We start from the raw sequence: 56481 nt of genomic DNA, 5'->3' as shown, positions 1-56481 counted from the left end.
GCCTCAACGGCCGCAAAGACGCCACCACCAAATTCGTAAAAAAGTTTTCAAAACTCGCATCAAGTTCGATCGACCCTTTAATACTCTCATCATTCTTAATCCAATCCATCACCTGCCCATTAGTCACCTCAGCCACCGGCTTCCCAGTCTCCCCAGCAATTTGCTTGAGCACCCTCAAAGCATAAATTGCCACCCGCGCCGAAAACTTTTCCTTCGACGACAGCAGCGCCATATCAACTTCCGCACACTCTTCGGGCTTTAAAAAATCTGCTAGCGGTTCCATAGTTATTAGTTACTTGTTATTTGTTATTTGTTATTGGTAATCGGTAAAAGCATCTATCCGTGTATCCGTGTCAAAATCCGTGTAGTGCTGTCGGTAATTGGTAAAAGCAAAAAACACCCATCGGTGTATCCGTGTCAAAATTCGTGTAGTGCTGTCGGTAATTGGTAATTGGTAAAAACACCCATCCGTGTATCTGCGTCAAAATCCGTGTAATGCCTTCCCTCATCCTTCTTGCTTCTTCCTTCTTGCTTCTTCCTTCCTTCTTGCAATCAAATAACCGCAGCGGTGTTCCCCATTAATAATCCAGTGAGTCCGCTCCACAGTACAGTCCGGCAACACCCCCGCAAACATTTCCAACTCATTGCCGCAGACACTCGGAAAAGTTTCAGCAACATTAGAAATCGCGCAGTTGTGTTCCATCAACACAAATCGATCGCCCAAACCAGTGCGATCGCAGATCCCAACCTCCACAGATTCTACAGGATAACACTCAGCCATATAACCTTCAGCCCTGCGGAGTTCCATTAACTTAGTCACCCTCTCTTGCAGCGAACCCGCACCCACCAGCCGCCGATACTCCGTCGCCTTACGTTGCCACTGTTTTCGCAAGATAGTAATCACTTGCTCGCGGCCGACGGTTTCCGCCAACGTATCCAGGAAAGAGACAGCAAAATCGCCGTAACGATTCGGGAATCGATCGCGCCCCTGACTGGTAAGCTCATAAATGTGCTGAGGACGCCCCATACCAGCCTGAACCGACTGATACTGAATCAGCCCCTCCGCTTCCAAATCCTTCAAGTGACGGCGAATCGCCTGCGGGCTGATATCCAAAGACTCCGCCAACTCAAGAGCCGTCCCCTGACCCCCCTTGAGCAAATATTGCAGGATGTCTTGTTTCGTGGAAGTCTGCTGAGTGGTCTCCATCATCTTCACAAAAAATTATTTATTTGACTTTGACAATATCACTATTGTTAATGTAGCTTAAAATATACTAAAGCAACAAATCTGTTGTTTAACTTCCCAGAGCAGTCCCCAGAACTTGCCCGGCCCCCGACAGTTCAGCGTCTGCCATCTTTGAGAGACTTATCCAGAACACTCGAAAGCGCAAAATTAATGAGCTCTACAGTCACAACCCTAGTCAACCAGCCCTATAAATACGGTTTCGTCACCGACATCGAGTCAGACACCATCCCCCGCGGCTTAAGCGAAGATGTAGTCCGCCTGATTTCCGCCAAGAAAAACGAACCGGAATTCATGCTGCAATTCCGCATCAAAGCATACCGGAAGTGGCTGACAATGACCGAGCCCACCTGGCCCCACGTCAACTATCCCGCGATCGACTACCAACAAATTATCTACTATTCCGCGCCCAAACAAAAGCCCAAAAAGCTCAACAGTTTGGACGAAGTAGACCCGACACTCCTAGAAACCTTCGAGAAACTCGGCATTCCCCTATCCGAACAAAAACGGCTCGGAAATGTTGCCGTCGATGCCGTTTTCGACAGCGTTTCAATTGCCACAACATTTAGAGAAAAGTTAGCCAAAGATGGTGTTATTTTCTGTTCCATCTCAGAAGCCGTCAAAGATTATCCCGAACTAATAGAAAAATATCTCGGCAGCGTCGTACCAGTCGGCGACAACTTTTTCGCAGCCCTCAACTCCGCCGTATTCAGCGACGGTTCATTTGTGTACATTCCCAAAGGCGTCAAATGCCCGATGGAACTGTCAACCTATTTCCGCATCAACAACGGAGATTCCGGCCAGTTCGAGCGCACCCTAATTGTCGCCGAAGAAAACAGCTCAGTTTCTTACCTGGAAGGCTGCACCGCCCCCATGTTTGACACCAATCAACTGCACGCCGCCGTAGTGGAATTGGTAACAATGGACAATGCCGACATCAAATACTCCACTGTGCAAAACTGGTACGCTGGCGACGCCAACGGCAAAGGCGGTATTTACAACTTCGTGACGAAACGGGGTTTGTGTCAAGGAGTCAATTCTAAGATTTCTTGGACACAAGTAGAAACCGGTTCCGCGATTACTTGGAAATATCCCAGTTGCGTTTTAGTCGGTGATAACTCAGTAGGCGAATTCTACTCGGTAGCTTTGACAAACAACAAACAGCAAGCTGACACCGGAACCAAAATGATCCACGTTGGCAAAAACACTCGCAGCACGATTATTTCTAAGGGCATTTCTGCGGGAAATTCATCCAACAGCTATCGCGGTTTGGTAAAAATGGGACCGAATGCTAAAGGCTCTCGTAATTACTCTCAGTGCGATTCCATGCTGATTGGCGATAACGCTCAAGCGAATACTTTCCCTTATATTCAAGTGCAGAACCACACTGCTAAAGTGGAACACGAAGCTTCTACTTCTAAAATTGGGGAAGAGCAATTGTTCTTCTTCGCACAGCGGGGAATTTCCGCAGAAAATGCTATTTCCATGATGATTAGCGGTTTCTGTAAAGATGTTTTCAATCAGTTGCCGATGGAATTTGCGGCGGAAGCTGATAAGCTGTTGAGTCTGAAACTCGAAGGAAGTGTCGGATAATTTTTGTGGGCTAGAAACCCTTCCAGGCCGAGTTCATCGGGGACAACTTAATCCCACCGTCCGCCAGGGAATGAATTCCCTGGCTAATAGCTAAAGTCCTCTAAAGAGGACTAATGAGTTTAAAAGTTTTCTTCTCAGTCCTCTTCAGAGGACTTAAGCTTTGAGACTGGGAATTCATTCCCTGGCGGACTATCGGTTTAACGTTAAATTGTCACCAATGGGTACAGGCTAGGAACGAGAAGAAAAAACTGTAAAGTGCATTGAGGAAAAGGACAAAAATAGATGATTGTTGAAAATAGTCAAGTGGTGCTATCCGTCCGCGATTTAACTGCGGATGTCGAAGATACCCAAATTCTGAAGGGTTTGAATCTGGAAATTAAATCGGGTGAAATTCACGCGATTATGGGCCCCAACGGTTCGGGGAAAAGCACTTTATCCAAGATATTAGCCGGCCATCCTGCTTATACGGTAACGGGCGGAGAAGTTACTTTTATGGGTCAAAATTTGCTGGCATTAGCGCCGGAAGAACGCTCTTTAGCTGGCGTGTTCCTAGCTTTCCAATATCCTTTAGAAATTCCCGGCGTTAGCAATCTGGATTTCTTGCGCGTGGCTTACAATTCTCACCGCAAACATCGCGGCTTGGAAGAATTGGATGCTTTTGATTTCCAAGATTTAATCGAGGACAAGCTTGATATTGTCAAGATGAATGATTCTTTTTTAGGCCGTAGCGTTAATGAGGGTTTTTCCGGTGGCGAGAAAAAGCGGAATGAAATTTTGCAAATGGCGCTGTTGGAACCGAAATTAGCTATTTTGGACGAGACTGATTCGGGTTTGGATATCGATGCTCTCAAGATTGTCGCCGGTGGTGTGAATCAGTTGTCAACTGCTGAAAATTCGATGTTGGTGATTACTCATTATCAGCGGTTGCTAAATTACATTATTCCTGATTTTATTCACGTCATGGAAGCGGGCAGAATTATCTTGACTGGCCCGAAAGAGTTGGCGCTGGAATTGGAAGAGCGCGGTTATGACTGGGTTGTGGAAGAGGAAGCTGCAGGAGTAGGCGCGCGATGATGAATACGCAAGTTGCTAGTAGGGAAATGTTTTTGACTGATTTGGTGAATCAGTGCGGCAAGTTGGGCGCAGCTAATAACGAAAGTTCTGCTTACGGGTTGTATGATTTGCGGGATGCGGCGACGGAATACGTGCTTTCTTCGAGTTTTCCGACGGTGAGGGATGAAGAATGGCGCTTTACTGATTTGTCGCCGGTATTGCAAATTCCTTTTCATATACCCCAGAGCAATCAGTCAAAAGTTAAGCTGGCTGATATCATTATGCCTGTGAAAAATCGGGATGATTTACCATTAAGATTGGTATTTGTCAACGGTTTTTATGCGCCGGATTTGTCAACGGTAGAGTCGTTGGTTTTGCCGAATTTGCGGCTCGACTTTTACGCAGGTAATCTATCCAATGTACCCGAAAAATATCGATCGCGCATCACCGATGTTTTGAGCAAGCACAAACAGCAAACAGAAGTGTTTACTGCGCTGAATATCGCGGGTTTGGCGGATTCTGCGGTGGTGTTCGTGCCGGCCAATATATCGATCGACCTTCCGATTCACTTGCTGTTCCTGACAGCGCCCGGTGCATCTCCCACGATGTCTCAGCCGCACTGCTTAGTTATAGCTGAGCCTGGAAGCAATGTGACGCTGGTTGAGGATTACGCAACTATCGGTAATGTCCCTGCATTTACGAATGCTGTAACGGATGTTGTTGTCGGCGAAAACGCCACTGTGAATCACGTTCGGCTGCAGCGGGAAGGTGGAGAGGTTCTTCATATCGGCAAAAGTGCGATCGAACAATCTCGTAATAGCCGTTACACTTGCCATGCTATCAGCTTGGGAGGCAAAATATCGCGGCACAATTTAGAAGTTTTTCAGCGCGGCGAAGCCACTGAAACAACTTTAAACGGCTTAAGCGTAGCCTTTGGGGAACAGTTATCTGACACTCACAGTTTAATCGATTTCAATCACCCTCATGGTACAAGCCGCCAACTTCATAAGTGCATTGTCGGCAACAAAGCTCGCGCTGTATTTAACGGCAAAGTTTTCGTTCGCAAAGCCGCACAATTGACAGATGCCGGACAATTGAGCCGGAATTTGTTGCTGTCGCCAAGAGCTCGTGTAGATACCAAACCGCAGTTAGAAATTGTCGCCGACAACGTTAAATGTTCCCACGGTGCAACTGTCAGTCAATTAGAAGATGATGAACTTTTCTACTTGCAAAGTCGCGGTTTGGATTTAGAAAGAAGCCGCTATTTGCTAATCGATGCTTTTGCGGCCGAAATTCTCAATCAGTTGCCAATTATTGGCGTGGCGAAAATGCTTTCTACCTGCATGGCTATCCAAGGATAACTCATAAAGATGAGGACACAGAGGACACAGCAGTGCTTTGTCCGTACCACATCTTGCACCATTTTTAACAGCCTGTAGGGGCGGGTTTCACGAATAATAATTGCCTAAAACCAACAATCTCGTAAACCCGCCCCCACCCAACGACAAATCATTAACTTCAAAAAATATGACACTTATTCAAGAAAAAACACTTGCATCAAAAGTTCGCGGCGACTTCCCAATTTTGAATGAAAAAGTAAATGGCAAACCCCTAGTTTATTTAGACAATGCAGCTACTTCTCAAAAACCCCTAGCTGTGCTCAACGCTTGGCGTGATTACTACGGACAATACAATGCAAACGTGCACCGCGGCGCTCACACTCTCAGCGCCAAAGCGACTGATGCTTACGAAGGTGCGAGAGACAAAGTTGCGGCCTTTGTAAATGCCGCGTCGCGGCAAGAAATTGTTTACACTCGCAACGCCACCGAAGCGATTAATTTGGTTGCTTATTCTTGGGGCTTGAGTAATCTGCAAGCCGGAGATGAAATTATCCTGTCGGTAATGGAACACCACAGCAATCTCGTTCCCTGGCAAATGATGGCTCAAAGAACCGGTGCGGTGCTGAAGTTTGTCGAGTTAACCGAAACAAACGAGTTTGATGTGGAACAGTTTAAAACGCTGATTTCCCATAAAACTAAATTGGTGTCAACCGTTCACGTTTCTAATACTTTAGGCTGCATTAGTCCTGTCAAAGAAATCTGCGAAATTGCCCACCGTTTCGGTGCGAAAGTTTTAATAGATGCTTGCCAAAGCGTGCCGCACATGATAGTAGATGTGCAAGCAATAGATTGCGATTGGCTGGTTGCTTCCGGTCACAAAATGTGCGCTCCGACTGGCATCGGTTTTCTGTACGGTAAACTGGACTTGCTGAGAGAAATGCCTCCGTTTTTCGGCGGCGGCGAGATGATTGCTGACGTGTTTCTCGATTATTCCACCTATGCCGATTTGCCACACAAATTTGAGGCCGGCACGCCTGCAATCGGCGAGGCGATCGCCCTTGGTGCAGCAATCGATTATCTTAGTAACATTGGCATGGATAAGATTCACGCTTGCGAAGCAGAATTGACTGCTTATATGTTCCAACAATTGCGGCAAATTCCCGAGATTAAAATTTACGGGCCGCAGCCAGACAGCAACGGCGAAGGTAGGGCTGCGTTAGCAGCATTTACAGCCGGAGAAATTCACCCTCAAGACTTGTCTACCATGTTAGATCAGGAGGGAGTGGCGATTCGTTCCGGGCATCACTGCACGCAAGCTTTGCACCGCTATTTGAATATTTCATCTACGGCGCGGGCGAGTTTGTATTTTTACAATACTCGGGAGGAGATTGATGTGTTTGTGAAAGCGTTGAAAGAGACGATCGACTTTTTTGGTGGGATTATGGGATAAGCTTGTGAGGTGGGGGTTGAAATCTGAACTACACAGACGAAACCATTTTTTGCGGGTTTTATGTCCCAAGTAAATAGGGTGGATAATGCCACCCTACTTGCTGCAACCAAGTAATTGAATAAAACTTAATTACTCGCCTGATAACCTTTTAAGTTAGTAGTAATTGAACTACTAACTTGTTCAATAAAATGTCCACCTTCGTAATGACTTCCTTTCCCATGACTGTTTGAACCACCCTTCCGGGTACTTCCTTTTCGGTTTGCTGCTTCAGCAGACGTTATAAACAAAGAAGAAGCCAACAAAATGACTAAACTAAAAACTAGCAACTGTTTCAGAAACTTAGCCATGAGAATTTAGTACCTTTTTGAAATTAATAAAATCATAGAAAATTATAATCTTATTGTCAAGTGTATTTAAATAAAATTATGCTTCGTCAGCTACCACCCAGAATACTGTAGGTTTTCTAGTCCCACGCTCAGGCTAGCTTCTCCAACACCACTGATGGGCGAGCACACCCGTGACCATTTAAGCGGCGGGTTGCATTTGTCAATCAGCAATTATGCTCATATTTTACTCAGATTTTGGGTGGAAAACACAGATTTGGGCGTGAGTGCGATCGTGCGGAGCGCCATATTTATGCCAACTCGCGCCAAATCGCGAATTTTCTACTCCTAAACCAGCAACTTTCTGAGTATTATTACTGGTTGACAAATGAAACAGAGTCTTAACTTGTCACCAATGATCACACCCCCAATCCCAACACAACAAAATATCGATATCAATCTACCTGCATCTGCGGTAAAAAAAAGAGCGTGAAGCGCAGCTATCCCGTAGGAAATAGCCCTTCGAGATAGTATCTTAGCCTGTGGTAAAATAAAACTAGAGTTTTCTCAGCTCAAGGAGATTTTGAGATGATTGCTACTACTTCAAGTTTAGCCGAACAGAGAACACTGCTAGAAAACATTAGCTGGTCAACCTTTGAAACGTTGCTCAAAGAAATAGGCGATAAGCGAGGTTATCGCATAGCTTACGATGAAGGGAGACTGGAAATTAGGGCGCCACTATTTGAACATGAGAACTACAAGAGCAATTTCGGTAATTTCATCCTTGCTTTAGCAGAAGAACTCGACATTGAAATTAAAAGTGCTGGCTCAACTACTCTCAAACTCAAAAATGCCAAAAAAGGCATAGAACCAGATAACTGTTATTATATCCAAAATGAAGCAGCAGTTAGAGGCAGGCAAGAACTAGATTTAGAAACTGCCCCACCGCCAGACTTAGCAATTGAAATAGATATTACCAGCAGTTCAGTTGATAAGTTGGCCATTTACTCCGCACTTCGCGTCCCGGAACTCTGGCTATATAACGGGCGAGTTTTGAGATTTTATCAGTTGGTAGAAACTGAATATATTGAGCGCGACTTTAGTATTGCTTTTCCCTTTGTATCGGTAGCAGAAATGGCTGGGTTTTTCACTCGCACTCAAACCATAGGAGAAATTGCTTTGCTGAAATCCTTTAGAACTTGGGTTAAAGGGAAAATATAATATTCTCTAGCAAGGTGCGTAGTGTGCATCCTGCATTATTAGGTGCTGCGCCCAATTAACTAAAACTCCCTAATCTCAGGATGAACAAACTGATAACCAGCCGCCTTAATCTTTAGATTCGACACCCTCGCATTATAAGGCCGCACGCTAGGACTTCCATCCCAAGAAACTTTAGGCAGATTGTGAGTTTCAAAAATGCGATCGAGCAATTCACCACTGGATAGCGACACATCCCCGACTAAATTGTAAATTCCCTGCAATCGATTTTCCAAAGCAAAGGTTAACCCCCCAACAATATCATCCCGATGCACCCAATTAGTAACATCTTCCCCCCTACCGGGACGAGTGCTCCCAGCCCAGCCGCTAAAGATTTTAACTAATTCTCGCCCAGGCCCATAAATTCCTCCCAAACGGAGAATGCAGACTTGAAGATTGGGACTAGATGCTGCTAATAAAACCCGTTCTGTTTCTGCGAGAATTTCACCGTTTGGATTAGCCGGCGCAACTGGAGAATCTTCATTTACCAATTCACCTTGGCGATCGCCATACACAGAATAAGTACCCGTATAAATAACCTGCTTTACTGTGGATATCTGCTGTAAAACCGATACTAAAGTTGTCGCAGTATCTAAATAACTTTCCCGATAAGCATGAGGATTTGGAGCACCAACGCACAGCATAACAGCATCTTGTTCTTGCAGCACAGAGGCGATCGCATCTTTGTCATTTCCTTTGAGCACGGCTACCCGCTGCGCGACACCCTCCAACTCAACTACTCGCGTCGCCGTGGTAGTTGTCGCCGTCACGGTACAATCAGATTTGCCGCGTAAATGTTTGGCTGTCGCAGTACCCACATAGCCGCAGCCGACGATCGCAACTTTCATAAAAAATTCTCCATTGTGTCATGCTCTCTCAAATTATTGCCGATTTCGGAAATTATGGCGCGCTGATTTTTGTGGTAAAATGCAAAGCGTCGTTATCAATCGGAGTAGCATCGTGTCCGAGAGAGATATTTTTGCCACATCCTCAGAAAGCGAACTTTTAGCTTTTTATGGTTCTTTGTTTGCGATCGCAGCCGCCGATGGTGCCGTTGATATTGACGAACTAGATTTGTTGTTTAAAACCATAAATTTAGACAAATTTTCTGACTCTGCAAAGACTCAAATCCAATCCTACACAGCCAGTCCCCCATCACTCAGCGACTGTTTGCAAATAATCAGCAAGTCAGAAGAACCGCTGCGTTTGGGAGTCATGTATTTTTTAATTAACATTGCTGGGGCAAATAAGACGCTGCATCCTGCAGAAAGCGAGGCGATCCAATCCGCAAAAAAACTGCTGGCGGTTTCCGACTTGCAAATCCAAGCCATGCAGGAATTCATCGCAGACATGAAACAAATACGGGAGGTTGCCCCTAATAAAAATCAGGCATCAGCATCCTTCAATTCTGCTGTTTCCCAGCTTAAAACTAAGGGCATTACTCTCGATTTGATCGACCGGAAAGGAACCACAACAAACCTCAGCAACCCCAAAATTAACTATTCAGATGAAAGTTTTTGGACTAAACTTAAAAACTTTGCTTTAACCGCAGGAAGAGAAGTAGTTGAAAAAGCTTTGATTCTCTACTATACGGCTCAGAACCCAAACGTGCCTGCTTGGGCAAAAGGAGTTGTAGTTGGAGCTTTGACCTATTTTATATCTCCTGTCGATGCCATTCCTGATATATTAGTCGGCATCGGATTTACAGACGATTTGGGAGTATTGCTGGCGGCAATAGCTACTGTTTCAGTATACATTAATGCTGATACTAAACAACAAGCTAAACAAAAAATGAAAGATTGGTTTGGTCAATAATATTATGTCCGGTGGATCGTTTTGTGTCCCTCTGCATCGGAATAATATAATCTGAATAATATAGCAGTTGTCAATCGGATGAAATACAGGACACGGCACTGCCGTGTCCCCACCCACAATATCTGTAATTCACTCAACTGAAAACTTGATTATTGTCGGTTCTCAGTCTTTAAGCGGCTTGCCATCTCGATTGACAATACGGCTTTCACCATCCTTAGCCGTGACATTTTCATAAACCCCTTCATCCCGCTTCACGTACTTGCTGAAACCAGAATTTTTATAATCGGTGTCGGATGTCGGCTTCATCAACCTCGGAGCGCTCAGCAGGCGCCGTACCGGAGCATCTGCGGGAGTATCCCCGGGTTCGCACTTAGCCAACTCGCACAGTTTACCCCAAGTCGAAACTTCCAGGTTCATGCTGTGCGAAACTTCTAACTGCTGGTTGTTTTCGGGACACAAATAATCGTATACAGGCATACTAAGAATCTCGTTTGCAACTACTAAAATTACTAATTGCACGGTTATTGAGAATATTATAGCTCAACCTTACTAAAAATTCAAGCCCAAAAATCAAACTTTACTATTTTTAACGGTTGTTGAAACCTTAAATCAGCTATATTATTAACCCAGTGTGCTTGCTCCCGGATGCGATCGAGACAAAGCCCAAAAGTACCCTACCCTGAAATCCTCTGACTCGATCGCACGATCGCACGATCGACGGCTAGCAAATGCCCGCAAGACTTCCCTCAATACCGTCACAGGATTGATGATCATTTTCAGACTGTACGCAAATCACAGATTCTAAGTTTCAATTTTATTTATTTACTCACCAGCGAGGATTTACCGATGAGCGATTTCAAAGTTACGCCAGAAGTAGAGCTGAACACAGCTCAAATGTTGGAGCGATACGAACTGCAAGATGAGACAAATCTGCGGCGTTGGGCAAAACTGCACGGCATTAACAGCACTCGTGGTTTCTTCTATCCGAGTGAAGTAGATTTGATGGATCACGCTCACCACCATCTCTACAATTTGGGAATGAGCATTGCGGATTACCAAAGTCTTTTAGACCGGCGCCGCAGCAATTCCCAGACATCAGGCGACCAAAATAAAACAGTAGCAAGTCAAGTTGCTGACGAAGCTTATGATGCCATAGAAACGCTGACAGATCAGTATGCTGAAGCTATTGATTTAATGGGAGAACGTATCGCCGACCATTTCATCGATGAACTCGATTTATCTGTGATGAGGCACCTTTCTAAAAAAGTGCAAGATCGGCGGACTCTCAACGGTCAAACCAAAAAGCCTAACCGTTTTCTCCAAGTGATTAAAGCCGTGTTGCAACCGAGCAGCGAAAATACGCTTCTGGTTCCCAAAAAAGAGAATGACTCTAGTTTAGAATTAGAACAGCATCATCGGCTCGGCTAGTCGCCGATTTTTTTGAAAGACTAAGAGACTTTTTGTTCAATTTACTGGTCAATTTTACTGAAAAGCAGACCCGAACCCTCCCCTTTTCAAGGGGAGGCAGCAAGAGTCACATTTTTTATATTATGAAACAGAATAGAAGAAAATAAATTGAGATTTCCCAGAAGTCTAAATTACTTTTCAACTGATGTTGGGTTTCGCGACGAAACCAAACCTAATATAACTAGGGACAGATTGCGCGATCGCCAAAATTAGAGATAATATCTATTGAAGTGAACCTGTCAACCTCGCCCAAGGTAAAAACATGATTAAATCCTGGATGGTAATTGGAGGCGTCGCCTTGATAGTAGCACTAGCAGCTAACTTCATCCCGCCCAGCGACATCCAATGGTTCAACCGCTTGCAGCGTCCGAGATGGCTAGTATTTGAAAAAGCAATTCCCCTAATTTGGACAGTAATTTTTATTTGTGCAGCTTGGTCAGCAGTGATTGTTTGGGAAAAAGAACCGGGAACTCAGGAGACTTGGCTGAGAATGGGTTTGTACCTGCTTTTAGAAATAGTAACTATGTCTTACACCTCGGTTATGTGCAAAGTTAGGAGCCTAAAAGTCGGCACAATAATCGGCGGAACGGGCGCTATTTTAAGCGTAATCCTAGCTTTAACTGTGTTGCCAGTTTCCGAGCCTGCCGCCCTGTTATTGCTGCCTTACATACTTTGGAGTCCGATCGGCACTTACACCACTTGGGCAATGATGCACCTAAATCCGGCGGATGTTTAGGCTCTGGAATTAGTCATTTTAATTGGATTGCAAGCATAGAAAAAAGCACCTTTTACACCTAAAATGTGTTCGCGGTTATATCCCCGGCTTCTTTAATAAGTCCGGGTTCGGGGTCTTCTGTTTGTTGAAAATTGGCAATTAACGAGCGGCTATCTCAAACCAGATCGACTGCCATAAACTTTAACCCTTTCTTTCTACCTTAAATTTATCACAATAGTTTTATGTATCAGACTGCCAATTTTCTATCGCGGAAATGAGTTGTTGCAGTAGCTCACCAAAGCCAGCAATCTGTTCATCAAAAGCATCGCCATTCCTTACATAAAGATCGTTCTTTCGTTCACTTTCAAGCACTTCCTTTGCAGCTATAACTTCTGCGACACTAATGCCATGCTTCTTGGATAATTTCACTATCACTGCAATAAAAGCATCCAGATGTGAATCTTCTACTGTGCAGTAATTTCGCTCTTTTTGGCTAAATAAAGTACCTATCTGGTTTCTCAAAATAGTTATTTCTTAAACATACCACAATTATTTATGATATTCATTTTTAATAAAGACTAAAACCCCAAAAAATCTGTACAAATTAACGCTTGCTTGTACAGATAAGTAAAGATATTAGGTAGCAGCTTCTCACCCTCAAACCTAGCGACTGCCAGAACTGGTCGGAGGCTCAGTTTCCGGCGGTTCGGGAGGGGGAGATTCAGCCTTCGGAGGATTCAGCGACTCCTCCCAAACTTCGATTTGCGATCGAGCTTGCTCAAAAGCCCGAGTGCCCGAAGGAATCTTCTTCAAAGTTGCGATCGCCCCAGCCAGATCCGACGACGACTGTTCCACACCAAGCGCCAAAATCCGCTGGCTCCACTCATCAATCGCCTCACTCGCCTGCCACCGCAGCGAACTCGACTCAGGCACCTGAAGGGCCAGCCCAATTGCTGTTTCCAGAGCCTCCGCAGTCCCCGCTCGGGCAGCCTGACGGGCCTTCTGCAAATCTTGGTCGCCCTGAAATTGAGCCTCCCAAGTCCGAATGTTCGATCGAGCTTCCTCATAAAGCGCCCGTCCCGAGCGAATCCGGCGGGCCATCTCAATTGCCCCCGCCAAATTGCCCACCGCCGCTAGCTGCTGAGCTCTATCCAAAAACGGCTGGTCAACAAGCCGCTGTCTCCTCTCGATCCAAGCTTGAATTTTGGTTTGAGCTTCCACGTAAAGCGCTCTACCTTGACCGATCCGAGAAGCTTGAGCAACGGCCGCTTCCAGAGCATTCGGATCGCCCGTACTTGCCAAATCGTTCGCTCTTTGCAAATACGGACTGTCTTCCATCAGCTCGATTTGACGGCTCAAGCTACTAATTTGACTGCGAACTTCCGAAGCGCGGGGATTTGATTCCGGGACTGTTTGCAATTGCGCGATCGCAGCCCTCAAATCATTTACCCCACCAGGCGCCGCCAGCCTGCTTGCCAAATCCAAAACTTTCACATCAGCCATTTCTTGTTGCCAGCGGCCGACTAAATCTTGAGCTTGTTTGTATAAAGGGCGGCCGGACTTCAAAGTTTGAGCGATAGAGATCGCCTTCGAGAAACCCTCAACAGAGCCAGTCGAAGCCTGAGAAGTAGCATTCGCCAACTGATTAAAATCCTCAACTTGTCCCCTTAAATTTGCAGCGTCGGGAATCTTGTTAGCGATCGCGATCGCCTCCTGCCAATCCCCAGCCTGCAATCGTTTTTGGGCGATCTCCAAAATTTTCTTGCTAAATTCCGCGATCGCCTTATTGGAAGCTTGATACAAATAACTGTTTTGACCAATTCCCTGAGCCAGCTTAATCCCCATCACCAGATTGTCTAGACCTCCCTCGGAGGCTTTGTTCCGGGCTTTTACCAACTTATTGCCCTCAGCCCGAGTCGTCTGAATTAGCTTAGTCAATTCCTCGTACTTAGCCGATTCCCAGAAAGTATTTCCCAAATCCAAAAGCAGAGTAGCTTGGCGGAAAGCCAGCCCCCACTCTTCCTTACGCAAGTGGTCTTCAGCGGTGCGGTAAATTTTCTCTGCATCGCTCCATATCGACTGCCACTTTTCAATCTGCTTTTCCACCGTCGGGTAAGCGGGAACGTTTTTAGGAACCTTACGAGCGAGCGCAATCGCCTCCTCCAGCTTTCCTTCTTGGAAAGTAGCATTTCCCAGCCTGAGAATATCCTCCGACCACCGCTCAATTTGAGTGTTGATTCTCGGCCGCAGTGGATGGTCTTGTGGCAAAGCATTCACTAATTCGATCGCCCTGAGCAAATCATCCGCCGTCCGCTTGCTTGCTGCTTCTTGAGCACAAAAAAAGCGATCATTAGCAGAAGCCGTCGGCCAAAAAATCTTTGAGCAATTCGACTGCGATGTCAGGTTGAGCAAAGACGCAATTGCCACAAACCCCATACCCACCAAGAGCATCAAACTCAGCGCCAGCCAAAACTGCCACTTATTCGACCAGTTCCGCCACAACTGATTGGGTTCCCCCAGTGGCTGCGAGTTTTCCCCAGACAAATTCGGCGGTAGTTCCAGATGCCCTCCCGGCAGTTTTCCCGAAGTAACCAATTCTCGGATCTCTTTAAGTCGTTCAGCCCGGTTTTTCCTTGCTGGTACCCGCACCAGCGACGAAGAATCCTTTGTTGACTCCAAGGATTCTGATGCAGACCAACGGCCTGGTGTTTTGCGCTCTTGACTCATATCCTCACCACCAACAACAACCAGCCTGTCTTAATGATTTCAAAACAGCGATCGCTGCTATTGACTACTTTATAGAATGTATCCATCACTTTTAAATACTCCAGCAGGCGAAAGACTACAAGAGCCGATCGCCAAACCGCCAAAATCAAAATTTTGTGATTAGGTAATTGATAATGCGTAATTGGCAATTGGTCAAGGCCGTCATCCCTAACTCGCACTCAATAGAGCCAATTACACATTATCGTCTCAAGAACCGGAGTTCGATCGCAAATCGTCGATTAGTTCCGCAAGTTGGTCGCTGTTAGCTTGATAAACCTCATTGCAGAAATGGCACGTAGCCTCCGCCCCACCATCTTTTTCGATCATGTCTTGGAGTTCCGCTTCGCCCAACATTTTCAGAGCTCCCAAAACTCGATCGAACGAACAGCCACAGTGAAAGCGCACCATCTGAGTTTCCGGGAAAATTTCCAGCCCCATATCTCCCAATAACTCTTCGAGAATCTGGTGCAGCGTTTTGCCCGATCGCAGCAGCGGCGTAAAGCCCGACAGTCCAGCCACTCTAGATTCTAAAGTTTGCACCAGTTTTTCGTCCGTTGCCGCCTTCGGCAGAACCTGCAACAGCACACCCCCAGACGCTTGTACCCCGCCCGCCCCCACAAACACCCCCACAACCAGAGCCGAAGGCGTCTGCTCCGAGGTTGCCAAATAGTGAGTCAGATCGTCGCCAATTTCGCCGGAAACCAATTCTACCGTACTTGAGTAAGGGAAGCCGTATCCAACATCCCGCACCACGTACAAATAACCGTCACCTATTGCTCCGCCGACATCGAGTTTGCCTTTAGCATTGGGCGGCAATTCCACTTCGGGATTGTCCACATAACCTCGAACTGTTCCATCAAGTCCCGCATCCACCAGAAGCCCGCCCAGGGGCCCATCTCCTTTGATGCGAATATTGACTCTCGATTCGGGGCGTTTCATGCTGGAGGCGAGTAACAGCCCCGCCGACATCGTGCGGCCGAGGGCTGCTGTAGCGACGTAGGAGAGCTTGTGCCGCTGTCTTGCTTCTTCGGTGAGGCGGGTGGAAATGACACCTACAGCGCGAATTCCGCCCTCTGCGGCTGTAGCGCGAATTAATTGATCGGCCATGAAAAACCTTACTTTTCTCTTTTGATACTTCTATTAAACTATTTTAGAAGTTCTTGAAGGTTGCCGCAGCAGTTGACTCGGCGGGCCTGGGAGTGCGATCGAACTTCAGAAATCGCCTTTGTTTTCTATAAAACCTTGATCAACAACTATTTTTCAACAAATATTCTGATTAATTCTTCCACTTAAATATTTATTTAATATGTCCGCCATAACGAGTGCATTTATAGATGTTCTCATAAAGATGAGGTATAGATCCCTCAATCTCTAAATCCCTCCATCTCCCAATCTAAAATCTCAACTTGTAATTCACCTTTTTGATAAAGGGTATGTTTTCCCTAATCCACCCTGTTATCACTCATTTTATAATAACTAACAACTAATGACTAACAACTAATGACTAACAACTAACAACTAAAGCTTATCTTGGCGCTAACCAGACGATCGCCAAACCTTTACCTTGGCCGGCTAGAGTGAGAGGCGTAGGTCTCAGACAAATGTTTTTTAGCTGGAAATAAGCGATATGCCACCAACATCCAAAGCAGTTTTAGCGGAAATCCAGCATAACACAGGAGCGAGCCGAAACTTGCATTTTTATGCCAAGGGCGAAACCATTCCTTTGATGTCGCAAGGCCTTTGGCGAGTGTGTCAAGGTTTAGCACAACTGAGCACGCTTTATCCAACAGGGGAAGAAGGACTTTTGGGTTGGGTTGGGCCTTCGATGTGCTTCGGTTTGTGGTTGACAAGCTTGCAGACTTACCGAGCTACGGCGACATCAGATATTTATTTGATGTGGTATTCTATGGTGGAAATCGAAGCTTCTCCTCAATTGTCTCACGAGTTGCTGCCTCAAATGGTACGACGGCTGCGGCAAATGGAAGCAATTTTGGCGATCGCCGGACAGCGACGAGTAGATGACCGTTTGTATCAGCTACTGCTATTATTGCAACAGGACTTCGGTCAGCCTGTGATTGAGGGAACTCGTTTGAATATCCGCTTGACACATCAAGATATTGCTAATGCGATTTGCACGACGCGGGTAACAGTAACGCGAATGCTGGGAAAATTGCAGCAGCAAGGGTTAATCAGTCGAGATGGCGATCGGCATTTAATACTTAACAAAGATGTTTTTGCGTCCACCTCCGATTTGTTTGGCTGCAACCCTCAAGCAGTGTAGCAAACGCAGAAAAAAATCTTATTCTGCTTCGCCAATCAGCGTAAACGCGGCCCAATCTTGCGGATTTGGGTGCATCTTCATTGTCGTCAGCATCGCTTGTCGCAAAGCTTGAGCTTTATTCGGGTTTAGCTGTAACTGGCGATAGAATTCTGCCATTAATTCCGCTGTCGGCTCATCGGACACTAACCACAGAGAAACGATAATACTAGGAACTCCAGCACTAATTAAAGCACGAGATAATCCAAGCACACCATCACCTGTGATTTTTCCTCTGCCAGTATTGCAAGCACTTAATACCACTAATTCAGCATTTAATTTTAAATCCAAGATTTCGCTCGAAGTCAACAGTCCGTCATCATTTCCTGATGGAGCAAGGGCAATAGCTCCCGGTAAATCTCGCCTCTTCACTTCATTGAGTAAACCGTGACTTGCTATATGAATAATCCTGGCTTTTAACATCTGTTGAGTAATAGCTGCTTTAGTCGCTTGAGAGCCTGTAATTGCTTGGGTATTCAGAAGTTGGGCAATTGTAATTGCTTCTTTTTCGCTGCCCGGTAAGGCAGGCAATTGCTGCGGCGGGTTGCCAATTAGGGGCATAATTGGATTGCCGACAACTAAGTTAGTTTGGATAGAAAGTTGTCGATTTTTTTGCCGTGATTGGCGGGTTAACTGCAAAATTTGAATGGCGGGAGCGGTGAGGATCGTATGTTTTTCAATCAGATATTGACCCCTCGGATCTTGTAAGGCGACAAAGGGAACTAAAAACAGGGATTTATGGGGAATTAAGACGATCTGAGCCTTCGGATCTGCGGGTAAAAGATCGGCAATTGGTTGAATGAATATTTGATAGCTTTGCTGTAATTTGGGGTAAATTATGCGAGAAGTAGCAGGGGTAAAATTAGGGGGATTAGCTGCTTGTAGATTGCCAATGTCCCCGGACACACCCAGAGAATCGCGAGTGCCGCGAATCATCTCAGCTATGGCGGTATCTTGCTCGTTTAATCCTCTCGTCCCGGTAGCAGCAGATACTCTTGTTTCTTCGGTGGTGGAGGGTAGATTGATTTTAAGAGATTTGAGGTCAACTGAGCGAAAGATGATTTCGCCAGTTGGCTTGATGACCCAAATATAAAGGGCTTCATTCCTAATAGTTGAATATTCGACGATGGTAGCGTTTTGCTCTTTAGCAATTTGTTTAATTTGCTGGATATTGGGCGGGTTGATAGTAGTTGGGACAGAGGCAGATGGGGCAAGGCGAGATGCCAATAACTCGACAAAAGCTCTGGCTCTACCCCGCTCGGCAATTTCTAAAGCCTCATCAGTTTTTTTCTGAGCAATGAGGACTTGTTGTAAATTGGCGTAGGGGTTAGTTTGCGTTTCAAAGATTGACACTTTATTGGCATCGTCTAATCCAGCACGCAGAGATTCCGAAGCTTTAATACTATCAAGTAGCCTGGTCTCGGCTGCTGGGAGATTGCCCGATTTGTAAAGAGCACGTCCCAGATTGTTGAGAGCAGTTCCCTCACTTTGGCGGTCTTTAATTTCTCGGGCGATCGCCAACAACTGCTGTTCGTACTCAATCGCTTTGGCGTAGTCGCCGAGGGAAAGGTAAGCAATTCCCAGATTTCCCAAAGCTGCTCCCTCGCTTTGGCGGTCTTTAATTTCTCGGGCGCTCACCAAATACTGCTGAGCGTATTCAATGGCTTTGGCGTAGTCGCCGAGGGAATAGTAAGCATTTCCCAGATTTCCCAAAGCGGCCCCCTCGCTTTGGCGGTCTTTAATTTCTCGGGCGATCGCCAACACCTGCTGAGCGTACTCAATCGATTTGGCGTAGTCGCCGAGGGAATAGTAAGCATATCCCAGACTTCCCAAAGCTTTCCCCTCGCTTTGGCGGTCTTTAATTTCTCGCGCGATCGCCAACTGCTGCTGAGCGTACTCAATCACTTTGGCGTAGTCGCCGAGGTAAAAGTAAGCAATTCCCAGACTTCCCAAAGCTATCCCCTCGCTTTGGCGGTCTTTAATTTCTCGGGCGATCGCCAACTGCTGCTGTTGGTACTCAATCGCTTTGGCGTAGTCGCCGAGGTTACGGTAAGCATTTCCCAGACTTCCCAAAGCTTTCCCCTCGCTTTGGCGGTCTTTAATTTCTCGCGCGATCGCCACCCACTGCTGTTCGTACTCAATCGCTTTGGCGTAGTCGTCGAGGAAATAGTAAGCATTTCCCAGATTTCCCAAAGCTATTCCCTCGCTTTGGCGGTCTTTAATTTCTCGGGCGATCGCCAACAACTGCTGTTCGTACTCAATCGCTTTGGCATAGTCGCCGAGGTTTATGTAAGCAAGTCCCAGATTTCCCAAAGCTTTCCCCTCGCTTTGGCGGTCTTTAATTTCTCGGGCGATCGCCAACAACTGCTGTTCGTACTCAATCGCTTTGGCGTAGTCGCCGAGGGAAAGGTAAGCAATTCCCAGATTTCCCAAAGCTATTCCCTCGCTTTGGCGGTCTTTAATTTCTCGGGCGATCGCCAACAGTTGCTGAGCGTACTCAATCGCTTTGGCGTAGTCGCCGAGGTAAAAGTAAGCAATTCCCAGATTTCCCAGAGCTTTCCCCTCGCTTTGGCGGTCTTTAATTTCTTGCGCGATCGCCAACCACTGCTGTTGGTACTCAATCGCTTTGGCGTAGTCGCCGAGGGAATAGTAAGCAAGTCCCAGATTTCCCAAAGCTTTCCCCTCGCTTTGGCGGTCTTTAATTTCTCGGGCGATCGCCAACTGTTGCTGAGCGTACTCGATGGCTTTGGCGTAGTCGCCGAGGTTACGGTAAGCATTTCCCAGATTTCCCAGAGCCCCCCCTTCACCTTGGCGCTCTTTAATTTCTCGATAAATTATTAGTGCCTGTTGCCAAGACTGCAATGCAGCTTGAAATTGACTAATCTTATACTGCTCAATCCCTTGATTGAACAGTCGGTCTGCTTCGGCTTTCCGCTGAGCTTGGGTTTGAGCCAATGCCTGAGAATTGATGATTTTAAATTGAGAATTAGGGATAAATCGAAACTCACCTACAGTCAGCGCCGCTAAGATTGATATGAGTCCCGACAATCCAATTTTTTGCAGTTTCATAACTTTTGAGTCGCCTCTGGTTTGAATATCCGCTTGACACATCAAGATCTTGCTAATGCGATTTGCACGACGCGGGTAAAAGTAACGCGAATGCTGGGAAAATTGCAGCAGCAAGGGTTAATCAATCGAGAGCGCCATCTCGGCATTTAATAGCTTCCACATCGGATTTGTTTGGCTGCAACCCTCCAGCAGTATAGCAAGCGACAGCCATTTGCATTTACATAATGCTGTCTAATATTAAAGCTCAAATCTAATTGCATCAGAATTGTCTGTCTAGATTTTCCTCCCACTATCTACAGCAACACATTTGTAGCCGGAAAAGATATCATTAAGCGGTGCATCTATTTAGGGAAAAACTCAATGGCTAACTCAACTCCAGAAACACCGCAACCAGACAAAAAAGAATTGATTGATATCACAGCTAAACCTCAAGAACAACAAGAAGAACCGCCAAATAAGGGTGACGGGCGCAAATAGTCGATCGCTCGGAATGATACCGCAGCAGAAGATAAAGAAACCGGGTTTTTTGACCCAGATTCAAGGTTTCAAGCAAATATTGTGGTTAAAAAACCCGGTTTCTAGTTATCCGCGCGTTTAGGAAATAATTTGACAAATTATTCGGTTTGTGCAGTGCCGTTGGTCGATCGTAACTTCGGCTTTCCCGACTTTCCACGGAGGCCATCCAAAGAAACCACATCAGCCTCTGAACTCTCTCTAGCCACCCGAATCAGCAAACCCGACAACAACAAACTCGCCAACATCGAGGAGCCCCCGTAACTAAAAAACGGCAGCGGCAAACCCGTAGTCGGCAAAACCCCCGTCGCCACCCCAATATTCAGCAGCGACTGTCCCACCATCACCACCATCACCCCAATCGCCACCAACTGACTCTCAATATTCCGGGCCCGCGTCGCCACCCTCAAAGCGACGGTAGCGTAAGTTGCCAACATCAGCAACAGTGAGAAACATCCCACCAAACCAAACTCCTCAGCAAACACAGCAAAAATAAAATCGCTGTACTGAATCGGCAGATAAAATAACTTTTGCTGCGACATCCCCAAACCCACACCCCAAATGCCCCCAGAACCGACAGCCAGAAGACTTTGAATCAATTGATAGCCGTCTTGCATCGGATCAGCCCAAGGATTGAGAAAAGACATAATCCGGCGGCGCTGATATTCCCTAAAACTAATACTTAAAACCGCCAAAAGCATTCCCCCCATAGCCGTTGCGCCCAACTGCAAGTAAGGCAAGCCCGCCGCCAAAGCCACCAACCACAAAGTCATCCCGCACAAAGCCGTGGTACTCAAATTCGGCTGTAACAAAATTCCCAACAGCATTGCACCGAAAATTCCCAGCCAAGTTAAGCGAACTTTATTCGTCAACCGGGACCAGTTGCCGAAAATACGGGCGCTTTGGAGAACCAAAAACGGCTTGATCAACTCAGAAGGTTGAATAATCGGCACCGGGCCCAGAGATATCCAGCGAGTCGCCCCGTTGACGGTGGTTCCCACTCCCGGAATTAAGGTCAACCAGAGCAATCCCAGCAGCAACAGGACTCCTAACTGAGCTGTTTTCAGCAGGTAGCGTAGGGGGGAGTACACCATCAAGTTAAAACCTGCCAGCCCGATCGCCACTGCGATTAGCTGTCGTTTAAAATAATAAAGGCCGTCTCCAAATTCTGAATTTGCAATGGGATAGGAAGCCGAAAACAATGCTGTCAGCCCGACAAACAGCCACAGAAAAGTCAGCCACCTCAGCCAGCGGGCCTCAGCGGCCCATTGAGACGCGCTAGGGTCAAAAAATGGAATGAAGCGTCGAATGTCATTAGCCATAGGATTTTAGAATGATCTCAATAAACTCTAACAAAGATGGCTAAAGTACCAGATTGGTTAATTTACGCATTAATCTGCTCGCTATTATATGGTTTGTGGGGATTTTTTGGCAATTTAGCGACTAAATATATTGACTACAAAACTGCTTTTCTTTATGAAGCAATTGGCGCTATTTTAACTACTTTATTTATTATTATCCAAACTAATAATTTTAGTTTTGAGGGAGATGTTAGGGGAATTTTGTTTGCCATGTTAGTTGGCGTTTGTGGCACTGTGGCATCATTAGTATTTTTTATAGCCCTTGGCAAAGGTGAAGTTGCCAATGTAGTGAGTGTTACGTCTATCTACCCGCTGATTACTATATTATTATCGTCTTTATTCTTGAAAGAGGCTATTACATTACCACAAATGCTTGCTGTTTTGTTAGCGATAATCGCAGTTATACTTTCTGCTTATTGAAATATTTGTCAATGGTTAAATTAACAACCCTGGACATTCTTCCTTTAAAATAACAACAAAAAAGAGGTCATCGCGACCTCTTACCCCTCTACTAATCCAGCTTCGGCTCTTAAAGTAGACCGGTATTAGCACCGGGCTTACCCGTAGCCAGTTGCACTTTAATAATTCTGCCGCCCATTTTCATAATTCTTTGCTGTTCCCGAAACCAGTTGTCGTAAGGAACGAGCTTAGTAAAATAGGTATTTTGCAATTCGCGCTGAGTGCGGATGCGAGTTTGACTGGGGACGCAAGCAGTCACCTTAAACATTCTCATGGGAAACTAACTCCTGAGTAGGTTTACAGATTATTAGATGGATTTTTTAAAGATTGAAGGCAGGGAGTTAGGAGTCAAAACTAGCTCGTTAAAACTCGTCGGGCTTTCTCGACAAGCCTTTGACGGTCTAGCAATCACTCTCAACTTCCCTGACCTCTTTTCAAAGCCAAAGGTAACAAGTCCAAAGTTAAAAGTTAAAAGAGGCAAGAAATAAATGTTATTTCTTCTTCTTCCTTCCTTCTTCCTTCTTCCTTCTTCCTGAGTCTTAGCTCAAGCCAGAGCAGATGTAGTCGAAATAGACGCCCATTTCTTTACCAGCGTCAGAACCGACCAAACCGGCGGTGACTTCTTTCATTGCTTGGATTGCTTGTACGGTAGAACCGATGGGCACGCCCAAGGAGTTGTAGGTTTCTTTCAAACCGTTGAGCACGCGCTCATCGAGGATGGAAGGGTCGCCAGCTAGCATAGCGTAGGTGGCATAGCGGAGGTAGTAGTCCAAGTCGCGGATGCAAGCTGCATAACGACGAGTGGTGTACATATTGCCGCCGGGACGAGTTACGTCAGAGTACAACAGAGACTTAGCAACTGCTTCTTTGACGATTGTGGCTGCATTGGCGCTGATGGCTGTAGCGGCGCGGACGCGCAGTTCGCCAGAAGCAAAGTAGTTCTTGAGCTTGTCTAGAGCGCTGATGTCGAGGTACTTACCTTGAACGTCAGAGGAATTGATAACGGCGGTAATTGCGTCTTGCATGGTTGTCTTGTTTCCTAGAAAGTGGCTGAGTCAGTCCAATTTTGGAGCTAGAATTTGGGATTTGGGATTGGGGATTTGAGATTTTTAAATAGTTGGTTATCTGCAAAAGCTGTTAGCTTGTTGCCGGCAACCCCCAATTTTTCAATCTAAAATCGAAAACCTAAAATCGAAATTCCTTACTGCATCGCACCGATAACGTAGTCGAAGTAAGAGGAAGCTTCGGAAGCGTCTTCTCCAGACAGCAGCGAACTTGCTGCATTTTTCATAGCGCGAACGCCTTCGGCGACGGCTTCAATCGGGGTGCCCAGAGATTTGTACATTTCGCGGACGCCGACAATACCGATTTCTTCGATCGGAGTAATGTCGCCAGCTACGATTCCGTAGGTGATCAAACGCAGGTAGTAATCCATGTCGCGCAAGCAAGTTGCTGTCATTTCTTCGCCGTAAGCGTTGCCGCCGGGAGAAACAATATCAGGGCGCTTTTGGAAAAGTTGGTCGCCGGCTTGCTTGACGATGCGTTCGCGGGATTCGCTCAAAATTTGGGCGATGCGGACGCGGCGTTCACCAGAGGTGACGAAGCTTTTGATCCGATCTAATTCACCTGGGCTCAAGTAGCGAGCTTCGGCGTCTGCGTTGACGATTGATTTGGTGACGATACTCATCTTGTGTGTACCCGCTGGATATTTTGCTATACGAACTGCTTTGCGCTGAGCTAGCGAAGGCGGGCGCTTGCGTCCCGTATCTTTCCTGCTCAGGCAGGAGCTTTGACGGGGAAGGCTAGACTTTCCACACTCAGCAACTGTTGAAGTTGTTGGTGGGTGACTGCCTTCGATGCTTAACGGCGCTGGTTCTTCACGCCGGTGCGGTTGTGAGTGCTCGCACTAAGCCTGTCGCTTACAATACCATAAATGACTGATGCGATCTTTAATTTATGATCAAGATTGCAGCAGGCCACTTAGTGGCGATCGAGTGACTGTCCGGCAGTTAGTAAGGATATTGCTTCTCTGACACAACTACCTCTCGCAAGTATTTTGAGGCATTATGTTCACATTCTGAGTGTTACTGTAATAGTTTGTAACATTCCTTTTCATATTGGGGCCCTCGCTAGGGTGTTATGCGTTAAAATTTCACGGGTTAAAAATTCGCTATAATTCTGTCGCATCAAGGGTTAGAGGCGATAAAGCATTGAGGGGGATTTGTGGCGGGCGAGGGCGCAACGCTCAAAGACTTTTCCCTGAGAGGGAAGGGAGACAGGCGGGAGGGGGAGGCAGAGGGGAAGATGTGCGATCGTCTCACATTTTGCAGCATTCTCAATAAGTCTTGGACGGGCGGGATCTCTTGCCCAAGGCGTGTCAACTTAAGGTAAATCCGATAGTCCGTCAGGGGTTGAAACCCCTGCCTCAAAGCGAAAGTCCTCTAAAAGAGGACTAATGAATGATTCAGTCTTCTTTTAGAGGACTTTCGCTATTAGACTGGGAATTCATTCCCTGGCGGACTGCCGGGTGAGCGGGAGGACTGGCGGACTAAAAGCTTAAGTTGACACGCCTTAGCTCATGCCCAACCCCTACTCCCCACAAGAAAACTCAACTCTTTGCGTTTGTCGAACAGGCCAGAAAGCCTGTTCTTGATAATGGTGCCAGATATCAGATATCGGAAATCATGACTTTCGAGCTTGTAGCTAGATTTGACTCTCACTTTTAATCTGGTGCGCCGTGAAAAGAAATCTATCAGCCCTTAAAAAAGCTTTGCAGTTTGGGATTAGCGGTGCTGTCGGCGGTTTCGTCGGCAATCTAATCACCGAACCTTTCATGCAGCGACTCACTGGTTCGGCATCTTTTCCTGACAGTGTATTTTCCACAGCTCGCTGGTTTGGGTTAGTAGGCGGTGGCATTGCTACTGCTATCATGTTCGGCTATTATTACTATATCAAAGGCAAGCCTCAAATTAAACAGGCTTTAAAAAATGGCGGATTGTTTGGTTTAATAGCAGGAGCCATTTCTGGGGCGATTGCCGAAGGTATTTATAGCGGGATTGGCGACGGAAACAACGAATTATTGCGAGTAATTTGCTGGGGAATAGCTGGCAGTTTGTTAGGACTTGGACTTGCACAGCGGATTCCTAATTTGGGAGCGCTTCGCGGCACGGGAGGCGGCGGTGTTGGAGGAGTTTTGGGCGGCTGTTTGTTTATTCTGTTTGCTTACAATTTATCCGGTACTGCGGGCCGTTTAGCTGGCTGTGCTGCGATCGGTTTTTGGATTGGAATTATGCTAGTTGTAGCCGAAACTTTGTTCAACAAAGCTTGGCTGGTAATTAGTTACGATAGCGGAGCAAATCGGACTCTCACTCTGGGATCGGAACCAGTGACTTTTGGCAGTGATGAAAATTTGTCTATTATCTGCATTCCTAATGTTTCGCCCTTAGCGATGCGGTTTCAATTGGAAGCAGGTCAAATTGTTTGCGAGAATCTTGATAGCGGGGCGGTGAGTTATTTGCGATCGGGCGACCAAAAGAAAATCGGCAACTGTACAATTACAGTAGGAAACTCTGACTTGCCAGCCCCAACACCGATAAATATTCCGCCTACCTTTATATCAGATCAGCCCGCAGTAAATTCTTTTACCAGCAGCCAATTTTCTCTGAAATTAGGCAGTCGAGTTATTCCTCTGAGTGCGGGAACTCAACTATTCACCTCTGACATACCGAGTTTAACAGCCGCAGCATCTAACGGTCTTGTAGCTATAGTCACTTCTCGATCGAGAAACGAGCTTTCATTAGGATTAACCAATTTGTGCGATCGCGCTTGGTGGGCTACCGACATTCAAGGTGATATAAAAATGGTAGAACCTGAAAGTACCCTAACTTTGGCGTTGGGAACTAAAATCGAATTCGGTGAAATTGACGGCGAGATTGTGTAAGTAAGCGAGTACAAACTGAGATATTGCACCATTGTCAATAAGTCTTTCATGGGCGGGCAGGATGCCCACCCCACAAGAAAATGTACTCTTTGTGGAACGGGCATCTGGCCCGTTCTTAACGGGTTCTCCGGCCCACCCACAATAAAATTTACTCTTTGTGGAACAGGCATCTTGCCTGTTCTTAACAATAATTCAAGCAGAACTGCTGCTAACTCCATTAATTACCGCCGCACCAATCAAATGAGCCAAACGCAAAGCTTCAGGAACTTTCCCAGTGTCTGTCAAACGCTGGAGAACCAGCGCAATTACTTCAGGTTTTTCGCCACAAACTTGAAAAAAGAAAGGTTCAAAAGCGTGAATTTTACCAGCGCGGCGCAACAACTCTAAACGATATTCCGAGTCGGGTAAATGGCGGAGGGCTTTTTCAACAGCATCTAAATCGGGTTGGCGGCGCATGACAGCAACGCAAGGAATTTGCAGCCGCGATGCTAACTCGGGAAGGTCAATAATATTGAATCCGCCGAAAGCAATTCCGTCAAGCAAAACCAGATGTAATTGCGACAGAAACTTGCCTCCGAGGAGCAGCCCAGAAATAGCATCCGTGGCATCTAATCCGTCTGGGAGGACTTGTCCCCACACCATTCCTTCAAATCGAGTTCCCCCGCAGACTATGCCCGCGATCGACACCAGACTGCCGCTTGTCCGAGAAAACGGAGCGTCGTCAAAGCCAATAACCTTAATTGTGCGATCGAGCCTGAGCAAATCTGCCAGTTTCAACTTGTGGAGTTCCCTAAACAAAAGTTTGTGAGATTAGCTTGTGTTTTACATAGTATTATATACGTTAAATAGCTCATTACTAAAAAGGTTTTAGACACTTGGCAAAAAAATATATAGCAGCGATCGACCAAGGAACCACCAGCACCAGATTTATCCTATTCGATCGCCAGGGACAGATAATTTGCAGCAACCAACAAGAACACCAGCAAATCTATCCGCAACCAGGATGGGTTGAACACAATCCCGATGAAATTTGGCAGCGCACCCAAAGCGTGATTAAAAATGCCCTCGAAATCGGCAATATCGACCCCACAGATATTGCTGCACTCGGTATTACCAACCAGCGCGAAACTACAATTGTTTGGAACAGAAAAACTGGCAAACCTTACGGCAATGCGATTGTTTGGCAAGATACTCGCACTTACCAAATTTGTAATAACTTAGCTGAAGTTGGGGGCAAAAATCGATTTCAAAAACGATGCGGTTTGCCGCTGGCAACTTATTTCAGCGGGCCGAAAATTAAGTGGATGCTGGACAATATCGCAGGATTGCGGGAAGCTGCAAATCAAGGGGATGCGATTTTTGGCAATGTCGATACTTTTCTGATTTGGCATCTGACTGGCGGCGCGCACATTACCGATGTTACCAACGCCAGTCGCACAATGCTGATGGATTTGCAAACCCTCGATTGGGATGCGGAAACTTTGGAAATAATGGCAATTCCCCGCCAGATGCTGCCAGAAATTCGCCCTTCGAGTCAAGTTTTTGGCACTGCAAAAGGATTGTTAGATGGTGTTCCAATTGCTGCTGCTTTGGGCGATCAGCAGGCGGCTCTGGTGGGGCAGACTTGTTTCAGTGTTGGGGAGGCGAAAAATACTTACGGTACGGGCTGTTTTATGCTGCTGAATACTGGTGAGACGATCGTCCCTTCAAAGCAAGGATTGCTAACAACAGTCGCCTACAAGATGGGAGAATCGCCCGCTGTGTATGCTTTGGAAGGCAGTATTGCGATCGCCGGAGCATTAGTGCAGTGGCTGCGGGACAATTTGGGCATCATCAACACATCTGCGGAAGTAGAAACATTAGCAAATACAGTTGAAGATAGCGGCGGAGTTTACATCGTGCCGGCCTTTTCTGGACTCTACGCGCCCTATTGGCAAGACAGCGCCCGGGGAGTAATTGCAGGTTTAACTCGCTACGTGACTAAGGCACACATTGCCCGCGCAGTATTGGAAGCGACAGCGTGGCAAACGCGGGAAATATTGGATGCGATGAATCAGGATTCTGCTGTGCAGCTTTTGTCTTTAAAAGTAGACGGTGGTATGGTGGGAAATCACACGCTGATGCAGTTTCAGAGCGATGTTTTGGGAGTGCCTGTGGTGCGGCCTGTGGTAGCAGAAACTACTGCACTCGGTGCTGCTTATGCAGCCGGTTTGGCGGTGGGTTTTTGGAGTCAGCTAGCAGAATTGCGGGACAATTGGGCGGTGGATTGTACTTGGGAGCCGAAAATGCCGATCGCACTTCGCGAGCAAAAATATCGCTTTTGGAAAAAAGCAGTTTCCCGCACCTTCGATTGGGAAGAATGAATCGCTGAGTTAACCCCAAAAACCGTATTTAGTGATATCATTAAATCCAGCACTATTTTTCAACTTGCAAATAGATGATTTCCCTAAATAACTTAAAAAAAATTCTCACCGCCTTTCTATTAATACTGACACTGGCATTTGTAGAAATCGCTGCTAATCCCCAAATGGCGATCGCAGATACAGCGACAAATCCCGCAACCGCAGCCGAAGTCTTCAGCACCAACTGTGCCGGCTGTCACATCAACGGCGGCAACATTATCAGGCGCGGCAAAAACTTGAAACAAAAAGCCTTAAAAAAATACGGCATGGATTCCATCGCCAACATTTCCAACTTAGTAACCAACGGCAAAGGTATTATGCCAGCTTACAAAGATCGTTTGTCGGAACAACAAATTATCGATGTTTCAGCTTACGTGCTATCCCAAGCCGAAACCGATTGGAAATAAACCAGACTATGTAGATTGTCAGAGCAGGTTTCGCGCTTAACTTCAGGAAAACAACCAAGCCGAGGTATAATGTAGGCAGGTTTCGCGCTTAACTTGGTCATAGATGAATAATCTTTATACAAAACCTGCCTGCTTTTTCTCTTCTATTGTTCATCCCTTAATAATCTCAATACAAACCTGTCTTTTTTATTTTGTTTTTGCTAAAAACTTTAAATTATCCGAGGTGTTGCAAGGTGAAAAAATATTATTGTTGGCGTAGAACTTTAACTGTCATTAGCTTGTGCTTGTATATAATCTTAGCGGTTAGCCCGCCTGCTTTCGCCTCGATTCACAAATATCCAGAAACTGCCGAGACAGTAATGTTCCGATCCGTACAAAGCCTGCGTGATACAGATGACAAAGCATGGCAAGTTGTTTTGTACAAGCGAGTCAAGTCGGGAGTAGTAAAGTCTTTAAATCTGAGATTAGTAGGATTTCCCGGAACAGAATTGCAGCATCCTTTTCCGCTGAAAGTTGCGGCGGGCAAGCGCGAAATAGGCAAGGCAAATGATATTTGGAACGAGTCGGGTTTGCCAATGAATGTCGGAGAATACGATTTCAAATCAATAATTACACAAGTGGAAAGTAATCGACCTTTGCTGTTGAATTTGCCCGTGAAAAATCAAAATGAGACACAAGTGCTGGTTCCTCCTTTTGCTGTCAGAGAATGGCGGCTGTTGTTAGAGAGAAACTAAATATACCAATTTAATCGCACTCTACATTTAAAATCCCAACACTTTCCCATGTCACAAATTGTTATGTTTAAATTATGCCTTAAGGTAGATTTAACGTATTTGAAGAATAATGTGGTCTGGCAAAAACTAAATAGCTCAAATTAATCGCACTGTACATTTAAAATCGCTCCAGTTTCAGGGATGTATCAAAAATTACTTTATTTACATAGACCTTAAGGTAGATTTAACCTATTTTAAGGATAATTATGAAACAAACTAAAAGCTGAGTTAGTCGGTTGACAAAACTTCAGTGTTTTCACGTTACGTGTATTCAGGGTGAATCTACTATGACTTTAATCAGTAAAATTGTCCGAAAAGCTTTGACAACAGGTTACTTAACGGTTGAGGCAGAAGAACAGTTGCGACAGCAGTTGCAGATGACTAAGTACGGTTTAGAAGATTTTGAGGCTTTTATTAATTTGCAAAAAGAGGTGATGGAAGGTCGGGTGAAACAGCAAGCTTTGGAATTGTTACGATCGCGCAAATGTTCTGCCACTGCTTAAATCGAGTTCGATCGACCTTTTGGACAAAATAAGGTCGATCGGTCTTTCGGGCGCGGACTCTCGGGCCCACCCCACAAGAAAATTCTGTCTTTGTGGAACAGGCCGGAAAGCCTGTTCATAAAAATGATACGCCAAGCCTGGAAAAATGTTTTTACTGTATTCCTAGCTGTCGCCTTAACGCTTCTGGAAAATTAACGGCTGTATCCAAACCTCGAACATTCTCCCACTTTGTATTCTCATTCCATTTGACATCGCCAAAAGTGCGATGGCTGAGGTCTGGGTCGCTGAGGTGTGCGCTGCTGAGGTCTGCGCCACTGAGGTCTGCGCCACTGAGGTCTGTGCCGCTGAGGTTTGCGCGGCTGAGGTCTGCGCTGCTGAGGTTTGCACCGCTGAGGTCTGCGTCGCTGAGGTCTGCGCGGCTGAGGTGTGCGTTGCTGAGGTTTGCACCGCTGAGCTCTGCGTCGCTGAGGTTTGCGCGGCTGAGGTCTGCGCCGCTGAGGTTTGCGTCGCTGAGGTGTGCGCTGCTGAGGTGTGCGCTGCTGAGGTGTGCGCCGCTGAGGTCTGCGTCCCAGAGGTATGCGTCGCTGAGTTCTGCGCCGTTGAGGTTTGCGCCGTTGAGTTTTGCGCCACCGAGGTCTGCGCCACAGAGTTCTACGCCGCCAAGGTTTGCGCCACTGAGGTTTGCGCCACTGAGGAATGTCCCAACTGTTTGGAGAAAGTCAAAATACCCAACACAACGGCTATAACCGATGAGACGCAACAACCGAATTGCATCGTCAAGTTCACCTTCAGCATTAGGTTTCCCACAAGGATAAAACACCATTTTATCTTTAAATTCAGGTGTCTCTTGACCGTAACGGTGCAACTCCAACAGCAAAATCATCACATTCAAACCAGCATAAACATCTATTTGTCGCTGTCCCAACTCTTGGGTTTTCAATTGATCTCGCAGTAGGCGCATCTTCTTCTGAGGCAAATTTTCCGGCGGCGCATCAATAAATTCCCCCTCGCACCACCGCAGATAAAAATTTTCCAAACGCTCGAATAGCTCTACAGGCCGAAACAGATTTTCCTCGCCAGGAGCAGCCGGAGTTGTTAACAACCCCATCAAATATTCCACAATTTCTTCCGTCAGCGCCCCATAACCCAACAAATCATAAATTTCCCAATCCATCTGAGAGTCTTGAGTATTAAATTTAATACGTTTCTTTCCCGGTTCCGTCCAGTCTTCCAGACTTTGTTTCAATCGTTCCGCACACAGAAATTCACCAAAACTCTTGTGTACAAATTCCACAGAACCTTCTTTACTGCCTTGCTGAAGATAAAAAACCGCCAAAGCATTTCTCAGAGGATTATCGCCAATCGGTATTTGTGCTTTTTCAAGTAAGGCTTTAACCGAGTTGTCTTCTCTCAATCGTTTCTCAACCATCGCTACAGGAGCGCATTCCCCTCCCGACTGCACCACGCACAATCCTGCTTCTGTAAGGATGCGCCGCAAATCTTCTGTCTCCAGTTCGGTCAAATTGCGATTGAGCAATTTAGACCGCTGTTCAGTGAGTACCCAATTCACAGCTTGGTTGTAAATCAAAATTTTTGCTTGAGTGCTGTTAGTTCCTTGAAAATCCTCAACTTTCAAGATTTTGTCCCGGTGCATTGCCGCTAACAGATAAAGCAAGAGCGGTTCTCGCGAGAGTTCTGATTTTACATTATGTGGACAGCATTTATCTTGCAAAAAATTCTGAAAAGCTGAGGTTTTTTCGGCCCCTAGTTGGGCTTCCCACTTGCTCAACCACTGTTGCTGTAGTCCGTCATCCATTATCTGAATTTCGACTCGATCTAAGTTATCTGGCATTTGCCTTTCAATCCCTTGCAAAGCTAAAGTTCTGCCAGTAATCAAAACCCGGTGTCCCATTTCCGAATTCTGATCGCAGTCTCGCTGAAATTGTCCTACTTGCTTGAGAAATTGCTCTAAACCGCCGCTGCTTCTCCCCTCCATCAGCAACTCGTCAAAGCCATCCAAGAAAAACAAATATCGCGTGTTTCTATCTGTCAACCAGCCGTCATCGCTAGCAAAACTAGCATTAACTGCTTCTTTGAGTGTTTCTCGAAAACTCTTTTGCAATATGGGAATATCTCGCAGTCGAATTAACACGGGAGTCCAAACTGGATGCAAATGTTGTCGCACCCAGTCAGCAAACATCCGACAAAAAACGCTCTTGCCGCGTCCGGGTCCAGCTTCGACAAACATTACTTTATTTTCTTTTTTGCCATACTCAAGCAATTTTTTTGCCCAAGTCGCTAAATCGAAAGGTTCTGTATTTTTAACACGATTGGCCTTTTTATCAATTGGCTTTGCTTTCAGAGGCACGTAGATATCTTTGAATGAAAAATTTTCTTTAAATACCGGTTCTAGCGGTAGAGAGGTAATCTGTTCTTGCAGGTATTTGTCAATGCTGTGATATTTCTCCTGTTCTTCCCGCCATTCGCTGATAGAAGGCTGTCCAAGATTTTTGATGGCATCGCCGGAAACTGCCCAAGCTTCGATTAAATAGCGGTGAGTATTAGCAGCAACTCTCTTTGTCAAAATTTGAGCTTCATCGGCATTTAGCCCCGCTTGTAGCAGCCGCTGTGACAGCACTAGGTTAAATTCCTCGGCTAATATCGAATCGCGGAAGCAAATAACAGTGTCTTTGGCTGCTTTATCGCTAAATTCTAAATCTGCCAGTTTTTTAAGTAACTGCTTGACTTTATCGGAAACCGGAGTTTGCCCGATGCGATTTAACAAACTTGCGTCTTGTCCAATAAAATCCTTAAAACTTTCCAGATAAGCCGCCTGACTGACGAGGAAAATGCACTCAGCTAAAGTCGGCTGCTGTTGAGTTTTTTCGATAAAAAACGCCAGCAGTTTCGCCGCCATCCCGACAAATGGCAATCCAGTTCCCACAACTTGAGCTAAGGGAGAGTTCAAAACCTCTAGCAGCAAGTTGCTATTCTCCAGCCCTTGTTCTTTGAACATTTTTGCCACTTCGGTGGCTGTTTTCCCAGCTTCTCCGATTCCCTCCGCTGCGTCGGCGGAAAACAGTTCTTTGATATCAGTAGTGAAGAATTTCTTGATGCGATTTGCCATTTGTTACCTGCCCTGTTGCAGAAGAGAGAATCTGAGAAAATCTACATTTAACTCTGTAAGCATTCCGTAGTTCGTCGCGACAAATCCGTTCTCAAACTAACAATTAGCAAAGATTAAGTCTCTTTTACCTTGACAAAACTACAACAATCCGCAATAATAGTAGATTGTCTGTCTAAATCCGGCTCGGATCAGGTTAAGACATTCCAAAAGCTGGAGAGCAGTCACCAGTCAAAAGTCCACAACGACCAATGACCAATGACTCATCAGCTACCTGTACGGCAATCTCAACAACCATCCCATGACTTACGCAATCATTGAAACCGGCGGCAAACAATTTCGGGTAGAACCAGGCCGCTTCTACGACATCGAACTGCTTCACGTTGAAGCTGAATCCAAAGTCACCATAGACAAAGTATTTCTGATCCAGCACGAAGGCGAGGTTCATATCGGCCAGCCTCTACTAGAAAATGCCACAGTAGAAGGAACGGTTCTCCGGCATTTCCGGGGCCGCAAAGTCCTCGTCTACAAGATGAAGCCGAAAAAGAAAACTCGGAAGAAAAAAGGGCACCGTCAAGAAACAACTCGCTTTATGATTGACTCGATTAGCGTCAACGGTACAGTCTTAGCCGCCAGAGACTTAACTGCAGCAGTTGTTGAAACTCCCCAAACCGCCGAAACTGATTCAGAATAAAACATAGTAAATACAGTTGAGGATATTATGGCCCACAAGAAAGGTACAGGCAGTACACGTAACGGACGCGACTCTAATTCTCAGCGTCTGGGTGTCAAAAAGTACGGCGGTCAAGTTGTCAAAGCTGGCAACATTTTGATCCGCCAACGCGGCACTAAAGTTCACCCCGGTAATAATGTTGGTATCGGCAGAGATGATACTCTATTTGCCATGATTGACGGTGTGGTGACTTTTGAAAGAAAAGGCAAAACTCGCAAGAAAGTCAGCATTTATCCTGTTGTAGCAGCACCTGTGGCTCAACCAGTGGCTGAAGCTGTCGCAGTTTAGTTTTATGGTTCCTAGGCTATGCCTGGGAACGCATATCTAGAGGCTCTGCCTCCTGATTTTCTATGTTATTAGAAAGTTACAGGAGGCAGAGCTTTTTGCAATTTGTTTCGCCGGAGAAAGGACTGTGGCTACTTACCAAGAACCAGAGAAGCAGGAAAAACTCTCGTTTTTACTCCTAAAAATTGCCTAGCCTCCTCCGACAATTGTGACAACTTCTAAAATGTCGCCCTCTTGCATCTGTGTAGTTTCCCAAAATTGTTTGTGCAGAATTTCCCCGTTGTACTCCACAGCCACCAAGCGCGGGTTTAATCCCAATTGTTCTAGTAATTTTGGTAACGGTGTGTCGATCGCACAATTGCGGGTTTCTCCGTTAACTTGCAGCGCAATTTGATTTATCATCAGTAAAATATCTGTTTTTAGGGCGGGTTTGGTAACAAAATTATATTTTATGCACAGATTTCCTGTGCTAAACCCGCCCTACAAATCGCCAATCAACCTAGCTTTTTCCGTGTAAAGCTTTCTGAGCTTTCAGATTCTGCATCCGAATCAACTGCGAGATGAAAAACTGCGTGACTAAAGTAGGCTGTTCTGCTTCCATAATTGCGCGTACTATGGCAACCCTTTGAGCTCCGGCATTCAATACTTCATCGAGGTTGTTGATATCAATTCCGCCGATCGCAAACCACGGAATCGGCGACTTATCAGCAGCATACCGCACATAGTCCAAACCTGTCGCGTGTTTATCAGGTTTAGTAGGAGTGTGGTAAACAGGCCCAACTCCAATATAATCTGCTCCCGCATCAATAGCTCGCTGCATTTCCTCGCCATTCGTAGTCGAACAACCGATGATGCGTCCCGGGCCGAGCAACTTGCGCGCTTCCGCCACAGGCAAATCTCCCTGTCCTAAGTGTACGCCGTCGGCATCCGCTGCGATCGCAAAATCCACGCGATCGTTCACAATCAGCAAAGCATCGTAGCGGTGACAAAGTTCGCAAAGCTGGCGCGCGTTAGCCAGCTTTGCGCCATCGTCTGAGCTTTTGTCGCGGTACTGCACCAAAGTCAGTCCGCCTTGCAAAGCAGCTTCCACAACTCCCATCAAGTTGTCTCTCGGCGAAGTTACGAGGTATAACTGCGATCGAAGTAACTGCTGGTAGCGCCGGTAAGCCAGCAAATTGCTTTCGAGAGTATAAACCCGATAGCGCATCTGCTTAAAAGCCGCGCCCATATTCCGATCGTAAATTTTGCCATACTCTTCGAGTACCCGCAGAGCTTCTTCCACCCGACAGAAATTCGCCTCCAGTAGCTGCTGAATGCTCGAACGCTGCTCTTCCTGCGGGTGAGTCAACTCCGTACCCGGATCAGCCGGCGTATCCCTAGCACTGCGAAGTTCTGCAACGTGCCAAGCAGCCAATTCTTGACGCAGTTGCTTGCACACGAGGGCTAAATCGGCGTTGTTGAGACCAAACCTGCACCATTCTTCAATAATTCTCAACCCTTCGCGCGATCGATCTAAATTTGCATCTAAAATCCGGCAGAGGGCTGGCTGTGCCGGTAAAGTTCTGTTTTGTTTGTCGGTCATCAGAACCACCCTAATTATAATTAATCTTACCAATCAACCCGCTATATTCTCCCACGCCGTCAAGATCGTGGCAAAGCAGGCGGCTTAATTTTGGCATAAACCAATCTAAATTCGACAATAATTTTTTAAGTTTTATTGAATTTGATGAAAACAAAGCATAATAGATCAAACTTGATGAGAGTGGAATCGTTAAACTGCATACCACACTTCGGAGGAGAGCCGTGAGGTTAGCAGAACAACACAAAAGATTAACAGAAGAAAACCCCAGCAGGCGGGTGAAATCAAAGTTCGATCGCGAAAACCAGACACCGAACTCGGGAAGCGGAACTCGCATCGCAAATCAGTGGGGTTTATTTATGCTCCTAAATTCTCAATATAGCGAGTGCAAAGAAAAGCGATCACAAAAATCTTGTTTAAGTTCTTGCCTTCTGCTAGTCTTTGCGATGACCGCCCTTTGCAACCATCAACCGTCAGTTATCGCTGCCGGGATACCGGGAGTGCAGCTACTTTCTCAGACGCCACAGAGCGACATCAACATACTGTACGTCAGCTCGACCGGCGGCAGCGACACAGGAGGTAACGGCAGCGATCAAGCTCCGTTTAAAACCCTTACCTACGCCTTAAGCGTGGCCCCGCCCAAAACAGCGATTTTGCTAGCGCCCGGTACTTACAGCGAGCAAACCGGCGAAAAATTTCCATTAATGCTCAGGCCCAGCGTAACAGTTCAGGGAAATCCCAACACTCGCGGTCAGAATATTGTCATCAAAGGCGGAGGATACTTTATCAGTCCGACTTCGGCGGGCCAAAATATTGCGATTTTAGGCGCAGACGGGGCGGGACTCAGCGGGGTGACGGTGACGAATACCAACTCTCGCGGTTACGCTTTGTGGATCGAATCGAGTTCTCCAACGGTTGTCAACAATACTTTTTCTGGTAGCACTCACGACGGAATTTCGGTAGTGGGTACTTCCAGGCCGACGATTGGCGGGAATGTTTTCTCGAAAAATGGAGCTAACGGCATTACTATTTTTGGCAGTTCCCAGCCGGAAGTTCGAGATAATGTGTTTGAAAACACGGGATTTGGGGTGAATGTAGCGCAGAACGCTTCGCCTCTGCTCATCGGTAACAAAATTACTCGCAATAAAGATGGCGTGGTGGTGCAAGCTGATGCTAAACCTGTGCTGCGTAACAATTATATCGAGAGTAATCGGCGGGACGGAATTGTGGCGATATCGAGATCTCTGCCGGATTTAGGAACTGCGGCCGAACCGGGGGGCAATGTCATTCGCAACAACGGGCAGTACGATGTGAACAATGCTGCCAAAGGTCAAGTAATCCCAGCTTACGGCAATCAATTGTTGAGCAGCCGGACGACGGGATCGGTTGATGTGGCGGGAACTTTTACCCCTGGGCCAATGGGGGGAAGTGCTTTGCAGCTAACGATTGATCGACCTCCCAGCATCGGCGGCCCCGACACTTCTCTCCCTGCTTACACCCCCGGACGGCTAAGCCCCAGAGTTGAAAGAGCGCCACTTCCCCCGCCTGCGCCCGTTTCCAGGCGACCAGTGCAAAATCTATCGGCACCGCCCAGCGCTGAGTTGCGGCAAGAGCTTTCTGGGAGGAATGCCGCTGCTTCATCGGTAGTCCCAGGGACAATCGCAATTCCTGTGCCCGATCCGAATTCTCGATCGGTTTCGGAAATTTCGGTACAGCAACCAATTATTCCTCCCAATTTTGATAGTTCGAGTTCGGTTTCTTCTGAGGGTAGATTGCCAGTTCCGAGCCGCAACATTCCTATCGGAAGGGGCGGCTATGTACCTGCACCTTTAGGGGGGAATTCTTTGCCCGATTCCGAGGATAATTCGCCGTCATTCGATCGACCGTTGGCTTTGGGTTTGCGCTATCGAGTTGTGGTGGATACCGACAGGCCGGGCGATCGACAAAAAATGCTATCCCTGGTTCCCGATGCTTTTCGCTCTTTTTCCAGCGGGCGATCGGTGATGCAAGCCGGTGCTTTTCGGGAACGCGAAAAAGCTGAGGAATTGCTACAAATGCTCTCCGCTAACGGTTTGAATGCTCGAATTGAGGACATTAAATAAAATGGTCATTAGTCATTAGTCATTAGTTGACTGTTGACTGTTGACAGCCAAAGACTGCTTGCTACTTCAAAATTTCAATATTTTAGGGCCTAGCATATCGGATGCCAGACCCTAAAACATTTGTAAATTAAGTTGATTCAAGTGGGTTTTTAGCTCTGCTGAGTTTCAGCAAACTACAACTAAGGTGAACTTTTTGGCAACTACTCTGGAGACGAGCTAGCTATCAGCGGAGTCTATTCAGACTTCTGTGTTTGACTGTTGTGCGATCGCAAATTTTGATTCATGCAATAGCCTCAAGCTATCTAACAAATATCGATCGCAATGTCAACCTTTCTTTGCTAATAAGCTACACTGTTCAGGCGTTGCCTGCGAACTAGAGCCGATCGGGACAAATACTCTAACTCCAAATTTTTTATCCAAGTTTTTTGTGCTTCTTGGTTTTGCCCCTCATGTTTTTAAGTTAACACCAACTGCGCGCATAAAAACACTTTGTTTACCAAACTTGACACTTTTTTATGTGAAGAAATACTTCCAAAAGCGATTATTAACAATTTGTACGATCGCCAGAGCGCGCAACGTGCATAGTCGGCACTTTTCGCTTGCTGTCAACGCAGCAGAGCTTCCCAAGTTGCGCGGCCGACAATGCCGTCTGCTGGCAATTGGTATTGTCGCTGAGCGGCCTTGACAGCAGCTTGAGTTTCCGGGCCAAACACGCCATCAGCACTCACCCGCAAAAATCCCTTGGCCTGCAGCCGCTCTTGCAAATCTCTGACTGCTGCCCCCCGCATTCGTCTTCTTAAAACTGGAAAATTGGTTGACTGCGCTTGGGGGTTAATCTCTGAGTTGTCGCCAGTTAAAGGAGCGTTGGCGATCGGGTTTTCGATCGCGCTCGGAGCTGCTGGAAACAGTCGGTTCCAAGTATCTTGACCGACTATTGCGTCGGGAGGCAGACCTGCTGCTTCCTGGAACTGAGACACAGCTCTAGCGGTGCTTTGTGAGAAAATCCCGTCTACAGTGTCAGCGTAAAAGCCCAACAATTTAAGAGCAGCTTGGAGTTCGATCACTTCCGAGCCGCGGCTGCCCAATTTGATTGCGGGGCGGACGATCGCACCTGTTTGAGCGATCGGGCTGTTGCTGTTACTCTGTTCGGAGGTAGGTAGCTGTGCCGCAGCAGGAGTAAGGGCGATCGATCCCATTACCAATAAACCGCACAAACTCCAGCCGAAGAGCAAACTCGGAACCTCGCGGGCGTCATTCCAGCTTGCTGTCAAGTTTTGGGACATTGGGAATTCGACCTCTGCAAAACTGGTAGCGATCGTACATCAAATCTGGAAAAAAGTGGGAATTTCGGCATTGGGAATGGGGCATCGGGCATTTACTGGTTCGCAGGCACAGCCAGGTTTCCAGATTAAATCAAAACTCACAACTTTTTCCCCGTTCCCTTTCCTAAAAAAAATTTATCCCTCTCAAATAGCTGCAATTGGCAAAAAAACTGCTAGATTGCCCTACAGAAAACATTGAACCGCGTTCCTTGGGCCCCAGCAACACCATGTCCGAATCCAGCAGCAATCCCACCAGAACCGCCCGCCAAATAGACATCGGCAACGTCAACATCGGGAACTTCCAAGTCGGCAGCATCAGCGGCACCAAATACAACGACCTTAACGCCAACGGTCGCCCTGATCCCGGAGAAGTCCCAATTCCCAACTGGCAAATCTACCTCGACCTCAACAACAACGGTCAGCCAGAATTTAACGAACCTTCCACCCTCACAAACCCGCAAGGCAACTACATCTTCGCCAACCTGCCGCCGGGCACTTACCAAGTTAGGGAAGTCCAGCAGCCGAACTTTCGCCAAACTACCCCAAATCCCGCACCCATCACAATTACCAGCGGCACAAACGCTGGCAATATCAATTTTGGCAACAACTTTAACGCCGGGACGATCGCAGGCACAAAATTCAACGACATCAACAACAACAGCAGTCGAGATCCCGGGGAACAAGGGCTAGCTAACTGGCAAATTTACCTCGACCTCAACCGCAACAACAGGCTCGACGGCGGCGAACCTGTTACTTTGACCAACGCTCAGGGTAATTACGCTTTTGTCAATATTCCCGCAGATACATATGTGGTGAGAGAAGTCCAGCAACCGGGTTTTCGCCAAACTACGCCCGACCCGGGCCCAATTAACGTTACTTCCAACGCCACTATCAGCAACGTCAATTTTGGTAATGTCTTTTTTGTCGGCAGCATCAGCGGCTTCAAGTTCAACGACCTCAATGCCAACACCGTCAGAGACGCGACAGACCCCCCTCTGACCAACTGGCAAATTTACCTCGACCTCAACGGCAACAACAGTCTAGACCCGGGCGAACCCAACACCATCACAAACCCGCAAGGCAACTACACTTTTGCCAATGTTTCTCCCGGCCGGTATTTGGTGAGGGAAGTCCAGCAACCGGGATGGGTACAGACTACGCCAAATCCAGGCCCGATCGACATCATCGGCAATACCAACGCTGTCGGCGTCTCTTTCGGCAACAATTTACCCACCGGCAGCATCAGCGGCTTCAAGTTCAACGACCTCAACGCTAACGGCATCAACGAACCGACGGAACCGAGAGTTGCCAACTGGCCGATTTACCTTGATTTCAACAACAACGGCGCCCGAGATCCGAATGAACCTTCGACTTTAACAAACCCCCAAGGTAATTTCTCTTTTATCAATTTGCCTCAAGGAACCTATGTGGTGAGGGAAGTCCCGCAGCCCGGTTTTCGACAAACTACGCCCAATCCCACTCCGATCGCCGTGGGCAACGGCACAAATGCCACTAATCTCAGCTTTGGCAATGTGTTGGTAACTGGCACGATCAGCGGTGTGAAATTTAACGATTTTAACGCCAACGGCCGCCTAGATCCCGGGGAACCGCCGATCGCCAACACTCCAATTTACATCGACCTCAACAACAACGGCAGTTTAGATCCGGGCGAAGCGAGTACCTTAAGCGATGTTCAAGGCAATTACAGTTTCCGCAACGTTCCGGTAGGTAGTTATGTTGTCAGGGAAGTTCAGCGGCCGGGTTTCATTCAAACGACTCCGCCTGCAGTGGTTGTTGTCTCGGCAGATATTCGGGCCAGCAGCATCGATTTGCTGACGGGAGAGGCTGAGGGTCGATCGGCTAAATCCTTGAATGATGACCCGCCGACGGATGCCAGCAACTATGCGGGACTGGAAGTAGCGGGTAATATGGGGGCGGATAGCTTGCTTTTGAGCGAGGGTCGTGATACAGTCAGTGATTTTTTGGTCGATCGACCTGTTGCCAATTTAGGCAATATTCCTAACTTGGGGCCACAGAATGTAGGTCTGGATACTAATCCACAAATCGGTGAATTTGTCAAAAAAAATGAATTAATTAAAGGGGCGATCACGGACTCGGTTGTGCCGATGGGTTGGAGAGATTTCCCGGTGATTTAGGGTGACACAAAGCTCGATCGCCCAGAATCCCAAACCGCAGATAAAAATCAGGAAGAGGTTAAAGGGCGATCGCGTGATACCCTATTGTTGGCAACCTCCAACACTCAAGCCTAAGTTCCGGCAACTCCGAAGCTGGCTTGTATATTGGGTGCAATATTCATAGGCAGTAGCATCTCTGTGAATGAGAAACTATCAGGTAATTCCCCCAAACCAGATCGGCGTATTTCCAGGCAAAGCAAGTCATATCAAGTGCGGTCGCTCGATCGATGCTGGTTCTCTGTGCTTGGCAATCCCAGAGGCTGCGATCGCCAAGCACAGCGAACCCGGACAAACAAGAACGATGCCGCCGGACTTGATATCAGGGGGGAGAAGTCAGTCTTAGGCTTTTTAAAGCTCGAAACAGCAAGTATGTACGGACAGAGAAGGCGTGCAAATCCTGAAGATGTTGCCCTCAAATTGCCAGGGTTCTTCAAAACCTGATATACTTGCCAGCGACAAAGCTTGAGGCATTGTTGTGTGAGATGGGAACATTACCTCAAGTGCAGACGTATGTAAAATCGAGTAGCGGTTGTCAGCTATTAGTAAAAACTACTCAGCAAGTTACAACCCATACAGTAGTCTGTAATTTACGTGGATTTAGGTGTGAAGGAGAGAAATCATGGCAGATTTAGATTTAACTAACGCAGAGCTCAGTGCCAAGCAATTACAGCCAGTTGTGGTTGGGGATGCTGGCCCGGCAATTTTAGGCATCAAGTTCAATGACTTGAACAGGGATGGCATCAGACAGGCCAATGAACCGGGTCTGGCGAATGTTCCCATTCTCCTCGAATCAGCAACAAGCAGCAACGGTGTATTTAATGCTGGTACTGGAGAAGTCTCAACCACGACGGACGCTAACGGCGCGTTCTCATTCATAAATCTTGTCCCTGGCAATTACGTACTCACCGAAACGGCACTACCTCCTGGTTTCACCGCTACTACTCCCAACCCCCTCGCTGTCACCGTGGGCGCCAGAAATGTCAACGTTTTCTTTGGCAACGGCCCAGTAGAAACACCTCTAGGCAGCCGGATCGTTGGATGCAAATATTTAGACATAGATGCCGACGGCTTCCGAGACGGGAATGAACCGGGGATTAAAAATGTCAGGATATATATTGATTCCAATGGCAACGGTCAACGCGATGCAGGGGAACCCAGCACCTTAACAGACAAAAATGGTGCATGGTCGTTCAACGTAGCACCCGGAACCTACAAGATTCGGGAAGAACGGATCATACGACAAATTAATTCTGTTACCGGACTAGAAGTTAATGCTACGAACGCAGAACCCTTAGAAACACAAGATTTTCCCCAAAGCACACCCCCCGGCAACGTTCCGGTACTGGACGTGACGGTAGCCCCAGGTCAAACCTTTGCCTGCGCTCAAGTTGGCGATACTCCGCTCTATCAAATTGAAGTTAACAAATTTCGAGACATAGACCGCAACGGCTCGCGAAATGTTGTTAATGGAGTCTTGGAACCCCCGATTGCCCGAGTACCGTTTATTTTAGATGTGAACGGGAACGGTCGCTGGGATCAAGGCTCCGAACCCATAGCCATCACAGATGCGAACGGAGTGGCTACTTTCAAGGATTTGCGAGCTGGCAATTACAAAGTGTTGGAAATTTTTCCAGGTGTACTGCCTCCAGAAGTAGGTGGCGGTGTCCCCGGAAACCTCAATGCTCCAGTATCAACAACTGGAAACCCCGCTCTGGTTTCGGCACCAGGGCCTCAGGCGCGATTCCAGGGTACGATCAGCAGAGAGCAACCACTGCTAGTAGCAGACTCAACCTACACGCTGAAACCAAACGACCCTAAATTCGTAGACTCCAACCGCGACGGCGTTCAACAACCAGGTGAAAGATCGATCGCCACCACTGGTGAGCGGCCGATTTTTGCAGCGCCAGTTACAACTTTACCAGCCCCCAACCCCCAACCATCACTTACCTTTTCTCCTGTTGGAGCTACTCAGGGTATTGGCAGTAATGCCGGTGTAGGCAACACTCTACCAATCATCAATGTCTTCAAATACAATGACTTGAATGCCAACGGTCGCTACGAACCAAATCAGGGTGAAGCGCCAATTAGCGGTGTCACTGTCTTCCTAGACACCAACAATAATGGGACTCCCGACACTGGAGAACAGCAACTCAGGACAAATGACCAGGGAAGAGCCGCCTTTACCAACTTGACACCGGGCAATTATGTCGTCCGCGAAGTTGTACCGCCGAATTTCTCGGCTTCTACAGCAGATCGCGTCGATGTTAGCCTCAATCTTCAGGACGCCAACGTTACCTTTGCCAACACACCCAGCAGCAACATCACCGGGTGTAAGTTTGAGGACTTCAACCTGAACGGTTATCGAGATGGAAATGAGCCAGCTATTCCTGGTGTCACCATCTTTATCGATAGCAATGGTGACGGTCAGTTGCAAGCAAATGAACCCACTACTACTACCAATCAGTTTGGTACTTTTGCTTTCAACAATTTGCGCCCCGGTACTTACAAAATTCGAGAAGTAACGCCTCCTGGTTACTTCCAAACAACTCAACCAGTAGATGTTGTTCTGGGTGCGAATCAAACCTTTACTTGCGCTTTGGTCGGTAACTCTCGCCGCTATGACCTCTTGGTTCCTAAATTCCGAGATGACAACCGCAACGGTATAAAAGACGGAAACGAACCGCCCCTTGCCGATGTACCCTTCACTTTGGATTTGAATGGCAACGGCCGCTACGATGCTGCAACAGAACCCCTGGTGAGAACTGATGCTGCTGGTATTGCTCGGTTTAATAATTTGTCTCCAGCCAGCTACTCGGTTTTGGAAGTCTTCGATACTCCGGGCGTTCCCAACAATTTCCCGATCCGAACTGGGCCCAACCCGGTTAGCTTTGACGTGCCGGGCCCGAATACTACGCCTACGGTGGTGGCACCGACGGCAACTGCGACCAGAACTGCTTCTAGCCTTGACAAGAAGGATCCGTTGACTGGTGGCAGCACCGCTGGCAACACGGATGTGGTGGCTCCTAGCACCGATCTTTTGACTAACGGCGGTAGTTCAACCGATGATGTCGTGACAGCCAGCAGTGCCTATAGCTTGCTCGCACCTAACACTGCAGGTCCGGTGATCCCTGTTGACATGAACAGTGTGTCAAGGTCGGCGAGTTCGCTGATGGCAGTAACGACAGTAGATCCGACTCAAGATCTATCTAAATTAGGGTTGGGCGCTCTGACTCAGCCTCAAACTCATGCCTTACCCTTATTTTAAGGTTAGTTGGAGTCTGTAGTTGGAGACTCAGCAATTAGCAGCTAGCTTGTTTAAACTGCACGTCAAAACATTGTTTTGGCGTGCTTTTTGCTGTATTGGTAAAGTAGTTTATTTCCTGGCATACCGCCGATCGCCCAAACTGTCTTTAGTAGTAGGGAACGATCGGCAAAAAGAGCGATTCCCTAGTTCCAGAAAACCTTTATTTATGGAGGTAGAACCTAGACGAATATGTTATGCCAACTCAACAACAAACCAATCCAGCTCAACATCAAGAACAGCAACCCGGTATTGAATCGCAAATGACTCCGCAACCCCAATCGTTCGCGGAGGGATATCGCGGTAGCGACAAATTGCGGGACAAAGTAGCTTTAATTACTGGCGGAGACAGCGGTATCGGGCGTGCAGTGGCGATCGCCTTTGCCAAAGAAGGCGCTAACGTGGTCATCAGCTATCTTAACGAAGATGAAGATGCTAACAAAACCAAAGAGGCGATCGAACAACAAGGCCGCCGCTGCATTGCGATCGCCGGCGACATCGGCGATGAAAAGGTCTGTCAAAACCTTGTAAAACAAACAGTTAAAGAATTTGGCCACCTCGACATCCTCGTCAACAACGCCGCCGAACAGCATCCCCAAGAAAGCATCGAAGACATCACCGCCGAACAATTAGAGCGCACCTTCCGCACCAACATTTTCTCAATGTTTTACCTCACAAAAGCCGCTCTAAAACACCTACAAGAAGGAAGTGCAATTATCAACACTACCTCTGTCACCGCTTACAAAGGCAATCAACAATTGCTAGATTACTCCTCGACAAAAGGAGCAATTGTTGCTTTTACCCGCTCTTTGTCTCAAAGTTTAGCTGAGAAAGGAATTCGCGTTAACGGAGTAGCTCCCGGCCCGATTTGGACGCCTCTAATTCCCTCAACTTTCCCCGAAGAAAAAGTTGCGACATTTGGTGCAGATACCCCCTTGGGACGCTCCGGTCAACCCGATGAAGTTGCCCCCAGTTACGTGTTTTTAGCTTCAAAAGATTCGTCTTACATGACTGGTCAAATTTTGCATCCCAACGGCGGTTCTGTGGTTAACGCATAGAAAGGAGTTGCCGAGAAATAAAGTACCAGTCAAATAGGGATAATTGCGATCTCCGATTCTGTAAGGTTTCAGAACGTTGCCACTCCGGTAGATACTGTTGTAATTGCTTTGGTAAGTAGGTCATTGCAAAAAACAATAGTATCTTGGAGGGGTGGGTTTTCCTAACAATCACTCCTATAGGGCGTCTGAATGATTTGTGTAAAAAGAAAAGTGGTCAGCTCAAATTCAAGAAAAAAAGGGGCTAGACAAGTAGCTAGTGCCAGCAGCGGGCGCTGCGACTCGCGACAGGAGGCGATCGAACACCGAATCTGCGGGTGCCCGTGAGCGCCCGCAGTCGCGAGTCGCAGTAAAAAAAGGAGAAAAAAAATGTTAAACGATTCTAAAAAAAATAAGAGAGAGAACTAGAAGAGTTGCAAAACTTTATTTCTCTTCTCACAAATATCACAGAGTGGAAGAGAGTACAGGCTGTTAAGCTGAGATTAAAAGGATTTAGTTATTGAAAAATCGAAAAACGATTAGAAGTTTCAACAATTTTTATTGCACAAACTCACAAAAAATATTGAGCTGGGGGAGTCGCGGCATTAAAGTTAAAACATCCAGGTTTAAAAAGCTATTTAACTAAGGAACAGCTATCCGCAACTATCCAGTGACCATCTCAGGGTGCATCTCACTTTTGCAGATACATCAAGTAGAAAGTTGACCATTGAGATAAGCACAGCGAAGAGAAAGGATAGAGGAAACACTCTCGATATTCCACTGCGCTCCCGATAATTTCACCCTTAGTCCAATCCGTTTAATCGTTGATTCCACTGTTCCAGAACCGATAGAACTTAAAGATTCTTCTTTATAGTATCGGTAGTTAACTATTCGGTTGCGATGGAACTCTAAATAATTGCAAAAGGTTTTAAATCCTTTTCTTTTCAACTCTTTAAATAAATTGATAACTTCATTAACTTGACCAGACCATAACAGACTTTCGGCTTGTTTTAATCGTTTCAATGAACCCCCGGCTTTGTACAAATTTTCTTTCAGATGATACCAATCTAAAATTTCTTGTCTTTGTTCAGTCACTCCAATTTCTTGAAACAAGTTCCAAATTCCGGGATGACCATCCCCTATACAATATATAGGATGTAGCAATTTTTGGATATTACTCCAATCAATTAAATCTTGATTATTTTGAAAGAATGCTCCGCAATAAACATTATCTAAACACACGGCTTTATAATCTTTCCAATAACATGGCTCACCCTTGATTTCGTTGCGTAGCCTGACTTTACCTCCATCTAACGTAATTTCTTGGACTCCTTGTTTAGATGTAGGCAATTCAAATTCTTGCCTATGAACTAATCTCTGTAAGGTACTATGAGAAACAGGAATTCCTGTAAATGTTTCTAAATCTTTTTCTCCTTTTTGATAAGACTCGTTGGCGCTGATTATCAGAGCGCACTTTTCCATCATTGGACTGAGTTGACTATAAGGTTTTAGCCCGAAATATTTCGCCTGATTGTCTGTAATATTCAGCAACCCGACTAATGATTTTACGGTTCGCTGTCTTCCTGTTTTAATTCCTGATACTTTTGAAAAAAAAACCTACCTAGTTCGGGTCCAACTTCTTTTAACATTTTTTGACGTAGAGAATTTTCGATACTTTCAAAATTTGAAAGTTCGGTTGAATCTGTATTTCTGTAAAGAATTTCTGCTACCCCTTTTAAGTGTGCTTTTAGGCGTTGTTGGTCTTCGGGTGTCATTTTTTTACCTCATCTTTTTTCACAGTTTTACTAGCTTTTTCATTTTAGCCCTTTTTCATATATTTGCAAAAGTGAGATGCACCCCCATCTCAACCCGAAAACCAGAATATATCAGAACTAGAAAGATACTGGATCTCAAATTATGAGATAATATTTAAATCGCGGGAAAGTTACTATCGAATATGGAAAGCGGGTCAATCAAGCTGGCTGAAAGCTAACGTATAAAAATCGAGGAAACAGCCAGAAGTTATTAAAAAAAAACGCTAGGTCCGAAAGCTTATCAAAGCACAAGCCAGAAATAGCAGCAGGAGAACTGGTAGTGTATGCCTGAGATGAGGGTCACTTACAAGGTGATAATATTTTTAACTACTTATGGGGCGATCGTCAAAAAAGAACGGTAGTCAAGCTGGACAATCAACGAGATAGGCAAACTCCGGGATGGTGTATAAAATCTAGTGAGTAAATAATTTATTGTGAAGCCATATAATAAAGCGGGAAATGAATAACACACAGGGAAATTTGTTGAAGAACTCAAGCAAATGAATCGACATCAAAAAATGTTGTTAATCTGGGATAATGCTAGCTACCATAGAGATGAAAAAATGCACCAGCCATTAATGAGGGGAGGGAAAACGACGTAAATCATACCAATTCCGGTTGTATCGGAATGATTAAACCACAGAGGACACAGAGAAAGAGAAGAGAGAGATGCATAATTCCGATGTCAACGGATTAGATATCACCGTCAGAATGTTCAATAAGTTGTTGTTTGTTTGGCCCTTATGGTTCCGAATAAAATCCACTAGAAAGTATTTGGCTACAAGCTAAATACTTTATTAGACGTTTTTATGATCTCTGTAAAACTTTTAGCAGGGTTAAGAAACTATTTCAATTTTTATTGAAGTTTAAACTTTTCACTCCTCCTAACAAAAAAAATATGATGCTTTTGCACAAATGATTTAGGCTTGCTCTACATAAGCTCATGAATACAAAAGCACTAACGCCAAGCGTTTAAAAGACATAAAGACCTCTAGGAAGTCAGAGCAAGGATTTGTCTGAAAAGTCGGTAACACGGATAAGTTCTGGTTTCTGAATCGATCTTACTGGCAGAGGTGTTGTAAATGATGAAATGTCTACTTGTGAGAACTGCTGGACTTGCCAGCGAACGCTTTCAACTCAAGGGCGTCGTGACTACAGAAGAGGCGCACGCTGTTACTCCGATCGACTGATAATGCGCGCAGCCGGTCTTGATTGAGTAACCTAGCCTTGCGGTCTACCTCCATCATCCACTGGTAGGCGCGTAGTCCGGGCGTGCAGCGTCGTTTGGAGGAACCCATCTCGTCTCTGTAAAAGTAGGCATCGCCTGCGTGTAGGAGCCAACCCTCCGGGGTGTCGATCGCGATGCCCGCATGACCCCGCGTGTGACCAGTAAGCGGGATGAGCAGAATCTCTGGTGGTAGCCCCTCAAGATCGCGGACAGCCTCAAAACCAAACCAAGGCTCGCCCCCCGCCGAATAGTATTTCCAGCGTTTGACTTCATCCCACTGCCCTGGACGATAGCGCCTTTTTGTTATGAAACCGTGCCGATCGTGCGTGGCATCCATTTCAGCCTGCATAACGTGTACCGTTGCTTCAGGGAAATCCTCTAGACCACCGGCATGATCGAAATCGAGGTGGGTTAGCACAATATGGCGCACCTCGCTTGCAGAAAATCCAAGCTGCTCGATTTGAGCGATCGCCGTGTACTTGCGATCGAACTGGATGTTATTAAAGTGGACAAAGAATGGGCTCAGCCGGGAATAAGGCGACTTGATATCGCGCAGTCCGAAGCCGGTATCAATGAGAACAAGTCCCTGATTCGTTTCAATGAGCAGACAATGGCAGACGAGGTTAGCCGTCAGCCCGCGACTGAAGCCATCGAAGAGCGGCCCGCCAATCGGGCACATACAGCCACAATTGAGATGGTGAATTTGCATAAATCCTCTGTTACGATGCCTCCGAGGAGCCATCCTAAATGTGTAAGTTCCGGCCTAGTTTCCAAGAGTGTCAACTGAGCATATTCGATCGATCTGTAGGCGCAGATTACTTATTACCCGACCCCGGTTCAGTAAGTTGACGGTGCCCTTCGGCATTAACGGTATCAGGCAAGACCTTGCTTACAGTGCCCTGAAGTTTCGTCTTGAGCGATCCTGCAACAATGCTGTCCTTGCCTGCCATCAGCGCCTCAAAACCTTGCTTGGCAACCATAGCCGGGTCATCTTTGCGATCGGCACCCGCCTTAGTATCATCCATTTGGGCCCGATGGAAGAAGTTGGTATCGGTTGGCCCGGGCATCAGCGAGGTGACGGTGACGCCCGTATCCTTCAACTCGTTACGCAGCGCCTCCGAGAACGAGTGCAAAAACGCTTTGGACGCCGCGTAGACTGCCTCGAACGGTCCCGGCATCAGGGCGGCGATCGACGAAGTGAAGAGGATGCGACCCCGGCCGCGATCGACCATATCCTTGAGTACCCGTTTGGCGAGATGTACGGAGGAGACGACGTTTAGGTTGATCAGATTAAGTTCGTCCTTCAGGTCAGTTTCGCGGGCAAAGTCGCCACCGACACCGACACCTGCGTTAATCGTGATCGCATCCACCGATCGACCAGTCGCCTTAATCTTGCTGTAGAGCGTTTCCACACCGTCGTAGGTAGCGAGGTCTGCCTCAACCGTCTCGACTTGGGCACCAAGCTTCTCGAAGGCAATAGCTGCTTCATTGATACTTGGGCCGGTGGAGGTGACTAGAAGATCGAAGCCGTTTTGAGCGAACTGTTTGGCGAGTTCGTAGCCAATGCCGTTAGAGGCACCCGTCACGACAGCCAAGGGGCGGGTCAAGGAACTGTTCATAACCGTCCAAACTCCTGTTTAACTGCTCCGTACTCGTGTGTCTGGGCTTGCTTCTCTTTCTACCAGACAAACTGTGTGGACTGTGGCTTTTCAACTTTTACAATCCTAGGGAGGCAGCAGTGCGATCGCATCTTTCCAAGGACGTATCGCTATTGTGTTTTAGACATCTCGAATAACTCCCAAAGTCTATCTATCCCAGCTTGTTTTCTTGCTGCCTGCCTCCGTGCTCGGGCCAGGCAGCCAGAAACCAATTGATATAGCAATCCTAAATGATTTGTGGGACTACTCGTTACCAGGCTCTGCCTGGTAACGCAGATCCGGAGGCTCTGCCTCCATTTTCGCAGGCGAGGCAGAGCCTCTGGACATGGGAAACCCATGTCCAGAGCCTGGGAACCAGTTATTGAAAATGATTTAGGATTGCTATATTGCTCGTTTTAGTTTTCTGGCATCGATATCGCTTTTAATGAAAGAGTCTCTCATAAGCTATTGCTTTTTCCCGCTCTTTTTGTTGCAGTTGTAAGTTATTCATTTTTTTATTGTCACAATCAAGTATTGCATATAATTGTATCATAGTCTTGATAATGATTTAGGATTGCTATAGTGAATATTTTTCAACACAAACAATAGAATCTCTCACCGGATGGGATTACATTTTATCAGCCCTGGTTACTGTTGCATAAGTTTTGAGAATTGCTCGGTATAATTTGAAGATTTGTTTATAAAAAACCATAATCCCGCCACCAAGTTGGTAGCGGGATTGATAGGTTGCAGTTTAGCTATTCTCTACTTTTGCTAGAGTTAAAATTAGCCGACTGCTGAATTAGCTCTTTTTAGCCATTTCTTGCTGCATCGTGCTTTTTGCTGCTTTGAATTGAGTAGCCATTTGTTCCATTTGTGCTTCGCTCAGGTTGCGGCGAATTTGAGGTAACATATCCTTTTCTTCTTCTTTTACGTGATCCTGAACCGCTGTTTGGAGCTGTTTGATTTGGGCTTTAAAATCAGAAGAACTGGGGTTGAGACCCTTAATTTGGGCGAGCATTTGCTTCATTGCTGCTTGCTCGTCGTACAGTTCTTGAGTGTTGCTGTAGTAGCTGCGAATTGCTGGGTAAACAATTTGTTCTTCGGCTTCTGCGTGAACGCTGAGGTCTTTGTAAAGTTGACCGAAGAATTCTTGCAGTTTTTGAGGATCGTCGGTTTTTTCGATTTCCATAAATAGGGTATCGGCTTTGCGGTGATCCATGGTGATGATTTCGGTGATGTTCATCTCACCTTTGGTGCGGGTAACTGCACCGCCGATGATGCCGGTCATGGCTGCCATTGCATCTTGCACGCGAGCCCAAACGCCTTGGTCGGGGTCTTTGCCGGTCAGTTCGCGCACGCCTAAAATTTCGAGAACTCCTTTGAGTTGTTCTTGGTGAGCGCGGTTCTCAAAGTTAACTGTGTTGAGCGGGGTAATGGCAGCTTCGATGTCGGCGCCGACTACTTGAGCAGCTTTGTGAATTAACAAGCCAGCCATTGTTTGTTTGTGTTTGAGCAGTTCGTGCTGAGCGACTTTTTCAAACATGGTAAGTTCAGAACCTTGCATGAGTTTCTGAACTTCTTCAATCATTTTTGCGCTGGTTTCTTTGGGCTCGGCTTGAATGCCGTATTGCACGATCGTAGTTTCTAATACGCCCAAGTTTTTACGATCGTCTTCGAGCATATCCCGGAAGCGCTGGGCTAGTTCGGAGTCGTTGCAGGAATTGATGAACAATTGCTCGTTGGCGATCAGCAGGTTTTGCAGCGCTTTCATGTCTGCTAATTTAGTTGCGATCGCTTGGCGCTTGGTATCTTCTAAGGTAGCTACCATCTGTCGTTTCTCCTCTCAATGTCTTTAGTGTTCTTATATTTCTTAATTTATTGAAATATTCTGATAACATCCTCTTTCTCCCGACTGATTCATTAATATCCCGCGCAACCTATTGACTTTTGAGCAAAAAAAAGGTAAGTATTTGAGACTGCTTGAAAAAAAGCAAAAAGCAAAAAACAACAGATGAGTAAGGATGAATGGCAGATGAGTAATGATTTCTGTATAAATTAATCCCGATCGCAGAGCTGTAAAGCGCTACCATAGTTGCAGCCGAAGTTAACTGAAGTTTAAGAATAACTAGCTTGTCTCAACTGCTCACTGCTTTAGAGTTCCCAGCCAATGTCTGGAAGCTCAACAACGGGTTAACGGTCATTCACCAGCGGATTTCGGCCACACCGGTGGTCGCGCTAGACGTGTGGGTGAGGGCTGGCGCTACGCTGGAGCCGGATTCTTGGTCGGGAATGGCTCATTTTCTAGAACACATGATATTTAAAGGGACGGATTCGATCGCCCCCGGAGAATTTGACAAAGTAATAGAAAATCGCGGCGGTGTCGCTAATGCAGCTACAAGTCACGACTACGCGCATTTTTTCGTCAACGCTGCGGCAGATTATTTCGCAGAAACAGCGCAGCCGCTGGCAGAATTGCTGCTGCGGGCTTCGATTCCCGATCAGGAATTCGATCGCGAGCGAGATGTGGTGCTCGAAGAAATCCGTCAAGCTCAAGACGATCCCGATTGGCTGGGTTTCCAAGCAATGATGGAAACAGTTTACCAGCGACATCCCTACAGGCGATCGGTACTCGGCACGGAAGAGCTGCTCATGTCGCGAACTCCCTACGAAATGCGCTGTTTCCACCGATCGCACTATCAGCCGGAAAATATGACTGTGGTGGTAGTCGGGGGAATTGATGAACAACAAGCCAGAGATATTACCGGGAAAGCTTTTGAGCAGTTTTCTGAGCAGTGGGATTGTCCCAAATTAACTGCAGAGGCGGAACCGCCACTGATAGAAATTCGCCGTCAGGAACTCTGTCTCCCCCGATTGGAACAAGCGCGGCTAATGATGGCCTGGACGGGCCCGGGAGTTGAACACTTGCCAAGTGCTTGTGGCTTGGATTTGCTGTCGGTGTTGCTCGCAGATGGGCGGACTTCGCGTTTAGTCAGGGAACTGCGGGAAGAATTACAATTGGTAGAGGCGATCGACAGCACTTTCTCGCTGCAACGGGAATCGAGTTTATTTACTATCAGTGCAGTCTTGGACGCGAAGGATATCGAACAGGTGGAATCTCGGATTTGCGATCGACTTTGGGAATTGCAGTCTGAGCCAGTTTCCGAGGTAGAATTGCTCCGCTGTCAGCGTTTGCTGTGCAACGATTTTGCTTTCTCGCTCGAAACACCGGGACAGCTCGCCGGTCTTTATGGATATTACAATACGATCGCCACTGCGGAATTAGCGCTTAGCTATCCCACCAGGATTAAAGCGTTTGGGCCCTTAGACCTCCAGCGCCTAGCTCAACAATATCTCTCTCCCCGGCGCTATACAGCCGTGGTACTCAAACCAATCTAATTGGTAGACGGGTGAAAATACATATATTTTTGGTACCGGAGAGATGTTCGGCATTTGTCCGGGGTTCTTTGTGCTTGTGGCGCACCCTACGGCATAGATGTTGTTACATTTAGATGTTGTGGGTCAGGCCCTGCCCGGTATGAAATCATACAAGATCCGCATGGAAAATAGAAAAATGGCAATCAAGTAATTACCAATTACCAACTACCAATTACCAATTACCCATTTTCAATTACCAATACTTCAGCTACTCTCAGTACAAGTTCCTAACTAAATTAACCATGAAAAATGAAATCCAGCGCACGGTTTTAGACAACGGTATTGTTGTCTTGGCAGCAGAAAATCCAGCAGCAGATATTATTGCAGCTAGGATATTCCTGCGGGCCGGCAGTCGCTACGTGCAGCCGGAACAAGCAGGGTTGTGCCACTTGCTGTCGGCGGTAATGACTAAGGGAACCGATCGGCTGTCTTCGCTGGAAATTGCCGAGCGTGTAGAATCGGTGGGAGCGAGGTTGAGTGCCGACTCTACTACGGACTATTTTTTAGTGAGTTTGAAGACGGTTTCTGCAGATTTTGAGGAGATTTTGGAGTTGGCGGGGCAATTGACGCGATCGCCAACTTTCCCGGAAGCTGAAGTCGCACTTGAACGCCGCATTGCCATATCGGCCATTCGTTCGCAACAAGAACAGCCATTTGCGATCGCCTTTGAGCAATTGCGGCACGCGATGTACAATGAACACCCCTATGCTTTCTCTCCCTTGGGCACGGAAGCTACTATGTCAAAGCTCACCAGAAACGAGCTCGATGAGTTCCACAAAACCTATTTCCGTCCCGATAATGTAGTTATTTCGGTAGCCGGCAGAATATCGACCGAAGATGCGATCGCCCTGATAGATCGAACTTTTGGTGACTGGAAAGCGCCTTTAACACCCCTGCCAACTTTAACCGTCCCCCCTCTGTCACCCTCCCCTCAATCGGTCGTTACGGCGCAAGATACGCAGCAATCAGTGATTATGCTGGGCTACCTCGCACCCTCTGTCAAAAATCCCGACTATGCAGCGATTAAGTTGCTCAATACTTATTTGGGTAACGGTTTGTCGAGCCGATTGTTTGTGGAATTGCGGGAAAAGCGGGGCTTGGCTTACGACGTTTCCGCGCTCTACGCGACGCGCTTGGACACGGCTCAGTTTGTCGTGTACATGGGTACGGCGCCGGAAAATACGACGACTGCTTTTGAGGGATTGCGCGCAGAAGTCGATCGACTCGCCAACACCGAACTAAGCGAGGAGGAATTGCAAGCTTGCAAGAATAAAATGCTCGGTCAATATGCTTTAGGAAAACAAACTAATTCGCAAATTGCCCAAGTTTTAGGCTGGTACGAAATTTTGGGGTTGGGAATTAAATTTGACCAGCAATTTCAAGAAGAAATTGCACAGGTGACAGCTTCACAAGCGCGGGATGCTGCTAAGAAATATTTTGTAGAACCCTATGTTTCTTTGGTGGGGCCGGAGGCGGCGATTACAGAGTTGGGAGTGGCGGCTGTTTGTTAAGTAGGAAATTGGCGATCGAACTTGTGAAAAGTTCGATCGATGCGATCGCAGATAAAAAGAATTTTCGCTTAACAATTATTTGTGCTTTGCGATCGCTTTTAACCTTTCCAAACTTAACAACAAAGCAAACTATTCTTGCTGGCATTATCTAGAACTTAAATCGACCCTCTCAACGAACTTTTTGCTGCTGGTATAACGTTCAGGTTGAGCGGTTGCAAATAGCACTCCTAGCACCACCAGCGACTTTCAACAATCCCCTCCAACCGAATTGTTAGGTAGCGCGGTTAGCTTAACGATTCCACGCTCCCGCCTTTGCTAAATAGGGCTTGCTGAATATATAGCATTTATCGAAAAGATGAGGTATGATATAACTGACTTGAAAGGAGTGAAAAATATAAGACCCCAAAATGTT

51 protein-coding genes are annotated in these 56481 nt (G+C 46.6%); 27 read left to right on the top strand and 24 right to left on the bottom strand.

Features of this window, described 5'->3' with window-relative positions; all coding sequences use genetic code 11:
- Positions 1–283 (bottom strand): hypothetical protein (locus QUA40_RS06095; RefSeq protein WP_333122810.1); only part of this gene is annotated, 283 nt, incomplete at its 3' end.
- Between the two features lie 222 nt (positions 284–505).
- Positions 506–1210 (bottom strand): iron-sulfur cluster biosynthesis transcriptional regulator SufR, encoded by a 705-nt coding sequence (gene sufR, locus QUA40_RS06090; RefSeq protein ID WP_333122808.1) that lies wholly within the window; start codon positions 1208–1210, stop codon positions 506–508.
- A 186-nt stretch (positions 1211–1396) separates the two neighbouring features.
- Here sufR and sufB point away from each other — a divergent pair, with 186 nt between their 5' ends.
- The 4 genes from sufB to QUA40_RS06070 all read left to right on the top strand — a co-directional run bounded on the left by sufB (position 1397) and on the right by QUA40_RS06070 (position 6679).
- Positions 1397–2836: a Fe-S cluster assembly protein SufB gene (gene sufB / locus QUA40_RS06085; RefSeq protein WP_333122805.1), complete on the top strand. Its 1440-nt coding sequence runs from the start codon at positions 1397–1399 to the stop codon at positions 2834–2836.
- 282 nt (positions 2837–3118) lie between these two features.
- Complete coding sequence (sufC, locus tag QUA40_RS06080; RefSeq protein WP_333122802.1) at positions 3119–3910, top strand: Fe-S cluster assembly ATPase SufC; 792 nt, start codon at positions 3119–3121, stop codon at positions 3908–3910.
- Positions 3907–5250 (top strand): Fe-S cluster assembly protein SufD, encoded by a 1344-nt coding sequence (gene sufD / locus QUA40_RS06075; protein WP_333122799.1) that lies wholly within the window; start codon positions 3907–3909, stop codon positions 5248–5250. Before sufC ends, sufD begins: the two co-directional genes overlap by 4 nt.
- Before the next feature lie 166 nt (positions 5251–5416).
- Positions 5417–6679: a SufS family cysteine desulfurase gene (locus QUA40_RS06070; protein ID WP_333122796.1), complete on the top strand. Its 1263-nt coding sequence runs from the start codon at positions 5417–5419 to the stop codon at positions 6677–6679.
- Positions 6680–6804: 125 nt separating this feature from the next.
- Here QUA40_RS06070 and QUA40_RS06065 read toward each other — a convergent pair whose 3' ends face one another.
- The gene (locus QUA40_RS06065; protein WP_333122793.1) at positions 6805–7026 is read right to left on the bottom strand and encodes a hypothetical protein; all 222 of its coding nucleotides are present in this window, start codon (positions 7024–7026) and stop codon (positions 6805–6807) included.
- Positions 7027–7180: 154 nt separating this feature from the next.
- On the opposite strand from QUA40_RS06065, the gene QUA40_RS06060 reads away from it, so the two are divergent.
- Together QUA40_RS06060 and QUA40_RS06055 are read left to right on the top strand one after the other, a co-directional pair.
- On the top strand, positions 7181–7354 hold the full coding sequence (locus tag QUA40_RS06060) for a hypothetical protein (protein ID WP_333122791.1): 174 nt from the start codon (positions 7181–7183) through the stop codon (positions 7352–7354).
- A gap of 236 nt (positions 7355–7590) precedes the next feature.
- A complete protein-coding gene (locus QUA40_RS06055) occupies positions 7591–8223 on the top strand; it encodes a Uma2 family endonuclease (protein WP_333122789.1) in 633 nt (210 codons plus the stop codon).
- A 59-nt stretch (positions 8224–8282) separates the two neighbouring features.
- Here the strand turns inward: QUA40_RS06055 and QUA40_RS06050 are convergent, their stop codons facing one another.
- Positions 8283–9107, bottom strand: coding sequence for an NAD-dependent epimerase/dehydratase family protein (locus QUA40_RS06050; protein WP_333122786.1), 825 nt, complete (start codon positions 9105–9107; stop codon positions 8283–8285).
- Positions 9108–9219: 112 nt separating this feature from the next.
- On the opposite strand from QUA40_RS06050, the gene QUA40_RS06045 reads away from it, so the two are divergent.
- The gene (locus QUA40_RS06045; protein ID WP_333122783.1) at positions 9220–10074 is read left to right on the top strand and encodes a DUF1232 domain-containing protein; all 855 of its coding nucleotides are present in this window, start codon (positions 9220–9222) and stop codon (positions 10072–10074) included.
- Between the two features lie 162 nt (positions 10075–10236).
- Here the strand turns inward: QUA40_RS06045 and QUA40_RS06040 are convergent, their stop codons facing one another.
- Complete coding sequence (locus QUA40_RS06040) at positions 10237–10551, bottom strand: zinc ribbon domain-containing protein (RefSeq protein ID WP_333122780.1); 315 nt, start codon at positions 10549–10551, stop codon at positions 10237–10239.
- A gap of 144 nt (positions 10552–10695) precedes the next feature.
- A complete protein-coding gene (locus QUA40_RS06035) occupies positions 10696–10848 on the bottom strand; it encodes a hypothetical protein (RefSeq protein ID WP_333122777.1) in 153 nt (50 codons plus the stop codon).
- Positions 10849–10920: 72 nt separating this feature from the next.
- Between QUA40_RS06035 and QUA40_RS06030 the strand changes: the two genes are divergently transcribed.
- Together QUA40_RS06030 and QUA40_RS06025 are read left to right on the top strand one after the other, a co-directional pair.
- Positions 10921–11502 carry a hypothetical protein gene (locus QUA40_RS06030; RefSeq protein WP_333122775.1) on the top strand — a complete coding sequence of 194 codons (582 nt, stop codon included), beginning with the start codon at positions 10921–10923 and terminating at the stop codon, positions 11500–11502.
- 301 nt (positions 11503–11803) lie between these two features.
- The gene (locus QUA40_RS06025; RefSeq protein ID WP_333122773.1) at positions 11804–12277 is read left to right on the top strand and encodes a TspO/MBR family protein; all 474 of its coding nucleotides are present in this window, start codon (positions 11804–11806) and stop codon (positions 12275–12277) included.
- 219 nt (positions 12278–12496) lie between these two features.
- Here QUA40_RS06025 and QUA40_RS06020 read toward each other — a convergent pair whose 3' ends face one another.
- The 4 genes from QUA40_RS06020 to hslO form a co-directional block, all read right to left on the bottom strand.
- A complete protein-coding gene (locus QUA40_RS06020) occupies positions 12497–12778 on the bottom strand; it encodes a hypothetical protein (RefSeq protein WP_333122770.1) in 282 nt (93 codons plus the stop codon).
- Between the two features lie 141 nt (positions 12779–12919).
- Positions 12920–14983 carry a hypothetical protein gene (locus tag QUA40_RS06015; RefSeq protein ID WP_333122767.1) on the bottom strand — a complete coding sequence of 688 codons (2064 nt, stop codon included), beginning with the start codon at positions 14981–14983 and terminating at the stop codon, positions 12920–12922.
- Positions 14980–15201, bottom strand: a complete 222-nt coding sequence (locus tag QUA40_RS06010; RefSeq protein WP_333122764.1) for a hypothetical protein — start codon at positions 15199–15201, stop codon at positions 14980–14982. Before QUA40_RS06010 ends, QUA40_RS06015 begins: the two co-directional genes overlap by 4 nt.
- A gap of 28 nt (positions 15202–15229) precedes the next feature.
- The gene (gene hslO, locus QUA40_RS06005) at positions 15230–16129 is read right to left on the bottom strand and encodes an Hsp33 family molecular chaperone HslO (protein ID WP_333122763.1); all 900 of its coding nucleotides are present in this window, start codon (positions 16127–16129) and stop codon (positions 15230–15232) included.
- A gap of 520 nt (positions 16130–16649) precedes the next feature.
- Between hslO and QUA40_RS06000 the strand changes: the two genes are divergently transcribed.
- Positions 16650–17303, top strand: a complete 654-nt coding sequence (locus QUA40_RS06000) for a Crp/Fnr family transcriptional regulator (protein ID WP_333122760.1) — start codon at positions 16650–16652, stop codon at positions 17301–17303.
- A gap of 18 nt (positions 17304–17321) precedes the next feature.
- Here the strand turns inward: QUA40_RS06000 and QUA40_RS05995 are convergent, their stop codons facing one another.
- Entirely contained in the window at positions 17322–20408 is a 3087-nt protein-coding gene (locus QUA40_RS05995) for a tetratricopeptide repeat protein (protein ID WP_333122757.1), read from the bottom strand.
- A 33-nt stretch (positions 20409–20441) separates the two neighbouring features.
- On the opposite strand from QUA40_RS05995, the gene QUA40_RS05990 reads away from it, so the two are divergent.
- Positions 20442–20558 (top strand): helix-turn-helix domain-containing protein, encoded by a 117-nt coding sequence (locus QUA40_RS05990; RefSeq protein ID WP_333122755.1) that lies wholly within the window; start codon positions 20442–20444, stop codon positions 20556–20558.
- 464 nt (positions 20559–21022) lie between these two features.
- On the opposite strand, the gene QUA40_RS05985 is transcribed toward QUA40_RS05990, so the two are convergent.
- Positions 21023–22243, bottom strand: coding sequence for an FtsW/RodA/SpoVE family cell cycle protein (locus QUA40_RS05985; RefSeq protein WP_333122752.1), 1221 nt, complete (start codon positions 22241–22243; stop codon positions 21023–21025).
- Between the two features lie 36 nt (positions 22244–22279).
- On the opposite strand from QUA40_RS05985, the gene QUA40_RS05980 reads away from it, so the two are divergent.
- Complete coding sequence (locus tag QUA40_RS05980) at positions 22280–22702, top strand: EamA family transporter (RefSeq protein ID WP_333122750.1); 423 nt, start codon at positions 22280–22282, stop codon at positions 22700–22702.
- Positions 22703–22811: 109 nt separating this feature from the next.
- Here QUA40_RS05980 and QUA40_RS05975 read toward each other — a convergent pair whose 3' ends face one another.
- The 3 genes from QUA40_RS05975 to apcA all read right to left on the bottom strand — a co-directional run bounded on the left by QUA40_RS05975 (position 22812) and on the right by apcA (position 24428).
- Positions 22812–23015, bottom strand: a complete 204-nt coding sequence (locus QUA40_RS05975) for a phycobilisome linker polypeptide (RefSeq protein WP_006634929.1) — start codon at positions 23013–23015, stop codon at positions 22812–22814.
- Positions 23016–23280: 265 nt separating this feature from the next.
- Positions 23281–23766, bottom strand: a complete 486-nt coding sequence (apcB, locus tag QUA40_RS05970) for an allophycocyanin subunit beta (RefSeq protein ID WP_006634930.1) — start codon at positions 23764–23766, stop codon at positions 23281–23283.
- 176 nt (positions 23767–23942) lie between these two features.
- On the bottom strand, positions 23943–24428 hold the full coding sequence (gene apcA, locus QUA40_RS05965) for an allophycocyanin subunit alpha (protein WP_333036136.1): 486 nt from the start codon (positions 24426–24428) through the stop codon (positions 23943–23945).
- A gap of 1050 nt (positions 24429–25478) precedes the next feature.
- On the opposite strand from apcA, the gene QUA40_RS05960 reads away from it, so the two are divergent.
- Entirely contained in the window at positions 25479–26681 is a 1203-nt protein-coding gene (locus QUA40_RS05960; protein ID WP_333122747.1) for an FHA domain-containing protein, read from the top strand.
- A 192-nt stretch (positions 26682–26873) separates the two neighbouring features.
- On the opposite strand, the gene QUA40_RS05955 is transcribed toward QUA40_RS05960, so the two are convergent.
- Positions 26874–27458: an endonuclease dU gene (locus tag QUA40_RS05955; RefSeq protein WP_333122745.1), complete on the bottom strand. Its 585-nt coding sequence runs from the start codon at positions 27456–27458 to the stop codon at positions 26874–26876.
- A 98-nt stretch (positions 27459–27556) separates the two neighbouring features.
- Between QUA40_RS05955 and glpK the strand changes: the two genes are divergently transcribed.
- The 4 genes from glpK (at position 27557) to QUA40_RS05935 (ending at position 30766) form a co-directional block, all read left to right on the top strand.
- Positions 27557–29044: a glycerol kinase GlpK gene (glpK, locus tag QUA40_RS05950; protein WP_333122742.1), complete on the top strand. Its 1488-nt coding sequence runs from the start codon at positions 27557–27559 to the stop codon at positions 29042–29044.
- Between the two features lie 74 nt (positions 29045–29118).
- Positions 29119–29490 carry a c-type cytochrome gene (locus tag QUA40_RS05945; RefSeq protein ID WP_333122740.1) on the top strand — a complete coding sequence of 124 codons (372 nt, stop codon included), beginning with the start codon at positions 29119–29121 and terminating at the stop codon, positions 29488–29490.
- Between the two features lie 233 nt (positions 29491–29723).
- Positions 29724–30224, top strand: a complete 501-nt coding sequence (locus QUA40_RS05940) for a DUF3122 domain-containing protein (RefSeq protein WP_333122738.1) — start codon at positions 29724–29726, stop codon at positions 30222–30224.
- Between the two features lie 326 nt (positions 30225–30550).
- The gene (locus QUA40_RS05935) at positions 30551–30766 is read left to right on the top strand and encodes a hypothetical protein (protein WP_333122735.1); all 216 of its coding nucleotides are present in this window, start codon (positions 30551–30553) and stop codon (positions 30764–30766) included.
- A gap of 151 nt (positions 30767–30917) precedes the next feature.
- Here QUA40_RS05935 and QUA40_RS05930 read toward each other — a convergent pair whose 3' ends face one another.
- The gene (locus tag QUA40_RS05930; protein ID WP_333122733.1) at positions 30918–33893 is read right to left on the bottom strand and encodes a pentapeptide repeat-containing protein; all 2976 of its coding nucleotides are present in this window, start codon (positions 33891–33893) and stop codon (positions 30918–30920) included.
- A gap of 298 nt (positions 33894–34191) precedes the next feature.
- On the opposite strand from QUA40_RS05930, the gene rplU reads away from it, so the two are divergent.
- Both rplU and rpmA read left to right on the top strand, forming a co-directional pair.
- A complete protein-coding gene (rplU, locus tag QUA40_RS05925; RefSeq protein ID WP_172190164.1) occupies positions 34192–34584 on the top strand; it encodes a 50S ribosomal protein L21 in 393 nt (130 codons plus the stop codon).
- 27 nt (positions 34585–34611) lie between these two features.
- Complete coding sequence (rpmA, locus tag QUA40_RS05920) at positions 34612–34911, top strand: 50S ribosomal protein L27 (RefSeq protein WP_333122731.1); 300 nt, start codon at positions 34612–34614, stop codon at positions 34909–34911.
- Between the two features lie 186 nt (positions 34912–35097).
- Here rpmA and thiS read toward each other — a convergent pair whose 3' ends face one another.
- Both thiS and QUA40_RS05910 read right to left on the bottom strand, forming a co-directional pair.
- Positions 35098–35310 carry a sulfur carrier protein ThiS gene (gene thiS, locus QUA40_RS05915; RefSeq protein ID WP_015176890.1) on the bottom strand — a complete coding sequence of 71 codons (213 nt, stop codon included), beginning with the start codon at positions 35308–35310 and terminating at the stop codon, positions 35098–35100.
- Positions 35311–35407: 97 nt separating this feature from the next.
- Positions 35408–36490 carry a thiamine phosphate synthase gene (locus QUA40_RS05910; protein WP_333122728.1) on the bottom strand — a complete coding sequence of 361 codons (1083 nt, stop codon included), beginning with the start codon at positions 36488–36490 and terminating at the stop codon, positions 35408–35410.
- Between the two features lie 221 nt (positions 36491–36711).
- On the opposite strand from QUA40_RS05910, the gene QUA40_RS05905 reads away from it, so the two are divergent.
- On the top strand, positions 36712–38589 hold the full coding sequence (locus QUA40_RS05905; protein WP_333122726.1) for a DUF1565 domain-containing protein: 1878 nt from the start codon (positions 36712–36714) through the stop codon (positions 38587–38589).
- A gap of 605 nt (positions 38590–39194) precedes the next feature.
- On the opposite strand, the gene QUA40_RS05900 is transcribed toward QUA40_RS05905, so the two are convergent.
- Positions 39195–39872 carry a peptidoglycan-binding protein gene (locus QUA40_RS05900; protein ID WP_333122723.1) on the bottom strand — a complete coding sequence of 226 codons (678 nt, stop codon included), beginning with the start codon at positions 39870–39872 and terminating at the stop codon, positions 39195–39197.
- Positions 39873–40069: 197 nt separating this feature from the next.
- On the opposite strand from QUA40_RS05900, the gene QUA40_RS05895 reads away from it, so the two are divergent.
- The 4 genes from QUA40_RS05895 to QUA40_RS05880 all read left to right on the top strand — a co-directional run bounded on the left by QUA40_RS05895 (position 40070) and on the right by QUA40_RS05880 (position 46465).
- The gene (locus tag QUA40_RS05895) at positions 40070–42067 is read left to right on the top strand and encodes an SdrD B-like domain-containing protein (RefSeq protein WP_333122721.1); all 1998 of its coding nucleotides are present in this window, start codon (positions 40070–40072) and stop codon (positions 42065–42067) included.
- A gap of 181 nt (positions 42068–42248) precedes the next feature.
- The gene (locus tag QUA40_RS05890; RefSeq protein WP_333122718.1) at positions 42249–42449 is read left to right on the top strand and encodes a hypothetical protein; all 201 of its coding nucleotides are present in this window, start codon (positions 42249–42251) and stop codon (positions 42447–42449) included.
- Positions 42450–42725: 276 nt separating this feature from the next.
- On the top strand, positions 42726–45371 hold the full coding sequence (locus QUA40_RS05885) for an SdrD B-like domain-containing protein (RefSeq protein ID WP_333122715.1): 2646 nt from the start codon (positions 42726–42728) through the stop codon (positions 45369–45371).
- Positions 45372–45604: 233 nt separating this feature from the next.
- On the top strand, positions 45605–46465 hold the full coding sequence (locus QUA40_RS05880) for an SDR family oxidoreductase (protein ID WP_333122713.1): 861 nt from the start codon (positions 45605–45607) through the stop codon (positions 46463–46465).
- A gap of 684 nt (positions 46466–47149) precedes the next feature.
- On the opposite strand, the gene QUA40_RS05875 is transcribed toward QUA40_RS05880, so the two are convergent.
- The 4 genes from QUA40_RS05875 to QUA40_RS05860 all read right to left on the bottom strand — a co-directional run bounded on the left by QUA40_RS05875 (position 47150) and on the right by QUA40_RS05860 (position 52951).
- Positions 47150–48216, bottom strand: a protein-coding gene (locus QUA40_RS05875; protein WP_333122710.1) for an ISKra4 family transposase whose coding sequence is annotated in 2 segments (ribosomal slippage) — positions 47150–48045 and positions 48045–48216 — 1068 coding nt in all. Because the reading frame shifts where the segments join, the coding sequence is not laid out codon by codon here.
- A gap of 1133 nt (positions 48217–49349) precedes the next feature.
- Positions 49350–50192 carry an MBL fold metallo-hydrolase gene (locus tag QUA40_RS05870; RefSeq protein ID WP_333122707.1) on the bottom strand — a complete coding sequence of 281 codons (843 nt, stop codon included), beginning with the start codon at positions 50190–50192 and terminating at the stop codon, positions 49350–49352.
- A 106-nt stretch (positions 50193–50298) separates the two neighbouring features.
- On the bottom strand, positions 50299–51102 hold the full coding sequence (locus QUA40_RS05865; protein WP_333122704.1) for an SDR family NAD(P)-dependent oxidoreductase: 804 nt from the start codon (positions 51100–51102) through the stop codon (positions 50299–50301).
- Between the two features lie 820 nt (positions 51103–51922).
- Positions 51923–52951 carry a hemerythrin domain-containing protein gene (locus QUA40_RS05860; protein ID WP_333122701.1) on the bottom strand — a complete coding sequence of 343 codons (1029 nt, stop codon included), beginning with the start codon at positions 52949–52951 and terminating at the stop codon, positions 51923–51925.
- A gap of 302 nt (positions 52952–53253) precedes the next feature.
- Here QUA40_RS05860 and QUA40_RS05855 point away from each other — a divergent pair, with 302 nt between their 5' ends.
- From QUA40_RS05855 to QUA40_RS05845, 3 genes are all read left to right on the top strand, one after another.
- Complete coding sequence (locus QUA40_RS05855) at positions 53254–54519, top strand: pitrilysin family protein (RefSeq protein ID WP_333122699.1); 1266 nt, start codon at positions 53254–53256, stop codon at positions 54517–54519.
- A 281-nt stretch (positions 54520–54800) separates the two neighbouring features.
- Positions 54801–56069: a pitrilysin family protein gene (locus QUA40_RS05850; protein WP_333122697.1), complete on the top strand. Its 1269-nt coding sequence runs from the start codon at positions 54801–54803 to the stop codon at positions 56067–56069.
- The gene (locus QUA40_RS05845; protein ID WP_333122695.1) at positions 56063–56221 is read left to right on the top strand and encodes a hypothetical protein; all 159 of its coding nucleotides are present in this window, start codon (positions 56063–56065) and stop codon (positions 56219–56221) included. The genes QUA40_RS05850 and QUA40_RS05845 overlap by 7 nt, the downstream gene beginning before the upstream one ends.
- Positions 56222–56481: the final 260 nt, after the last annotated feature.

Origin of the sequence: Microcoleus sp. Pol11C3, from assembly GCF_036701485.1 — a bacterium.
Lineage (GTDB): Bacteria > Cyanobacteriota > Cyanobacteriia > Cyanobacteriales > Microcoleaceae > Microcoleus.
This window is presented reverse-complemented; position numbering and strand designations above follow the sequence as displayed.

What these genes read in the sequence shown, in the direction of transcription:
- QUA40_RS06030 (WP_333122775.1), top strand. Translation starts at nt 10,921, where the DNA reads ATGAGCGATTTCAAAGTTACGCCAGAAGTAGAGCTGAACACAGCTCAA.
- QUA40_RS05930 (WP_333122733.1), bottom strand. Translation starts at nt 33,893, where the DNA reads ATGGCAAATCGCATCAAGAAATTCTTCACTACTGATATCAAAGAACTG.
- hslO (WP_333122763.1), bottom strand. Translation starts at nt 16,129, where the DNA reads ATGGCCGATCAATTAATTCGCGCTACAGCCGCAGAGGGCGGAATTCGC.
- QUA40_RS06040 (WP_333122780.1), bottom strand. Translation starts at nt 10,551, where the DNA reads ATGCCTGTATACGATTATTTGTGTCCCGAAAACAACCAGCAGTTAGAA.
- QUA40_RS06070 (WP_333122796.1), top strand. Translation starts at nt 5,417, where the DNA reads ATGACACTTATTCAAGAAAAAACACTTGCATCAAAAGTTCGCGGCGAC.
- QUA40_RS05935 (WP_333122735.1), top strand. Translation starts at nt 30,551, where the DNA reads ATGACTTTAATCAGTAAAATTGTCCGAAAAGCTTTGACAACAGGTTAC.
- QUA40_RS06025 (WP_333122773.1), top strand. Translation starts at nt 11,804, where the DNA reads ATGATTAAATCCTGGATGGTAATTGGAGGCGTCGCCTTGATAGTAGCA.
- QUA40_RS05860 (WP_333122701.1), bottom strand. Translation starts at nt 52,951, where the DNA reads ATGGTAGCTACCTTAGAAGATACCAAGCGCCAAGCGATCGCAACTAAA.
- QUA40_RS06035 (WP_333122777.1), bottom strand. Translation starts at nt 10,848, where the DNA reads ATGATCATCAATCCTGTGACGGTATTGAGGGAAGTCTTGCGGGCATTT.
- sufR (WP_333122808.1), bottom strand. Translation starts at nt 1,210, where the DNA reads ATGATGGAGACCACTCAGCAGACTTCCACGAAACAAGACATCCTGCAA.
- sufB (WP_333122805.1), top strand. Translation starts at nt 1,397, where the DNA reads ATGAGCTCTACAGTCACAACCCTAGTCAACCAGCCCTATAAATACGGT.
- apcB (WP_006634930.1), bottom strand. Translation starts at nt 23,766, where the DNA reads ATGCAAGACGCAATTACCGCCGTTATCAATTCCTCTGACGTTCAAGGT.
- QUA40_RS05885 (WP_333122715.1), top strand. Translation starts at nt 42,726, where the DNA reads ATGGCAGATTTAGATTTAACTAACGCAGAGCTCAGTGCCAAGCAATTA.
- rplU (WP_172190164.1), top strand. Translation starts at nt 34,192, where the DNA reads ATGACTTACGCAATCATTGAAACCGGCGGCAAACAATTTCGGGTAGAA.
- thiS (WP_015176890.1), bottom strand. Translation starts at nt 35,310, where the DNA reads ATGATAAATCAAATTGCGCTGCAAGTTAACGGAGAAACCCGCAATTGT.
- QUA40_RS06000 (WP_333122760.1), top strand. Translation starts at nt 16,650, where the DNA reads ATGCCACCAACATCCAAAGCAGTTTTAGCGGAAATCCAGCATAACACA.
- QUA40_RS06050 (WP_333122786.1), bottom strand. Translation starts at nt 9,107, where the DNA reads ATGAAAGTTGCGATCGTCGGCTGCGGCTATGTGGGTACTGCGACAGCC.
- QUA40_RS06060 (WP_333122791.1), top strand. Translation starts at nt 7,181, where the DNA reads ATGGGCGAGCACACCCGTGACCATTTAAGCGGCGGGTTGCATTTGTCA.
- sufC (WP_333122802.1), top strand. Translation starts at nt 3,119, where the DNA reads ATGATTGTTGAAAATAGTCAAGTGGTGCTATCCGTCCGCGATTTAACT.
- QUA40_RS05910 (WP_333122728.1), bottom strand. Translation starts at nt 36,490, where the DNA reads ATGACCGACAAACAAAACAGAACTTTACCGGCACAGCCAGCCCTCTGC.
- QUA40_RS05880 (WP_333122713.1), top strand. Translation starts at nt 45,605, where the DNA reads ATGCCAACTCAACAACAAACCAATCCAGCTCAACATCAAGAACAGCAA.
- QUA40_RS05980 (WP_333122750.1), top strand. Translation starts at nt 22,280, where the DNA reads ATGGCTAAAGTACCAGATTGGTTAATTTACGCATTAATCTGCTCGCTA.
- QUA40_RS06015 (WP_333122767.1), bottom strand. Translation starts at nt 14,983, where the DNA reads ATGAGTCAAGAGCGCAAAACACCAGGCCGTTGGTCTGCATCAGAATCC.
- apcA (WP_333036136.1), bottom strand. Translation starts at nt 24,428, where the DNA reads ATGAGTATCGTCACCAAATCAATCGTCAACGCAGACGCCGAAGCTCGC.
- QUA40_RS05975 (WP_006634929.1), bottom strand. Translation starts at nt 23,015, where the DNA reads ATGAGAATGTTTAAGGTGACTGCTTGCGTCCCCAGTCAAACTCGCATC.
- QUA40_RS05995 (WP_333122757.1), bottom strand. Translation starts at nt 20,408, where the DNA reads ATGAAACTGCAAAAAATTGGATTGTCGGGACTCATATCAATCTTAGCG.
- QUA40_RS05865 (WP_333122704.1), bottom strand. Translation starts at nt 51,102, where the DNA reads ATGAACAGTTCCTTGACCCGCCCCTTGGCTGTCGTGACGGGTGCCTCT.
- sufD (WP_333122799.1), top strand. Translation starts at nt 3,907, where the DNA reads ATGATGAATACGCAAGTTGCTAGTAGGGAAATGTTTTTGACTGATTTG.
- QUA40_RS06055 (WP_333122789.1), top strand. Translation starts at nt 7,591, where the DNA reads ATGATTGCTACTACTTCAAGTTTAGCCGAACAGAGAACACTGCTAGAA.
- rpmA (WP_333122731.1), top strand. Translation starts at nt 34,612, where the DNA reads ATGGCCCACAAGAAAGGTACAGGCAGTACACGTAACGGACGCGACTCT.
- QUA40_RS05850 (WP_333122697.1), top strand. Translation starts at nt 54,801, where the DNA reads ATGAAAAATGAAATCCAGCGCACGGTTTTAGACAACGGTATTGTTGTC.
- QUA40_RS05900 (WP_333122723.1), bottom strand. Translation starts at nt 39,872, where the DNA reads ATGTCCCAAAACTTGACAGCAAGCTGGAATGACGCCCGCGAGGTTCCG.
- QUA40_RS05945 (WP_333122740.1), top strand. Translation starts at nt 29,119, where the DNA reads ATGATTTCCCTAAATAACTTAAAAAAAATTCTCACCGCCTTTCTATTA.
- QUA40_RS05985 (WP_333122752.1), bottom strand. Translation starts at nt 22,243, where the DNA reads ATGGCTAATGACATTCGACGCTTCATTCCATTTTTTGACCCTAGCGCG.
- QUA40_RS06065 (WP_333122793.1), bottom strand. Translation starts at nt 7,026, where the DNA reads ATGGCTAAGTTTCTGAAACAGTTGCTAGTTTTTAGTTTAGTCATTTTG.
- QUA40_RS05890 (WP_333122718.1), top strand. Translation starts at nt 42,249, where the DNA reads ATGAGAAACTATCAGGTAATTCCCCCAAACCAGATCGGCGTATTTCCA.
- QUA40_RS05870 (WP_333122707.1), bottom strand. Translation starts at nt 50,192, where the DNA reads ATGCAAATTCACCATCTCAATTGTGGCTGTATGTGCCCGATTGGCGGG.